Below are 57,671 nucleotides of genomic sequence, written 5' to 3'. Positions count from 1 at the left end.
TTACTAGTTTTTCCCAGTTTTTACTTCGTACAATACCACTTTTCCAGAATTCATCTAAAACAGTTTTGTTTTTAGAATAATCCCAAACATTAGGGAGATTGTTTTTTTTGATATAACGGTGCCAGTCTGTTTGAGCCAAAGCCATTGGTTCATGGTGGGATGTTCCCATTATAATTCCCATTTCATTGGCAAGAGATCCGCTTAACGGGTCATCATCATAAAAAGCATTTCCCCACATGGCAGGCCACATGTAATTGGATTTTAAACGAAGTAATAGTTCGAAAACTTTCTCATAGAACTTACTGTTAAATCCGCCGAATGTTTTTTTTGCCCAGCCGCTCAATGCGGGAGCTTCGTCATTTAAAAAGATTCCTCTGTATTTTACAGCCGGTTCTCCATCGCTATACGTTCCTTTTATAAAATAAAGTGTTTCACATTTCTTTACCGGAACATCTGCCCAGTAATACCAGGGTGAAACTCCAATTTGTCTGGATAATTCATATATGCCGTAAATTGTCCCGCGTTTGTCACTGCCTGCAATTACAATAGCTTCTTCAACTCCTTTGAACGGATTTTTGACGTGCTGGATAATAAATTTTTCATTTTTCCCTTTAAGATCTTTTCCGTTGATTTTCTTTTGCTTTATTAAATCATCAATGACTGGATTTCCTGCCATTCCGATTATAATAAGAGGGGAAGAATCTGCTGGGTTTTGATTCAGAATAACAGGTTTTGAACCGGTAACTTTTTCAAAATCTGATTGGAGATTGTATACGGCGCGCATGATACCTGCATCAAGCGTAGTATTTATAAAAAAAGACGGCTGTACTGATTTTTCTTTCAGCACCATAACGTTAGAACTTTTTTCATGGGTAATGAAAGGTTCTGCTGCTTTTAAAGGGCTGTAAATACAGATAATCAATAAGGCAATCCATGTTGAAAGACTTTTCATTTTATTTTCTCTTAATTAAAAATTACTTCTCAATAGTAAAGGCAGAAATGCTGTATTTTTGAAAGACTGAGGGATTAACCTCTTTAAATAAAAACTGTGAAAACATATAAAGTCCATTTTTCCAGACTTTAAAGTCGTGTACTCCCGGCTCAATGTAGTAAATGTGAGGAACAGTATTTTTAGCCAGATAATCGTGTGTGCGAGTAGTGTTTTCTATAAGCCAGTCTTTATCACCGCATGAAATCCACAGTAGTTTGAGTTTCTTTTTTGCTTCTTCGGGTTTTGCTAATAATTCTGTTCCTATTTTTGTATTAGGTGCAGCCGAAAAAGCTCCAACCCACGCAAATTGATCTAAATTCCCTAATCCGAAATTTAAAGACTGTCCGCCTCCCATTGATAAACCGGCAATGGCACGGTGTTCTCTGTCTTTTAGAACCGGATATTTTTTTTCAATAAAAGGAATTAAATCGTTTAAAAGATCTTTTTCAAAAACACTGAAAGCTTTTACTTTATCTGCTGCCATGATATCGCCGCCGGCTCTGTCGTCTTTCATTGCTCTGCCGTTTGGCATTACTACGATCATAGGTTCAAGCTTTCCCTCAGCATACAGATTATCCAATATAACATTAGGTTGTCCGCCATTCAGCCATTCTTTTTCATCTCCTCCTATTCCGTGAAGCAGATAGAGAACCGGATATTTTTTATTTTTATTAAATCCCGGAGGTGTATAAATAGTTACTTTTCTGGTTGAACCTACTGTTTTAGATTCGTAACTTAGTGTTTCGATCTTACCTTTTGGGGCATCTTGGTTTAGCTCATCAAATCCAAGAGGGGCACGAACTATAAAAGGTTCTTTGCCGTCAAATACCATATATCCTGATAGAGACAGCATTTTATCTGCATAACGTTTTCCTAATTCTCTGTAACCTTCAGGGCTGAAATGCAGGAAATCAGCATCTGCTTTGCATCCTTTTGAAGAAATAATATAAGAGTTTGGCAGTACCTGAGGCAGTTTTGCAATGATCTTATTCATACTGCCGCATTTACCTTTCTGATCTTCATTTACGGTTTCTCCGGAAAGTAATGGTACTTTTTTAGGATCGAGATTCAGGTCTTTAATTAAATTATCATATACAATTTTTACTTTTTGAGGCCAGAGTGTATCGCCTGTATTCGATTCTCCCTGATGAAGCAGAATACCTTTTATAACGCCTTTTTTCTGAGCAATTTTAGCCATTTCTACCAATCTGCCGTATGGATTACCGTCGTATTGTTTTACTATGTTTTTTAACCAGTCGGGAGAATTAGCGACATAACTTTCGAAATTATTTTTATCAAAAAGTTCTATTTTACAGCCTCCAACAGCAACATTTACAACGCCGATTTTTATATTCTGCGGAAGGTTCGATATCATGGTTCTTCCAAAATAATCCATTGGAGTCAGTCCTGTTGTACATCTGCATAAAGGCGGAACAGCTGTATACCATTTGCCTTTTTCACGTCCCTTTTCCGGACAGTCAACTGCGGACAGAACCTGAAAACGTTCGTTGACACCTGTTTTATCCTGAGGTTCTATTTTGGCAAAACCTTCCATATTGGATTGTCCAAAACTTAAATACACATGAAAATTAGGATCCTGGGAATATCCTTTCTGTACTGTTAAAATTAGAATTACCAATATTGAAAACCTGATTATTGATTTCATTTTATACTTTAATTAAAATTTGTAATTAAAAATTTTATTCTTTCAAATAGTTACTGAAACAAATCTAAATCAATGGCTTCTCCCATTCTTTGATATCCTTTTTCATTGGGATGCAGAAAATCGTTGTCGTGCATATCTGGTAAAATTGTTTTGGAACCAACGCCAGAAGCCATTGCTTTATCAAAATCAATTACAGCATCAAAATTGCCTTTGGTTCGAATCCATTTGTTTACAATATCTCTTGCTTCTTGTTTGTAAGGTGCATCATAAAAGGATTTTTCAAATGGCAGAATTGTACCGCCAAATACTTTTATGCCTTTGGCATGGGCTTTATCAATCATTACTTTATAACCTTCTATAATTTCTTGTGCTGCGGCTGATGCGTCTTCTGCTTTTCGAATACCGCCAATGTCATTTATTCCTTCCAGAATAATAAGCCATTTGGTCCCGCTTTGAGAAAGTACGTCTCTGTCAAAACGATTTAAGGCCGTTGGTCCTAATCCTCCTCTTACTACACAATTTCCTCCAATTCCTAAATTCAGCACACCAATATGCGCTGTTTTTTTATTGGCATTTAGACGTGACGCTAAAATATCTGTCCAGCGGTTTTGTTTATTTGTTCCTGATCCGCGGCCGTCGATAATTGAATTTCCTAAGCATACAACATTACTCTCATTTTTAACTGAACGAATGTCAACTCCCATAATAGAATACCAATGGTCTGTTTTTACCGCTCCTGCAAAAGATTCATTATTAATATGATCTCCTTGCAAAATATAAGAAGTTGTACGGGAACCGGGATGACCTGATACATTTGATGAAATTTCGCCATACTGAATGGTAATGGCTAAAAGCTGTCCTGGCTGTAATTCAAAATCAAAAGCGTCTGAATATACTACCTCATTAGGTTTCAATGTTACTTGCGGACTGCCTTTAAAACTCAATATTTTCTGTGTTTTTATATCAACAGCCGGAGCTTCTTTAACATTGGCAACACTTACGGATTTCAGAACTGCAGGCTGATCGCTAAACAGATTAGAAAAACGAAGTCTAATCTGTTTACCGCCCAGCGATACTTTAGTAATCTGACGAAGTGTATTCTGTGCTAATCCGGGTTCAGGAGGCATATTTTTTGGTTCAACAAGCATTTGAGCTGTTGCCCAGGTGCCTGTCCAATTTTGAGTTTCGTTTTTCTCTCCCGTTTTAATTAATGCTTTATTCGATGTACATCCTGTCATTAAAAATAACAGATTTACCAATACGATCCATTTAACAGACTTTATTTTTACATTCATTTTATTAAAAATTATAAGTTCATTTTCGAATAAAAAAAATTAATTTTTATCCTGATTATGGATGAGCATCATTAGCCGAAGTAGCATATAAACCTACCAATGCTCCGGTAAAACCTCCGGCCGCATTTGTAGAAAGAATATCGCCTGAAACGGTTCCGCCTAAGTTTTCAAAATCAACTCCATTTACTGCATAACTGAATTCATAATTGTCTCCCGCAGCTTTAACCTGCAGACGAAGTGTATTTGTTATTTTGATTTTAGAACTTCCGATAATTTTTGACTGTCCTTTTTCTGTTCTTTCCAGTATTATAAAAGTATCATTTCCTTTTTTAGTAATCCCGAAAACATAATTAAAACGTTCATTTTGAAGACAAACAATTCCGGCCAGATCTTTTTCTGACTGCGGTTTGTAATCTACTCCTGCTGTAAATGAGAATGTATTGTGCTGTTGCCTGTAAAAAAGTGTCGAAGTAGGTTTCATTTCTTTAATGTTTACTTCAAAAGGTGTTATTTCTAAACCTTTTTTACTTATTGAAATAAAGTTTTCTCGAGGACCTCTTAACCCTATCCATCTGTAATCTAATTTTTTAGAAGTAAAATTTTCTGTAAAAGTGAAATTTCCATTTGGGAAAAACCCATTTTTTCCTGTTTGGTTTGTAACTCCGGCCGGCATTTTTAGTTTTGGCTGCATAGGAACTAATCCGTTTTCAAAAACAGGAAATTCGCCAGACCAGTCTACAGGAAGCATAAAAGTTTCTCTTCCGGCGTTTACCCTGTCTTTCTCATTAGGACGAATACCTAAGAAAACGCCGTAATATTTATTGTCCGGTCCCTGAATTACATCAGCGTGGCCTGCCCAGTCTACTTTATTAGCTCTGTCTTTTGGAAAATAACGCTGGGTAAGAATCGGGTTGTTTGATGCTGGTTTAAAAGGCCCTTTTGGGTTATCACTGCTAAAAATAACTTCGCTGTGATTTCCCCCTGTTCCGCCTTCGGCACACATTAAATAATATTTCCCGTTTTTTTTATATAAATGCGGTGCTTCAATCCAAATAGGTTTTTTAGAAAGGTCTACTCCTCCGTCTACAATAATTTTATCGGTACCGGGAATTACTTTATCGGTAGTAAGATCATATTCCCAAATTTTAATTACACGGTGTCCTTCGTATAATTCTTTTCCTTTATCGGGTGCGTCATTATGAACGATATACCCTTTGCCGTTTTCATCAAAAAAGATAGAAGGATCGATGCCTCCGAAATCTAACTTAATAGGACTTCCCCATCCTTTCATGGGATCTTTTGTTTTTACAATGATATTTCCAAGGCCTCCTGAAAAGGCTGTTACAATCATGTAAAAAGTATCATTGTGCGGATTGTAGGTAATTCCGGGTGCATATACTCCGGCACTTATACCAGTGTCATGCGGATTAAATTCGGATACATTATTTAAAACACCTCCTAAATCTGTCCAGTTTACTAAATCTTTGGAATGAAAAATTGGCACGCCGGGAAACATTGCAAATGAAGAACATACCATGTAATAATCATCGCCTTTTTTGGTAATGGCAGGATCAGGATAACATCCCTGTAAAACAGGCGTATAAAATTCGTCCGTTTTTAATGGATTATTTTTATAAATCTGATCATCACCGCTGTAAACGACATTAGAAAAAACAGCTGTTTTTTTAGATTGCATTTTTTTCTGGGCCGTTCCTGTATAAAAACACAGAAGCGTTGCTGCCAGTAAAAAAAAGGTATTTCTTTTAATCATTAGTTTAGAATTTTATTTATTCAAAAAAACATTAAAAAGCCGAGAGAAAATGCCCCCGGCTTTCAACTTACAAACTTAAGATCATCAAAAAGTAACCGTAAAATCAACTCTTATAAATAGGATCTAAATTTGTTTAAAAAGTTAAGCTAGTAACCCGGATTTTGATATTTAGCTTTTTCATCAGCACTCATTTCCATACCATCTAACTGTCCTTGAGGAATTGGTCTCAAATAATGATGAGCATCAATAGTTCTGGTTATGGTTTCTGGTGTATGCTGTCCGTAATTAGATCCTCCAATTGAATATTTTCCTGCCAGATCATTCCATTTTTGAGTTCTTACCAAATCGTACCAGCGGTATCCTTCTCCAAAAAACTCACGTGAACGTTCCGCTAAAATGTAATTAATATCAATTATTGCCGGAGTTGCAGTTGTCATAGCCGTACTGTTGTCTGCTATTTTTGCTGTATTTCCATTATTATCCCAACGCCATTTTCCTGCTCTCGCTCTTATTACATTTACAAGGGTTCTTGCACTTAGGATTCCCGTTGCCCCTTTAACAGCAGCTTCTGCCGCTACAAGATATAACTCAGAGAATTTTGCTACAGGGAAAGGTCTTGTACTTGCAGCATTCGGCTGTCCTAATCCACCTGCATTATCTGTACGATATGGACCAAGCTTCCAGAAACCTGGATATACAATTCTGCTTATTCCGTTTGGAGAAATAACATAATCTGCTCTTCCCGGTAAAACTCCTGCTCCCACACCGCTGTCTCCTTGTCCGGAAGGGTAAGTAATAGGCGTTACTGGTTCTTCATTTAAAAACGTTAATACAGCATCGCCAGGTTTAATTGTTAATCCATTTGCATTGGTTAAAGTCGGTACAGTTGTTAGACCTGTTCCCTGCAAATTCCAGTTACCGCGATAAACCGCTGCAAAAGTTCCATCGTATCTTGAATCATTCGTTTTATCTGCAAAAGTTTTAGTGAATACCTCAATTGGAGGAACCATTCTTGTCCATGGACGTCCTAAAAACTGATTGGCTTCACGCTGCACAGAAGATACAGAAGCGCTTCCGTTTTTACTTCTAATAGAAGTGTAATTCCAGGTTACCATCCAGCCTGCAAAGTTATCTGGCGCACCGCCGCTTCCGTAGGTAAGACTACCTCCATTGTAATATTCGCTGGATTCCGTATGATCTGCATACAGCATTACTTCTTTATTTCTGTCGTTTGCTCCCGCATTAACATCATAAAAAGAATCAAGCAAGCCATAAGGTCCGGGATTATTAATTCCTTCTAAGGCTAAATCATAAGCCTGCTGAAAATACCATTGTGCATTATGTCCGTCAGGATCTGTACGCGGTGTATCCGGATAAGTTGGAATATTATTTGGATTTTCCAGCCACCATGCATAGGTCAAATAGGCTTTTGCTAATACTAAACGAGCTAATGTTTTAGTTGCTGTACCTGTTAATCGTGCAGCATCCGGCAATTCATTAACCGCAGCTTTTAAATCTGGAAAAACAGCTTTTGTATAAACCTCTGTAACGGTATTACGTTTTGAAGATCTTGATGGTTTGCTGTTAAATTTTAATTCTCCTGCTCCTAAATCTAAAGGCACACCTCCAAAAGTCTGAACCAATAAGAAATAATCGAAAGCCCTGAAAAATTTAGACTCGGCTATAAGACTGCTTGAAACCCCTACAGCTGCTCCATTTTCAATTATGCCGCTGGCTGTGTTTATATCATTGTATGAGTTATTCCATAAAACATCTGAACGGCTTGAATTAGGATTAATTACACCAACACCAGATAAATCATGATCTTTGAAATTCCCGTCGGCACTCTGAGCATAAGTAGTCTCATCTGTACCAGTCTGTGTAGCATTGTAAAAATAGGCCTGCCCGTAAATGTAACGAAGGTGTGCATAATGAGATGTTAATCCTTGTATTACTCCCTGTTCTGTTTTGAAATAACCCGGTTCATAAAAATCATGCGGCTTTTCTTCTAAAATATCAGTACAGCTGGCAAAGGAGTATAAAACTACTGATCCTATTATTAAATTTCTAAAAATATATCGTTTCATAGTTCTTCTTGATTAAAATGTTAAGTTAAGTCCAAATAAATAATTTCGGGTACTAGGGGTATTTGTACCAATAACCAAAAATCTTCTTTGGTACGAGGATACGGCCTGATTTTCATCTCCAAATGAATTGGTTTCCGGATCCATGCCCGATGCTCTATGATAAGGAGAGAAAAACACAAATGGGTTTTGTGCCGTAAAATAAACTCTTAGTTTGTTAATACCTAAATCTTTAATAAATTCCTGATCTAGTGTATACCCTAAAGTAAGTGCTCTGATTTTAACATAAGAAGCATCAAAATAGCCCATTGTAGAAATATATTTAGGATTATCCCCGCTTCTGATACCTCTTGGGTTAGGAAACTCCGCATCTCTGTTATCTGGTGTCCAATAATCAACATCAACATTACTTCTTCGGCCGTTCATCAAGTTAAGGTAACTTGCTCCTCCGTAAAGCGTGCTGATCAATACACCTCCGCTTTTAAAAGCTCCAACTGCTGAAAAATCAAAACCTTTGTAAGTTAAGTTTGTGTTGAAACCTCCCTGAAAATCAGGATCTGTTTCTATAATTTGTCTGTCATTTGCATTTATGGCTCTGGTTGGTGATCCGTCCGGATTAAAGTCTCCTGTATATTTTACCTTGATTGATCCTACAACCGTTCCCTGCTGGTTAATTCCCGTTGGTCCAGGTTCTAAAATTGACATATAAGGATCTCCTTCCTGCCAGATTCCAACTTTCTCATAATCATAAATTGAATTTATATTACGTCCTACAAACCAAGAGTTTGCTTCGTCTCTTTCTGCTCCTGAAGCAAGAGAAACCAGTTTGTTTTTATTAGCATACAGGTTAAATCCAACAGACCAGCTTAATCCTTCTGGATTGTCAAGAATTACTCCGTTTAAAGATATTTCGTATCCTTTATTTTCAGTAGCTCCTACGTTGGCCACATAACTGCTTACTCCAGATGTTGCCGGAAGACCTACTCTTTGTAAAAGGTCCTTGGTTTGTGTATTATAATATTCCAGAGTACCAGAAAGACGATTATTAAATAATCCAAAATCCAATGCATAATTCCAAGTGGTAGAAAACTCCCATCCTAAATTGGGATTGGGCAGTTCTGTTACATAAACACCCGTAGAATTTGTGTTTCCAAAATTATAAGGTCTTGTGCTTAAAGCTCCCAAAGTAGCATAAGGCGCTACTGCCTGATTAGAGGTTTCTCCATAACCGGCACGCAGTTTCACTAAATTAACCGTTTCTTTAATGCCTTTCATAAATGATTCATTTGAAACGTTCCATCCGGCAGAAACTGCTGGGTAAGTCACCCATTTATTACCATCAGACAATCTTGAAGATCCATCAGATCGTATTGTTCCTGAAATAAAGTATTTGTTGTCATACGAATACATAAGTCTGGCCATATAAGAACGAAGTCCCCATTGTGTATAATCCTGATTTGCCGGATTAATTACGGCTTCTTCTTCACTTTGTCCTAAATTATAAAACTGAAATGCATCAGAAGTAATTCCGTTTCTTGAAATCTGAGAGGTATTTCCTGTAAATTGCTCATTAGAATAAAGACCTACAAAGTTTACTGTATGCTTATCAGCAAATGTTCTGTCGTATGTTAAAAGGTTTTCAATAAGCCATTGTGTAGACAATGTATTGCTTATAGACGCATTCGATAAAGTAGCCGGATTTACATCAAAAACTCCTTGCCCTTCGTAATACCCACTGTTTGAAGTACGTAAATTCAATCCGGTATTTAGACGGTATTTTAAACCTTTAACTCCCGGAATTTTTAATTCGGCGAAAACATTATTGTAAGAACTAAAAGCTCTGTTTAAATTAACATACGATTCGCCTAAATTCCTAATCGATTCTCTGGTATAAACCCACTGATCATCAGCACCCATACTTACTATTCTTTTTAAAGATCCATCAGCTCTGTAAGGATTGGCAAGCGGAGAAGTTCCTAAAATAGTTCCTGTACCAATGTTATCTCCATTTGTTACAGCGTAATTACTGTTAGTTGTAAATCCTATACGAAAAGCACTTCCAATTTGCTGGTCTACACCGGCTCTAAGACTATAACGTTCGAATTTTTGTCCAGGAAGAACAGATTCTTCTTTATAATAACCTATTCCTGCATTGTATGAACCTTTCTCAGTTCCACCCGCAACGCTCACATCATGGCTGATCATTTCACCAGCTCCGTACAGTGAATCCTGCCAGTCTGTATTTGTGTTTCTCGATTCATCAACACCATCTGTATATAATCCGGTATAATCACGAAGAGCGGCAAACTTTTCACCGTTCATCATTGGGTATCTGCCAAAAACCTGCTTTATACCGCTGAATCCATTATAGCTAAATGTCGCCTGCTGATTTTTGCGTCCTTTATTACTGGTGATCATTATAACACCATTTGCTCCTCTTGAACCATAAATAGCAGTTGCAGATGCATCTTTTAAAATATCAACTGATTTAATATCAACCGGATTAATATCTCCTATCGAACCCGCAAATGGCACTCCATCCAGTACAATTAAAGGATCATTACTTCCTGTAAGAGATCTGGTTCCTCGTATACGAATTTGCATAGCGGCACCCGGTTTTGAAGAAGTCTGTGTTAATTCGACTCCAGGAAGTCTGCCCTGCAGGGCCTGCGTTATGTTTGCTGCAGGAACTTCATTTAACTCTTTACCTCCTATCGAGGCAACTGATCCTGTTACAGACTCTTTCATTTGAGTACCATAACCAATAACAACAACTTCTTTTAATGTACTTAAATCTTCTTCAAGAGTAACATTAATGGTCTTTTGTCCGTTTACAGCAACTTCTTTGCTTTTCAAACCTATAAAACTAAAAACAAGAATACCGTTTGAAGGAACACTGATAGAATAATTACCATCAAAACTGGTGCTTACTCCATTTTTAGTACCTTTTAAATTTACATTCGCCCCAGGAATTGGTCCATTGGTGTCTGATACCATACCTGTGACTGTTGTCTGCGCATCCACATGATAGGAAAACGCAAACATTAACATCAAAAAACAAAAGCATTTGAAACGCTTCTGCTTACTTGTAACAAAAAAGTTAGTCATAAAAATTGATTTAAATTAAGTTAGAACTTTGGTTTAGTTAATAAGTGTATTCAAAACAAATATATAGAAAAACAAATAATACACAATCGGTTGTGTAAATTTTTATTGATAATTACAAAAAAAAATGCTCGAAAAAAAATATAATAAATAATTTTACAATTAAAATATTGATTTTTTATCAAAAAATGATTTCAGAAGGAATGGATTGTTATTAATTATAAAATGATTTTTTATAAAATTTAACAAAAGAATAAAACATTAAATATTTACTGCATTTAAGAAAAAATGAAGTAAAAATAATGTTAAATAGAACATATTTTAATATTTAAGCTTCACTTATGCTGGAAAATTAAAATAAATTTGGGGTAAGAATGGGTGTAAAACTCTATTTAAACAATCGGTTGTTAGTTTGTAGAGTCTTCAAGTAGAGAGAATTATTTATTTAATACTATGCTGAATTCCTATTTATACTTATTTAAATCTCAAAGTGAAATCTTTAAAAGTAAGTCAATAAAATCCGGGTTCATTTCTTCTAAAACTAAACCCGGATTTGTAATAGTATTTGTTGGTTGTAAACATTAAAGAAAAAGTTTCTCAAATATTACTCTGTTAATTTATTATTTTGATTAATGTAAAATCTATACCCAAAGGGTTTTTAGTCATTTTACACACTAAAGGGAATTCTGGATTTTTTACAATCCACATTTCAGTTTGATCAATCTGTGCTTTTACATGAAAAGTGTCAAGAGATTTACCTTCAATTTGATTTTTTTTCGCATCTTTCTCATCTAAAACATAGGTTGTATTGTTATAAATAAACTGGTTGTTATTTAACAAATCCTCATAAGCTGCCTGCGAAATCATAAAAAAAGTTTCTGTGGGTTTTAAGTTTAAAACTGGTGCAAATTCTCCCTGATTATAACTCAGCGCATTTCCGTTTTTTAATGCTTCAGGCAAAATAACGATATTACTTTTTACGCCTCTTGTTTCTAACTTAAAAGTCAGTGTATCTTTTGCTATTTTAGCAATGAGCGATAAAGCTCTTGTCTGACCATGAAGTTTACAGCTATATTGTAATTCTGTGTTATTTTTAATAATTAGAATGTTTTGCGATTTTCCGGTTTGATACACGACACAAAAAAGAATGGCTAAAATTGTATTTTTCATTTTAGTGAATTTTATTTTGCCGGTGGTAAAATAATTGTTCCCCAGGCAGACGGTTTAGAATCCATTTCAAGAATCAATTCTCCTCCATTATTAATATCATCATGTAAAATCCATGCTTTGTTGTACGGTTTTCCATTTAAAAAAGCCGTTTTTATATATTTGTTTTTATCACTCATTTTCTTTGTTGTGATTTTAAAACTTTTACCGTTTTCCAGCTGTATTACTGTCTCCTTAATTAAAGGTGTATTGAGCAGATAATAAGGCTGTCCGGCGTTAGGATATAATCCCATCATATGAAAAGCCAGCCACGACGACATAGCGCCCGAGTCATCATTGCCAGGCAGGCCTGCGTGTGAGGTATTGAAATTGTTTTTAATGATACTGCTTATTCTGTCACTGCTTAAGTAGGGCTTTCCAATCCAATGATACAAACAAGGTGTTAAAAATGAAGGTTCATTGGCAACATTATACAGTTTTGAATCAAACAAAGTATTTAATCTGTTTTCGAATGCTTTATCTCCTCCTGATTTACGAATAAGTTCCGGTACATCATGAGGAATACTTAAGGAATATTCCCATGAATTTCCTTCGTAAAAGAAAACGCACCAATGGCAGACATACCAAGGCGATTCGATAATTACGGGAGTATATTTAAAAGTAGGTTTCTGGATTTTTGATTCTCCAAAAACAATATCATCCAGCCATTTTCCATCAGCATCTTTGGGCATAATAAATCCTTTGACTCCATTATTTTCATAATCTTCACGCCATAAATTCTGCCAGCTGTCTGCTTGTTTAATGTATTGATTGTAGATACCTGTTTTATTGAGTCCTTTTGCTACAATTGCAATGTTATAATCGTTGTACGAATAATCGATTGTTCTGTTTCCTGCACGGTCTATTCCATACGGAACATATCCTAATCGAAGATATTCTGTTAATCCTCCCCTTCCTTCTTTTTCTTCATTTCCTCCGGGCGGTACGGCTGCATCTTTAAGCATGGCCTGCAGTGCCAATTCATAATCTATTCCTTTTAATTTTTTTACAAAAGCATCGGCCAGAACAACCTCGGCATTAGAACCTCCCTGAGTTCTTCCATTATCATTACCGCTTCTTCCTTCGGGCAGATATCCTTCTCGTTTGTAAATATTCAGCATGGCGTTAATAATTTCAACTTTACGTTTGCTGTCAATTAATGTAATTAAAGGACTTGACGTTCTAAAGGTGTCCCAAATTGTATAAAAATCATCGTAGTACGGTTCATCATTTGTCCATAACGGATTTTCGCCTGTTCTGTCAACCGGCATAATCATAGTATGATACAAACCTGTGTAGAACATTTTTTTATATTCGTCTGAAGTGTCTGGCGAAAGTTTGATTCGGCTTAATAACCCTTCCCATTTATTTTTTAAAGAAATTAAAACGGTATTGAAATCCCAATGTGGAATTTCCACTTCAATATTGTTTTTTGCTTTTAGTTCACTTAAAAATGAAATTCCAATTTTGACATTAAGCTCTTCTTTTCCTTCATTTCCAAAAGAAAGCAGTGCCGCAGTTTTTTTTCCCGAATCAAATTGTGCTTTTTTATCGGCATAAAACTTTCCATCTTTACAGGTAACATATTTTGCAATTGGCTGATCAAAAACAGCCCAGAAATAAACGGTATATGCTCTTCCGTTATTCCATCCTCCTCTAATTCTGGTATAACCTCTTACTTCTGTATCAGAAACAATTTCGATTTGCGAACCTACAAACTGCTGTGCTTCTCTGCCGTCTGGTTCAGGCTGTTCTCCTAAAAAAAATCCGGGATCAATTTTTAATGCTTTTGATTTATTTTTAGGATAGGTTATTCGGTAAAAAGAAACTTTTTCAGCAGTAGTTATTTCCGTTTTGATATTATTTTCTTTAAAAATAGTCTCATAATACCCAAGCTTTACATTTTCTTCTGCTCTAAAAGAAGTCTGATCCATTTTATCTAAAGCTCCCGAAAACGGCATAATTGAGATGTTCCCGTATTTTGGTCCGCCGCCTGTTCCGCTCACGTGAACCTGACTGAATCCTGTAACTTCTTTAGGCATTGGAAGCCAGCCGCTATTAGGATGCACCGTACAATCCGGGCTTGGTTTTACCATTCCGTACGGACAGGAAGGGCCAATAAAAACCCTGCCGACTCCTTCAGATCCAATCATAGGGTCTACATACGCATGAGTTTTATATTGTGCTTTGGCCGTTATTATAAACAACGACAGGCTTAAAAAAAATATAACTTTTTTATTTTTTTTCATTTTTTCTAATCTTTACCATTCGTTTTTGTGACTTTAGTCAGCTGGATAACAAAGAAAACCAGTGTAAAGCCATTTTAAAAAAGTAGTGTTTGTATAGTATTGCTGTTTGAATAAAGTCTCAGAATTCATGACTTTGTTTTCTAAACAACCAAAGATTATTAGATAATATACTTTTACAATTATAATAAACTAGTGAACTTTAGTATATAAACGGCTGTTTGGCTTGGGGCAAAAAAGGGTAAAATTAAAAGGATCTACTAGTTTATTATAGTTGTTAAAATGCATTTATAAAACGCTAAGAGTTAAAGAAAAATAAAAAACAGGGGGTTTTAAAAAGTTTTTTAAAACTACCCTGTTTTTAAACAACTAACACAAAAAGACTGCTCATTTTAATGCAAACAGAAAATGAGCAGTAACTTTCAAACTCAAAACAATAAAACTAACTTATTTTTAATATCCTTTATTCTGTTCTAAATATCCTGGAACGTTAGAAGCTCCGTCAATTGATCCTTGAGGAATAGGAAATAATCTCTTGTTTACATCTGTATCTGTTTTTTCAGTCCATTTATCTTCAAAATGTCCAAAACGTATTTGATTGGTTCTTCTTAAACCTTCCCAGTAAAATTCGAAACCATATTCTCTGTACAAAATATCTAAAGTAATTGCAGGAAGTGCAGCAGGAATTGGGGCACGGGCTGTTCTTGAAGTTCTAACTGTATTCATATCAGCTAAAGCACCAGAAGTATCTCCTTTTCTTAATTTAGCTTCAGCGCGCATCATCAAAATTTCAGCATATCTAAGCATTACCATGTCTACACTGCTGAACGTATTTCCATCAGGAGAAGTGTGGCTAAATTGATATTTCGATACTCTATATCCGGAATAGTGCATACTTCCTTCTTTAGTAAAATCAACTTTTTCTGTAAGGTTTACATAACCTACGTTTTTATCAGGACCATTTCCTTTAATTTGTTTAACCGGATAAATTCTGTATCCGCCGTCACATTTATAAAATGCTCCGTTAGCATCTTTTCTTGCAGCCCACGGAATACCTCTCATAATTCCTCTGTCTATTTCAAACTCTTCAGCTTTAACGCAATAGTAGTGGTTTTCGTCATTTAATGGAGAAAGCCCTGTAAGATCTTTCAAATGAGCTGGTACTTTTGCGTTGTTCTTATAAAATCTTGAATCAGCATCGGCTGGATCTACAGAACCGTAGGCGCTTACCCATGTTTGATAAAAATCTGAAGTAATAGCAGGACCATCTGTACCATCTGCATTGATTGATTCTGGTCTTGGGAACATCGATCCTGGTATTGACCAATAGGCCCAACGGTTGTGCTCATCAGCTAAAACTCCACGCTGATCTATTGAAAAGATTACTTCTTTATTTGAATTATTACTGTCATCAAATAAATCAAAATATTCTGGAGATAAACTGAATTTACCGGAGTTAACAATATTATCTGTGTATTTGATAACCTTATCCATATCTGCAGTGGCAAATGATGGTGTTCCATAAGGATCGCGGTAAACTGCTGCATTTAAATATAATCTTGAAAGAAGTCCCCAAACTGCAGCTTGTGTCATTCTACCTGGTCCTCTGTTTGTATTAATCACATCGGCAACAGACAATAACTCATTTTCTATATAAGTAACAGCCTCTTGTCCGCGAAGGATTTCAGAAGTACTAGCCGATGTTTCTTTTTTAAACACAAGTCCCCAGCTGTCTAATGTCTGCATATTTAAATACGCTCTTAAGGCTTTCATTTCATAAAGTGCACCTTGTGCTTCTGTATTTCCGCCTTCTGCAAGAGGAGTCAATACTTCAATAGCAGATAATGTTCTGGAAATATTTTTAGTAAGGGCATTCCAGGTACTTGTAACCAAATCATTAGTAGGCGTTGTAGTATGCGCATGTACTGCTAAATACTTACCTCCATCGTACCAGTCCGTTCCACCTCTGTAAGGCAAAATACCTTCATCGCTGGCAATTAACTGTAAACCAAAATTATTTGTATGGTACCATGTTGATTTTAACTGGCCATAAGCCGGAGCAATAGCACCACTGATTGCTTCTGCTTGTCCTGCACCATTTAAGGATTCGTCAAGTACCTTTTCTTCTAAGTCAGTACAGCTCCAGTTAAAGAATAAACTGAATGTAAGACCTGCTATTAATATTTTATTTTTCATGTTTTGTTATTTTTTGATTAAAATGCTACGTTTAAGCCAAATACAATTGTTCTGCTTCTTGGGTAACTGAAATAATCAATACCAAAAGACTGAATTTCGCCTACAGAAGTTCCTGTATTAATTTCAGGATCGTAACCACTGTATTTTGTGATTACAAATAAATTTTGTCCTGTTACAGAAAGACGAATATTATCCATCACATCAGTAAGACCAATTAATTTTGGGTTCAAATTGTATCCCAGCGTAGCATTATTTAATCTTAAGAAACTTCCATCTTCTAAGTATCTTGTAGAAACCGTATTAGAGTTTGTAGATGCTTCGTTTAAATATTGTGAAGCTCTGTCTGTAGTATTAAAAGAGTTTGCTAAATTTCCTCTATTGAATGAAGTCATTGCAACGTGATTGTAAATTTTATTACCGCCTGCACCATTAAAATTAGCACCAAAATCAAAATTCTTATATTTTAAATTCAGGTAAAAAGCATAGATATAATCTGGCAATGCACTTCCTGCAACGATACGATCATTGTCAAGAATAGAACCATCTCCATTGGTGTCTGCAAATTGGTTCAAACCATCAGGGCCAATTCCTGTAAAATCAAGCATGTAAAAAGAACCAATTGGGTGTCCGTTCAAAACTCCGTTGATAGTTGCTCCAGATTGTCCGCCTCCTTGCGCTGCTCCGGTTGTCAATATTTTATAAGGAGAGTTTACTACTTTATTTTCTGTAAAAGATACATTTCCACCAATGCTGTAAGAGAAGTCTTTGCTTTTGTCACTGCTGTAATCTAAAGCAATTTCAATACCGTTGTTTTGTACTTCCATACTAGGAATGTTTGTCCAATACGTTGGTGCAGGCTGAATAGGATCTACGGGCGCAACTTCTAACAAAATGTTATCTGAAACTTTATTAAAATAATCAACAGTACCCGATAATCTGCTATTGAATAGACTAAAATCTATACCTATATTGGTTTGTGTTGAAACCTCCCATTGAAGAGATGGATTTGCTAAACGAGTATAGATTGAACCATAAGGATAACCAGCTAAATCATTAGCAGTTGGATCTAATGGATAAGTATCATATCCGCTGTTACTTTCTGTAAAACTTGTTTTTGTTTTTTTAGAAGGAATTTCCTGAACACCGGTTTTACCCCAGCTTGCTCTTAATTTAAGATTGTTCAAAATCTCAGATTCACTTAAAAAATCTTCTTTAGTTATGTTCCATCCTAATGCTACAGATGGAAAATAGGCGTATTTATTGTCACTTCCAAATTTAGTAGATCCATCGGCACGCATAGTTGCAGTCAGCAAATATTTGTTGTCATACCCATAGTTTAATCTTCCGAAGAAAGACTGAAGTTCATTTTCTACTGCAGATGAAGACTTGCTTCTAAGCTCAGTTGCAGCTCCAATTTGATTTTTAGGCTCTACACCATTATCAGGGAATCCTCTAAAGTTATAATTCTTTTGATTTACTTGTACTTTCTGGTAAGACTGACCTGCTAAAACCGTAAAATTGTGGTTCTTAACATTAAAATTATACGTTAAGGTATTTTCGTATAAAACATTATTATTTGTAGTCGTAATGTTGTTCAAAGTACTTTCGGTTGTATTAGTAGCCGAAGTATATGGTAAAACTTGTATGTCTCTTTCTGACATTGAATAATCAACTCCAAGGTTAAATTTATACGTTAATCCTTTTATAAATTCATATGATGGAGTAATATTAGCAAGAATACGATTGTTGTTTGTTTCATCAGAATAAATTCTCTGGCTGATTAACGGATTTACAGCATCGTTACTTAAGTTAACATTTGGTTCTCCGTTAACATATACAGCATCAGTAGGATTTAATGTCAGCATATTTCCAACAACATTTCTTGCATCTGGTCTTGAATTTTCAAGTTTCGTTGCTGTCAGGTTAAATCCAATATTAAACTTATCGTTTAATGCTTTTTGGTTTAAATTCAAACGTCCTGAATAGCGTTTTAAATCACTATTTTGTAAAACACCTTCCTGATTATCCATACCTACAGAGGCAGCATAATTTGATTTATCAGTTCCGCCGCTCATCGATAAATTAACGTTTTGAGAAACTCCTGTTCTTGTTAATTCATCCTGCCAGTCTGTATTTGCGCCGCCGTCCTGAAGAGTTCCGTTTACAGCAGCAACTTGTTTTCTAAATTCATCGGCACTAAATACATTCACTTTATTAGCTAATGAAGAAAATCCAGTAGTCATAGAAAGGTTTATTTTTGTCTGACCTTTTGAACCTTTTTTAGTTGTAATTACCACTACTCCATTTGCCGCTCTGGAACCGTAAATAGCCGCCGCAGATGCATCTTTAAGAACATCAATGCTCTCAATATCCTGTGGATTGATAAAGTTTAAAGGGTTTGTAGCAACACCATTACCAGAATTGTCAAGAACAAATCCGTCAACTACATAAAGAGGTGTTGTTCCAGAACGTAAACTTCCAACTCCACGAATAATGATATCCTGATTTGCACCTGGCTCACCACTTGCTGCCGTTACATTTACTCCGGCTACTTTACCTTGAATTAATTGTCCGGCATTAGCAACAACTCCTTTATTAAAACTTTCGCTTTTTACAGAACTAATAGCTCCAGTTACATCTGATTTCTTTTGAGTACCGTAACCTACAACTACTACTTCATTTAAAGTACTAACTTCTTCTGCTAAAGAAACTGTTAGTTTTTGAGTACCTGAAAAAGAAACTTCTTTTGTTTTAAATCCAACATAAGAAAAAACCAAAACACCGTCGTTTATTTGTGTTTTAATTTTAAAGTTACCGTCAAAATCTGTTGTTACAGCTCCTTTTGGCTCTCCTTTTATATACACAGAGACTCCTGGTACGGGTACTTTTTCAAAATCAGAAACTACAACTCCTGATACTGATACCTGCGCATAGGAATATGACATACATCCTAAGGCAAGAATTAACAATGCGTAAATTTTTTTCATTTAAAATACTTTTTTAGTTTTCTCAAAAGTATTTTAAGGAACCTGCTAACAGGAGGATTTTTGTTTATCAAAAGAGGACTATTTTTTCAATTTAGGATAGAATTAACGACAAAAAAGGGTGATTTTTGTTCATTAACCTTAGCCTAACTTTCTGTAAATCCACGGCTAACAATGCCTAAGTCGAATATTCTTTATATTCTTTCGGACTTTTGCCAAAATACTTCTTAAATGAGCGTCCAAAATATTTGGGATCGTTATAACCGCATTCAAAACTTATTTCGGAAATGTTTAATCTTTTGGTTTTTAATAAAACTTCGGCTTTTTGTAATCGAAGCGACATTAATATATCTGATGGTGACTGGTTTAAAGTTTCTTTAAATAAACGATAACATTTTACTCTCGATATTCCCAATTGCTCAACCAGCATTTCTACATTAAACGATGGGTTTTGTAATTCTTCCTTAATTATTTCCAAAGCTCTTTTTAAAAGTTTTTCATTTGGAGTAATATGTTCGCTGTCTTCTGTCAGGATTTCAAATATTTTCTGCTGTATTTTATGTTCTCTTAAAGGTTCTTTATTTTGATTAATTAAACTGTCTATTTTTTTTCTGATAAATGATGTACTGGCAGGTAATTTAATATGCGTGTCGATACCTATCTCTAACAATTGTTCGTCTAATTCATAATTAATATCTTCTGAGATATAAACCATTGGAATCTTAATATCGGTATTGTCTTTATTTGTTTGTAAAAAAGTAATTAGTTCCCTCGAAAATACGGCCTGATAAAAAACTAATGCAGAAATATCGATTTGTTTCATTATCGCATTTAGGTTAGAAACTGAACTTTCAAAAATCAGGTTATAATTTTCGCTTTCGAGTACCTGATTTGCCGCTGCGCTGTTGTATTGGTCTCCAAAAACCAAAAGGCATTTTTTATCTGAAGAAAACTGATCCTGATAATTAAAGTTTTTCCATGAAATGGTTTCTTTCAAATTTATATCTGAATCTACAATTTCTATAGGAATTCGCAGTGTGGTCTGAAATTGTTCTTCGGATGAAGGAATAACTTCTCCTTCCAAATCCTGAAGCAAAACCTGTAAAGCCCTAAAATAAGGGCTGTAATGCGAAATATTCTGCCAGTTGTTCTTCAATATCACACTATCTGATACCGCTTTGATTTCTATACAATTAATTCCATACGAAATACTAATATCCAGAGTGCTGTCTCTGTCCGAATATTTGGCAATATCATTAAACAAATACTGCATTGAGAGTTTTAAACGCAGCACATCTATAATGGCAAAACAGTTTGTACTGTCAATTTCGCAATTAAAATTTACTTCATTCAGCTGAAGGTTCTTTTTTAGTTTTTCGACATTATTTTTAAGAACAGGAAATAAACTGACTGTTGTTTTTTTAATTGTCCCAAGGTCTTTTACGTGTTCGAGATAATTCCATTCAGAAATAAGATTTACCAATTTATTGGTTTGTACGACTAAACTGCGGTGTGTTTCTGTCTCTTTTTTAAAAGAACCCGAAACTTTTATTATTTCCGATATTGGTTTTTGAAATTCGGCCAGCATAAAGGTTTTAAACTTTTCAATTTCAAAGTTTTCATTTTTTAAATCACTGTGCAGAATTAAAAGTTTTTCTTTTTGTTCTTCTATCTTTTTGTTTTTTTGATCGAGTTCTTCATTAATATCTTCCAGATTTTTTTTCTGATTTTCGATAACCGCTGTACGCGACGTTACAAGTTCCTCGAGATATTTTTGCTGCGTGAGAGCTGTTTTATTTTTTACATATATTACCGATATGCAAATAAGCAGTATACAACCAGATAGCAGAATATAAAACAATATAGATTCGTAAAATGCTTTACCAATATGAAGGGTAAAAAATGCAGGTTCAGGTATTCCGTATCTGCCTTGTTTAATGACGAAATTATAATCGCCAGATGATAAATCGCTATACTCTATTTTATTATTTGGAGGCAGAAGAATCCAGTTCTCATCCTGACCTTCGAGTTTATAATAAATATTGTTTTTTTTGTTTTTAGGAAATAAGATGGGAATTACTTCAATTTCCAATTCATTATTGGTAAAACTCTTTTTGATTTCTGTCCGGTTATTTTCGTTACCATCAATTTTCAATTTCACTTTTGCTTTTGAACCTGCGCACTGAATTGTACTTGGATTGAAATAATTAAGTCCGCCTACACCTCCAAAAAACAAACTTCCTTTAGAATCCTGATAATAAGCCCCTTCAGAAAATTCTGGTGCCTGCCATCCGTGATCCGGATTATAAGGCGTAATAGCATAATTTTTTTTATCAATCGAAGCAATTCCTTTTGTGGTGCTGATCCAGATTTTACTGCCATTATCTATAAGTCCGTAAACCATGTGGCTTGGAAGTCCTTCAGATTCGGTAATGTTTTTTATTACGCCTTTCTTTTTATTGTAAACTGTTACACCACCCAAAGAAGCAATCCAATAATTATCGGATTGATTGTCTACAAAAACCGAATAAATACTGTTGCCCAGAATTCCGTCATCAGTCGTAATATTTTTTAAAGTACCTGTTGTTAAGTTAAAAACAATTACTCCGTCACTTTCTGTAGCCAGTATAAGATTCTGATGGTTTTTCCTGACGCATCGAATGTTGTATTTATTTAATAATTCCTGTCCTTTAAATTTTTCAAAACTTCCGGTTGTTAAATTAAATTTGATTAAACCACCCCAGCATCCCATCCAAAGCTGTTTATTTTGATCTTCATAAATCGAATAACACCTGTTAACCGGCATTCCTGCAATACGGCCATTTTCATAACTGTTACATTTGTTATCTGAAATACGTAAAATTCCTTTGTAAGTTCCTGCCCAAATTGTTCCGTCGCTCGAAGTAAATAAAGTTCTTATTCGTTCCCAATCTGTATTTGAAGCGGCTTTTTCTATTTTGAACTTTTCAAAAAGACGGCTTTTGTCATTATAAGAATAAATTCCTTTTGTATAATAACCTAACCAGATTTTCCCTCTGCTGTCTTTGGTAACCGCTCTAATGGTTTCGTTTGGCAGATTTGGTTCTTTTAAAGGATGCGGCATAACCGAATTTATTCTTTCAGAACCGGTATATGCCATACTTAGACCGCCGTCCTTTTGGCCCAGCCAAATATTCCCAAAATCATCTTCGTGAAGTGTTTCTATTTCATTATTTTTAAAAGAATAAGGCGCATATAAATCAGGGGTAAAGTGTTTTATATTGTTTTCATTAGACTCGTTTGTAATTATGTACAATCCATCGGCACGAGTAGCAAACCAGATATTTCCTGCTTTATCTTTTAAAATATCATTAATAATTAGTGTAGGATATTTTCTAAGTAAAATGTTTTTTAAGTTTTTAAAATCTACAGTACTTATAGTATTATGAGGTATTTCGGCAAAAGATTTATTCTTAAATTCAAAATATGTTGTGTTGGTTTCTATTACCACATTTCCTTTTTGAGACAAATGGATATTTTTTGGAATGCCTTTAAATTTAAATTCTTTAAATTCTCCATTTCCAAGATATTGGTTTACATGACCTTCTTTTGTAATAAGCCAGATTTGTCCTTCGGTATCTTTTTTTAATTTTGTAATATAGTTGCTGGAAATGGTTTTGCTGTCATTAAAATTATTTTTAAAAATTTTAAAGTTGTAACCGTCATAATAGTTAAGCCCATCCCAGGTGGCAATCCAGAGACCGCCGTCTTTATCGCTTTCTATATCCAGAACTGAATTATTTGATAATCCCTGATTGGTTGTAAAGTTTTCAAATTTTATCTGCTGGCCAAATGAATATACTGTAAAAAAGTAAAAAAATAGTACTACCCTAATCATTGTTTGTATTTTAACTCACAAGGATACAATCAGAAGTTTATTTAAACATAAACTGTGTGTTAAGTTAAAGAATGAGGAAATGCAGCACCTAAAGACCTTGCATTTAATCTAAAAATATTTAATCAAATGTAATTTTAGACATAAAAAAAGCCTGACAAAATATTTTATCAGGCTTTAGTTTATTTTTAAAACTTAGTTATTCGACCAATTCAAAATCTCCTTGATCAACATACTTAAGAACTGCTTTATAATTGCTGCCTATAATTTGTGCCGCATTATCGCCATTAACTAAAGTAACCGGATTAACCTGAGAGTTTACAGTTGTAAAAGTCATGGTATATGCAACACCGTTTACAGAATAATCTACTCTAAAAGGTCTGTTTACATCAACAAAATTAGTTTCAATCTTTATTCCATATTTTACATTGGGACTAATGCACTCATTTTCGGATATTATAGAACCATCGGCATGTACAAATGAAATGCTTTTAGAATAAATTGTGGTTTCTTCACGTTCTGAACAACTCAAAAACAGAAACATCACTACTGCTAAAATATAATATTGCTTCATTTTCATTATTATTGTTTTTGATTTATTACTATTTCTTTAGTAGCGCTGCCTACACTCACACTATATTTTCCAGCTTCGAGATTATTAAAAACCGTCTGGCCGTTTTGAATGTTTTGAGTACTTATTTTAACTCCGTCTTTTGTTAAATCAGCTTTAGCATCATTTTCATCATATAAAACCTTAATAACGCCTCCGGCATAACATACAGCATCTTTTTTATAAAATACGGCATTTCCTAATTTAACCGTTACCGTCCATTGTTTCACAACTGACTGATCTTCTGAAAGTACTTGAAACTGCACCGGATTTGTAAAATCTACAGTATTTGATCCTGAAATTTTATTGGTTGTTTCTATAAATAATTTTGCTCCCGGACTTAATTCAAATAAGGTATTTAATGCCGAAACATTTGTTCCTTTGCTTACATAAAGTGTTATTTGCGAACCCTGAATAGTTTTAGATGTTTTTAAATCCTTAAAACTAAGATCTGTAATTTCAGCTTCACTTTTTAGTGCTGGGCTTGCAAAACTATACGACTGGAACAAATCGCCATAGTGTTTGTTGTTTTCAAATACTTTTGTTTTTTCTACATTTTTAACAGAATTGTTTGCCGCATCGTAGATCTTGAAATTTACTGTCTCATTGTCTGTATTAGAAAAAACGGTTAAATAAACTACGTACTTTTTTTCAGTTTGTACATAAATCGGGCTGGCAATTCCGCGGCATTCTCCGTTAACAAAAGCCGCTACTTTATCGCTGCTGCTTGTTAAGCTTTTTCCATCGACATTGATGAAGCCTTCAAATGACATTGTGTATTGAAATTTATTTTCATTTACTGACCAGTCAGGCGATTGGCCAAATACAGTACTGCTTATTATGAAAAGCAACATTGTTATATGGATATAATTTCTCATTTTTAATTGATTATAAACTCCTAAAACAAACTTTAAAAACCTGTTTTAGGAGCTCAATTATTGATTATTTAATTTTTTACAGCTTTAGTTCTTACCAGCTTTCCATCTACTCTAACTTCAACTATATAAACACCTTGCGCTATATTTGGAGAAATCGAAACTACATTTCTGCCGCTTTCAAGAACCGTTTTTTGGCTGAATACCAATTGACCGTTTACTGAATATAGCTGAATGTTTACTTCCTGCTTTTTAGCTGCATTAAGTTCTATGTTCAAAATTGCTGCAAAAGGGTTTGGATAAACACTGTTTTCGCTTTTAGAAACTTCTTCTAAAATAACTGGATTCGTAATGGTTCCCAGTACTGCATTTCCTTTAAAAGTGAATGATTTAGAAGTTCCTTTTTTCGCAAATCCATCTCCCAGTGTAAATGAAAGTTCTTCTGTATCTTCACCAAAAATGGTAATGAAACTCAATTCTTTTCCGTTTATCATCTGGTTTCTTGATATGCCTTTTAAAACACCTTTTGAATCATATACAAACAATTCATCAAATCCTTTTGGAAGTAAAACAACTGCATTCATGTTTTGTGAATATTGTTTGAACTCTGATGCAATTTCTTCCTGTTCATTATTTGAAACTGATTTTCCTGTTTTGCTTTTCTCTAAATTATCAGGATACTTAAAAGTTTGTTCTTTACTTGATTTAATCATGTATCCTTTTCCTGCTTCTAAGTATTTTAAAGTTCCGTTCCATCCAATAATAGGATCGTAGATCGCAAACAGATTTTGAGATTTAATAACATCTCCGTCCATCGCATCAAAATAAGCCAAAGCTTCACTTATAGTTTGGTTAGATGCTAAAGGATAAGCAAGCCAGTTCCAGTTTTCTTTAATTGGAAAATTCCACGCTGCAATATCTACACTTTTTCCTTTAATTTTTAAGGTCTGCTCTTCTGTTACATTTATTTTATACATTTTTGAAGAAGAAAGTCCTCCGTTTGCACTTATTGTACCAGACCATCCGCTGTTTGCAGGATTTGAATTATCTTTAAAATAGGTATCCAGCAATGCAGGAGAATGGCTTAAAATGCGGTTAGAGGTTTCTAATTTTAAATTCTTCGTCAATGCATTTAAATCTGAAAAAGCAGCATCATTGGTATTTAAAGAAATCCATGACCATCCTTTGTTTAGTTTAATTTCCTGTTCTACTAAACCTGAATTTACAAAAACATAAGGTCTGCTTAAAGTTCCTAATACTTCATTATTCATAAAAGTAATAGATGGATTAGACTCAACAGAAGCTTCTAAAATTTTACCCTGAGAGGCGTCCCAGATTTTAAATTTCAGGTTTTCACCCGAATTTGCATTACTGTAAACTGTTAAAAAGGCAAAATATTCTTTATAGGCTTCGTTGTAAACCAGTTTTGCAGATCCTCTTGCTTCATCATTATAAAAAGCAGCAATTTTATCATAAGAATCTGCAGACAGCACGCCGTCGACTTTTATTTTTCCAATGATGTTCATACTGTAATCAAAACGAGTTGGGTCAACATTCCAATTTGGTTCTGGAGCCAGTACTCTTAATTTTACTTGTAATTTTTGGTCGTATCCAAAATCAGTCTGTAAATATAAATTTTCCAGATATTCTCCAACAGCTACGTTTTCATCAACTACTGCTTTAATAGTGGTTTTGTTGTTAGGATCAATTGATCCGCTTGTTTTACTTAAACTTAACCAGCCTGGTACATTATTGATGGCATAAGGCTGTTGTTTTCCTCCTTTGTTTACCAATGTAATTTCAAAAGTTTTGCTTTCGCCGCTGTTCTTTGTAAGGTCTACAATTTCATTATATCCTTCAGCAAACCAGCTTACTTCATTACGATTCACATATGCGGTCCAGGTAACCGGAGATTCCTGCATGTTATTGGCACTGTCAAACATTCTGTGCACGGTAATATCCAAGATTTGTCCCTCTAGTGATGCCCAATCCGTAATAACCGGTGCAATAATCATCTCGCCGTCTTTAATAACGTTTGTGGTTACAAATTTAACCAGCTGGCGTTCTGGTTTTATCGCCGGAGCATCATTTGAATACTTCACATTTCCGCTGCTTAAAACGGCGTTGTTTACTACGACAGTCTGATTTGCATCGGCATGGTAATATCTTGGTCCGTTTGCTGTAACCGGATCCGGAACATTCATTCGTGAGTATAATAATAAACCAATGCTTTCTACATCGACTTCATTATAACTGTCTCTGGTTATTTGTTCTACGTTACGAAGTGTATTCCACAAACGGAATTCGTCTATTTTACCTGTAAAAGTGCGGTCAACCGTTTCTCTGCCTGAAAGGTCTCTTGCTCCTCTTGCTCCAAGCCAAATTTTATTTCCAGAGAAACCTCCAATGGCTGTCATTACATTTGAAGACACTAATTTCGTATCGACATACGTTCTTAAAGATCCTGTTCTATTAAACAATAAAGTTACATGGTGCCATGCATCGTCAGAAAGTCCTTTTGTTGTTAAAGCATAAGACTGGCCTTCGCTTTTCAATAAAAGATTACCTGAATTATTCATATCAACAGACCATTTATTAGATAATCCATTGCTTTGAACAACATCTGAACCGTCACCTTTTCCGTTTGAGAATATAGTAGCTTCCTGAGGCGTTCCTGTTTTAATCCAAAACTCCATCGTAGCGTCCATTTCTTTAGTTACCTGAACAAAATTCACATTGTCCATAACCAGATACTGTCCGTTAGTAAAGTCATACGAAGTTCCTTTTGGTTTAATATCCCATGAGGTATTATTTACTGTTGCATGTTTAAATCTCACTAAATCTTTGGCTAAAGCATCTCTACCTTCATTCATTGGCCAGTAACCAGCAAGATTAGCTTCGTTGCCCATTATTTTAGCATACATTTTAGCATAAGAATCTTCTCTGCTTACTGTTTTATTCCATAAACGAAGATCGTGTACGTTTCCGGCAAATGTGTTTCCTCCAACTACCAAAGCATTGTTGTTGGCAAGTTGTACATTGGCTTTACCGCTTTTAGAACCAATTTCGGCATCATCTTCAAAAATTCTATAATCACCGTTGCTGCTGTTATACGTAAAAGCATAGTGATGGAATAGATTGTCGTTTTTTAATCCTCCTTGTACGGTAACATCTCCTAATGTAAAAGAAATATTTCCGTTGTTTAAACCGATATTTAAACCGCCGTCCTGTGAAATAATAGAAGCACTTGAAGCTTTGGTCTCATTATTCAACCAGAATTCAAGACTTAAATTTCCTGAGCTGATTTGAGGACTATTGATTACTGCCGTATTGTTATTTCCTTCGAAATGCAAACTTACATTATGATCAATTTTTAACTGATTCGTTTGTCCTTTTATTTCGATTGTGCTTACTGCTGAATTAAAGAAAATGTTTTCGTTAAAACTTACTTTTAAATCATCGCCTGCACTTAAAATACCGTTTGTTGGCAGCGGGGTTCCAAATAACTGAGGCGCACTTAAATCTACCGATCCTGAAATAACTTCAGATATGAATTCTGTATCATTTGTACAGGTACTTCTGGCTCTAATTTGGTATTTGCCATCAGCTAATTTTAGAGCTGCAATATCAAAATTGTAAGTCAGACTTGTAGCTGCTCCAATAGATGAAATCTGAGTTTCATTGTTACTTACTGCCTCGTTATAAAATTCCGGAGTTCCGTAATATGTTTGCAGACGAATCCAGTTTGGGCTTGTTGCTAATTTATACTCCAAATCAATTTTCTTGAAACTTTTAAACTTGGTGTTATATCCCGTTAAGTTTATTGCTAACGGTTTAGTTGATCCATCTGTATTAAAAGCTTTTTCTCTATTGTACACCCAGTTGTTCAATGGTGCGCTTACTGTTACGCTTGAACATGAAGGAACGAAACTGGCCGAAATAAATACTTCAGAGCTTACATCTTCTCCGTCACATAATGACTGAAGTCTGATTTTTATGTCCTTGTAGTCATAAATATCGGAGATAGATTTTCCTAAAGTCAGTTTATAGATAACTTCTCTTCCGTAAGGTACATGAACAATTGTACCATTTGGCTCAATGTTAATTAAGGCATTATTTGGATTAGTAGTATTGTCTACCACTAATAAGAAATCAGCATCAGAACCTGATACACTGTTGTTTTCAAGTTTTAATTCAAACTCAGCCTTTTTAGTTTCAACGACATTAGAAACATCGTTATCTGTTACGGTCATTACCGGAACTTCTACTTTTTGAGTAGCAAAACTTAACTTTTCACGTTTATCTTCTGGCAGTTCAATAATTGCAGCTGCTGAATCGCTGTAGAGGCTTTTATTGTAAAAATGTGTTTGCTCTGCATCTTCATAAGGACAAGAAGTTCTTCCTCCCTGCGTGATGAAAACAGGTCCGTTACCATCAAAAGAGTTTACCACATCTACGCTTAAAAAGTTCGCTTTGTCATTGTCTTTAAAGGTATAACTTATGTTTGTTGTCGTTGCTTTTTCTGTAGATAATGATGAATTTATATCTTGTTGAAAAAATGCTTTTGTATTAGCTTCCATCCCCACTTTGTTCACTTCAAAACCTATTATTGCAGCAACTGACTGGTCAATTACCAAGTTATATGAAGTAGTTGCAGCAGATACCACACTTGTCTCTACACTGCGGGAATACGATCCTAAACCTGCATCAAAAGAAACGTTTTTCTCAAACTCAGATCCAAGCATGTTTTTAATCTCATTAGACTGAGTAAGCTGATTGGTCAATCTTGCTTTAGCAGCAGGATCACTGGTACCATCAAAAGCTCCTTTAACTTGATTGTTAAAGTTTGTAATTACACCTGATAAACCTGTTTTATAAGCCGCACGATCATTTTTAGCGGCGTATTTTACTTTTTCGTTATCTAAAACTACTTTTCGCCACAGTCTAATCTTTTCTTGATATTCTTCTCTCTTCTGGATGTTTGCAGCAGAGTTCGGATCTGGTCCATTCAAATTTGTTGTAATAAACAATTCATACTCCGGAATCAAAGTAGATAAAATATGTTTTTGCGAATAAATAAAGAATGTTTCAGTTGGTTTATCGACAAAACTAAGTGCCTTTTGCTTGCTTATATAAACCGGAGCAATTGCAGTTCCTAAATTTATATATTCATTTGTATCTAAAGGTACAGCTTGACCATTTACAAATTTTTTAGGTATTGTTTTCGATGTTTCAATGTTATCATACGAACCATAAAATATGTTTTTTGAGTTTCCTATATACAAATCCCCGTCTGATCCAACATAATCTGAGGCATCACTGGTAGAAATTGCTTTACTAAAAGTGTAGGTGCTTGTTACTGTCTTACCATCTTGAGAAGTGTTGGAAAGAGACATACCTGTAACTGCTGAATTTTGCTGCTCTATTGTTACTTTTGGCGTAGGAACCAAACCTCCCTGAAGCTCAAAATACATTCCGCCTGCAATGGTAAGTTCTTCTTCTGCTCCTTCCTGATGTGCAAAAGAAGCTTCAGATGTAAATGAAATACTTTCACCAGATTCAATCGAAGCAAAACTATTAGACCCCGGCGGATCTCTTAAAATAATCGCAGGAACATCTGGTGCTGCTGTTACAAAAGTCTGGCTTCCATCAGCTTTTCCACCTAAAATAATTCCGGTATCATTGAAATTCTCAACCGGATAATCTACTTCGTTTAATCGGTATTTTAAAGTACTTTTTATTTCAAACGGCGGCGTAATTGACGGAATACCTCCTTTAAAGGCATACGTTAAAGTACTTCCGTCTGCCGTAATCGTTTCTGAGTCTGGCAAAGCTAGATTATTTGTTTTTACCAATTCACCATCCGTTACGGGAACTTTTACTTCTACCGCTGTTCCAAAATCATTATTGGTGTAACGCTCAAAACGATTCATTACAATTTTGTACGCCATGAACTGCGTATAAATTGGTTTTCCAAAGTTTTCTGTAGAAACTTTTGTTCCTGCTACATCGATAGTTTTATCAGATGTCTGTTCGATAACCTGCAATACCGGAGTCGATCTGTAAGTAAAACTTTTCTCGTAATGATACGGAGTTCCGGTTAATGTTTTATCTACATTATTTTCTTTATACTTAAATTCAGGTGTTTTAGTAACCGGAATTTCAGCAAAATCAAATACCTCTGTAGTTCCTGCTTTTAATAATGAAATACCTGAATTGGTGTTAATGACCAAATCATTTGCTTCCAGATTATATTTTAAAGGCATTACCGTAATTCTGTATTCTCCTGACTTTTCATTAGTAGTATAACTATACTTTGTATACTTGGTAACATTGGCTCCTACTGGTGCATATCCTAATGTAAAATGAGCTTTACCTATATTGTTTTTAGCGCTGACTTCCAGATTTTTAGTAATTCCAGAGTCTATTATCGTTTTGGTAACTACACCTTGACCTCCAAAACCAATAGGCTTTTCAGCTTCTACAGGACCTCCCACAACTTTACCAACTACGGTAACTTTAGTGTTGTCTACAAAATAAACCGGCTCATTAGAATCTTCAAAAAATTCTTTAAATTCAGTTGCAGCAGCGGGAAAACGGCCATTGTAAACAAATTGATGCCCGTCTTTTTTGATTGTAATATAATGTTTACCAATTGGAACACTTACATCAAAATAACCATTATCGTCTGTAACAACTGGAATATTATTAGCATCCAGTACAATATTCCCGTCAATATATACATTTGCTCCAGTTGTATAAATTGAAGCATAACGTTCTAAATAATCATCACCAGGTATGTCTTTGTTTTCTCCATCATTTTTCCAGTATTTCCCTTTAGGAAATTTTTCACCATTAATTTCGTAGTAATTATAACCTTCATCAAGAATATTAGCCCCTCCTTCAATCCATGCATCACCTTTATTTCCAGTTTCTTTACCATCTATCTGCGCATAAGATTCAAAAATTCCTCTTGTATCATAAGCAACGACACCTTTGAAGCTGAACGAAGACTGATCTATAAAATCAATTTTATTAACCACTTCTGAACCTAGTCCTAAGTAAACCAATTGCTGGTTAGGCTCAAATTTATGCTGGCCGTACATAGGAGTAATGTTATAAGATTCTCCTGTGCCAGAATACTGAATCGCACTGATTTGATAATTTCCTTTGCTGTCTGTTACTCCTAAAACACCTAATTGAGAGGTTGTTGGGTAATTATCAGCTTCTGCGGCCCATAAAACTTTTTTGCCCACTGGTGTATTGGCATCCCAAAGTTTACCGTGATTTTCATTATAAGTAAAACCGCTTCTAGACAAATCATAAGCAAAACTTCCTGCTTTTTCATTGGCTCTAAGGTAAGTTACCAGTCTGGAATCGTTTCCGCTTATGAATCTTGAATAATCTGTTCTGATTACAGAAGATTCTAATGCTGCTTTCCAAATTCTGATTTCGTCAATATAACTTGATTTTCCCCCGCCCACTTTAGCATTATCCCAGGTAACGCCAGAAAGTTTTACGGTTCCAGTTGGAATTACTGCACTAAAATAAGGAGCAGTATAAGAAACATCAACACCTTTCAATTTGCTGTCAGCTTCTGTTACGTAAGCTTGTGTAATCTGTCTTCCGTTAATGTATAACAACGGAACCTTATTATCATTGATCACAACAGAAAAATGAACAAATGATTTATTAAATTCCGAAACAGGTACAAGCAGATCATTTCCTCTTGAGTTTAAATTACCTGATGGAAAATAATTATTCAATGTATATTTACTTGCGCCAATATTAACATCTAATGATTTAGCTGCTGGATTTAATTTTACAGTAACATTTAGATTGTCAGCACTTGTCGAACTTGAAATATTAAACAATCGAATAGCTGCTTCAGAATCATTAGCATAAGCTCCATTGGGTTTTACCCAAGCCTCAAAAGTTGCTGCATTTGAAATTAATGTACTCAATCCGCTTAGGTCTACAAAACCAGATGCAGGAACATTCAAGCCGCTTCCTTTAACAGCACCGCTGCCATTTGGAGTTGCGGTCACTACCACATCTTTAACAGGGTTTCCGCCTTTATAACTAATATTACCTGTTACAACTGCTGTAGGATTTCTATATCCAATTCCTGTAATGTAGGTGCTGTAAAGTTCAGGAATATCACTAACCCCTTGCGCTTCTACTTTGTATTCATACAAAACACCTCCTTCTACATATTTATCTTCATACACCGTTTCGGTAGAAGGAAGACCTACCACTAAATTATAAGGAAGATTTCCCGCTTCAGTATAAACCCTTCTATAAATTTTGATGTTTTTAACTAGATTTTGATTGGCTCTTAAATTCCAAGAGATCAAAACTTTATCACCATAAAAACCTTTTGAAACACTAAAAGATTCTTCTGCAAATGTCTTAAATAGATACAAAATACTCCATGGAAAACGTACATCCAGCGGCGTTGTAACTCTTGAACTTTTTTCTTTATTCTGCCCTAAAAAAGGAAGTCCAACCTGTATGTTGATACCATCTTTTTTAATTGCCTGCGAAACGGGTACTATTTTAGCTCCAGTGTTGTTTTGAGCATAGAGTCCCGTTCCCAGAACAAACATTCCGAGAACTGCAATTATTTTCTTCATAATTACAGCTTTATAATTTGATGATATAGTTTACACCATAGTTTATTGGGCGTGATTCTGTTGCACCGGCAGCATCAGTTGTAAAGGTATGGCTATGATTACCGCTTAAACCGGTTTGTACAGTTCTTTTCCCTATCTGATTACCTCCTCCACTAAAACCTCCATCTGCATTATTCGGATCATAAAAAAAAGGAGCAGCCTCTGCATGACTATGTTCACCATTTGCTGCTGTAGTTCCTGTGTGGGTATGGTTTTTATTGGTTGACATTTGAGTTCCATTTAAAGTATTAGGTGCTATTTCTGCAGCATTAGCAGTATTAGAATTTTGTCCCGCACCTCTCAAAAACATCCCTCGTAAATCAGGTGCATTATTTCCTACCATTGCAATTAAAGCCTTAGCTGTTGAAGGAAGGACAGCTCCGTCGCAAAGCACCCAGCCTACTGGAGCTGCAGTCCCAATAAAAGGCATAATTGAACCCGTTGGAACACCATTGTTGGCAGCAATAGCATACGGCACATGGTGCAGTTTTTCATTAGAAATATTATCTGAGCCTTTATCTATTTTTAGATAAACACTATTATTTGCAAATAAACTGTTGTTTACCGATGTTGGATCTATTACATCTGAAAAGACACCAAATGCATCTGTTCTTAAAACTTTAGTAGTGGTATAGACAACCTCTTCTCTAGAAGCTTCTACATAATAAAGAGTGTAAGTTAAAGAAATATCCTGATTAGCTATAGCCGTATTGTTAGCATCTCTGGCAATTCCCTGTACTGCAATTCCGGACTGCGAAGCAGAACTTTGGGCATAATTTGAAATAGATGCACAAAAAAGGCATAACATTAAAAGTAATTTTGTTTTCATAGATATCATTTAAAAAATTAATAATTTGGGTAAAAAAGATACTTTTCGGATCTTATAATAAACGCCCGAAATTATTTTAAAAAAAGCAATTTATTAAATAATCATAAGGGACAAAATGGAGACAAATTAATACTTGTAAAAGCACAATTATTTAATTTACAAATGCTTAAAGAAAAGACTTTTTATTCAGTGCTTATTAAGTGGTCAAAAAGCAAAAAAATAGAGTTTCAATTACAAATTCTTTACAGCAATTCTTCTTTGTGAGAATTAGATAGAAAATTCTCTCAAAGGATAACAAGTGATTGTACGAAGCATTTTTTTATAATTTCCTATTATCCCTAAATGATTTTCTGAGTCTATAAGAAAAATTTTATATTTAAGATTTTCAAGTTATTAGTTCCAACGTAAGTTGAATAATGTGCTAATTTTTATTTAGAAAAATATTTATTTTTTATAGTTTAGCAGCCTCAATAAGCCCAAATTCCAAAATGATTTTCTGTACAAAAAAAATTACATTCTTTTTTGTGTTATCTGCCTTTGTTTTTTTTACACAATTACACGCCCAAAAACTATCATCGCCTTCTACAGAGTCAATTAAGGATATTGAATCTATAATTATTCAAGAAAATAATGCTAAAAAAGATACTGCTGAACTCAAAAAACGTTTGTCTTTTTTAAAACAGTCTTCCAATAAAAAATCACATATCTTATACAATGCCCTTCTTGCAAATGGCTTTTCGGCATTTTTTGACAAAATAAACAGCAGAAGCGAGCAGTATTATTTAAAATCAATTCAGGAAGCCCAAAAGCTAAATGATCCAAGTCTTATTATTTGGACTCAGTTGAATTATTCAAAATACTTATATTTCTACTGCCAGATTGATCAGCTTATTCCAATTGTACTTAAAACAATGCAAGAAAGTAATCAGATTGATCCCTCTGAAATGATTTTACCACAAGAAACTTTTAAATTTTTTGGCTGGATAATGTTTACTGTAGAAGATAACTCTGCTGTAAGCTTTTATAAAAAATCCCTGCAGTATATGGAAAAGCCTTCTTCTGACTATGCCGGCGTTTTGAATGCAATTGGAAACTGTTATCTTAGAAATAAAGATTTATCAAATGCTATGCGCTATTTAAATAAATCTGAAGAAGTTGCATTACAAATAGGCGACAGTATCAGGTATGCAAAAATCTTAGGCGATAAAGCTCTCGTTTATGAAAAAAAAGGAAATTTAAAAGAGGCGGTACATTTGTTAAAACAAGATATTTTGTACTCTCAAAAGTTTAAAATTGATAAAAATGAGATGTATGCTTCTATATTATTGGCTCAAATTCTTTTAAAATCAGACCATAATACAGCTGAAGTCGAAAAAATTTTAACCAGAGCGGAGAAAATTGCAAGCTCAAAATCCTATTACAGAAGTTCTTTAAAAGAAGTTATTGATTTAAAACTTATTATTCTAAACGGCAGAGACCCTGAAAAAGAATTGCTGTTGAGACGTCAGCTGAAGCAAATTGAAGAGTTTTTACTTCAAACAAATGGCAATACCGTACTGCGAAGATCTAATTGGATTGTTCAGAAACAAAAATATGAAACTGAAACAGAAAAAATTCGGTTACAATTAGAACAGGGAGAAAAGGCAAAAAAAATCTATATTCTGATTTTAGTCTTGACTATTCTGTCAAGTGTAATTGCATATAGTGCTTTAAACAAAAGATTAAATGCAAAAAGAATAAAAATCGAAAATGACAGGTTGTTTTTTGAAAAGAAACTTAACGATGCAAGTTCGAATATAGATACTTATGTCGAATATCTTAAAAACAAAAACAAACAAATATCTGTTTTAGAAACTGAACTTGAAGAAGTTAAAAATTCTGCTTCAAAAAATTCAGAAGAAGAAAAAGGAAAACTTCAGGAAATACTAAACTCTCATCTTATGACAGATGAAAATTGGAGTACTTTTAAAAGAGAATTCATAAAACAGCATGGTGATTTTTATGTTGCTTTAATGGAAAACTTTCCAGAATTAAAAGAATCCAATCTTAAAATAATAATGCTCCAAAAATTGGATTTTAATAACTACGAAATGTCGAATTTGTTGGGAGTAACAATTGACGCAATTAAAAAAAGTAAGCAGCGGTTAAAGAAAAAATTAGGCGATAAATACGATCTGTTATTTGAAATTATAGATTTTAAATAACAATAAACCGCAGCTTCTTATTCGAGAAAAATGAATTGAAAAGAGTAATTCCCTTTTTCAACGACTCATTTTGCCTGTTTACCTAAAATTAAATACTCTGGAGAAGTTTTCTAATGAACTTTACATAAGAAAACAAAGCAATACTGCTTATAACTTAAAACTCTAGATTATGAAAGCAACCATTGGTATTACAGAAAAAAACACAGACGCTGTTTCTAACGAATTGGCTAAACTATTGGCCGATGAATTTATACTTTACACCAAAACCAGAAACGCGCATTGGAATGTTACAGGAGATAATTTTCATGCGAATCATATTTTCTTCGAAAATCAGTACAAACAATTAGATGAAATCATAGACAGCGTTGCAGAACGTATGCGTAAAATTGGCCACTATGCACCCGCAACTTTAAAATCTTACCTTGAACTTACGCATCTTACAGAATACAGCGAAAGAACAAATGACGGTTTAGGTTTTATGAAAGATCTATTAAAAGACCATGAAAGCATTATCGAATTTATCCGCGGTAACATCACCCCTTTTGCCAATGATTACAAAGATTATGGTTCAAGCGATTTTATTACAGGATTGATAGAAATTCACGAAGAAATGGCTTGGATGATCCGTTCTTACTTTAGATAAACTAACAAGGAATAAGTATATTTGTCTAAACCAAAAACCAAATACCATGAAAGCGTTAATCGTTGATGACAATGATATTGCAAGAACCACTTTGTCTCATTTGGCAAAACAAATTCCAAATCTTATTGTTGTAAATGAATATTCGAATGCCATTGAGGCGTATCATCATTTACAGGAAAATCATGTAGACTTAATCTTTCTGGACATTGAAATGCCGGAGATGACCGGAATTGAATTGACGAAAAATCTATCAGGCAAAGATGTTATCATCATTTTTACTTCTTCTAAGAAAGATTATGCGCTGGAAGCATTTGAACTGAATATCGCAGATTACATTTTAAAACCGGTTACTCCTGCCCGATTTTTACAAGCAGTAAGTAAAGCACAGTCTATAATTGAAAGCCGAAAAGAGAATGTTCAATTTAGTAAAGAAGAGTTTTTATTTGTTAGAGATTCTAATATTACAAGACGCTTAAAAATGGATGATATTTTTTACGCAGAAGCAATGGGCGACTATGTAAAGTTTTATACGAAAGAAAAAATGTTTGCTATACACGGCAAAATGAAAACTGCCGAAGAACGTCTGCCAAAAGATGATTTCATTAGAGTACATCGTTCCTACATTGTTTCGATTGGTAAAATTGATACATTACAGGATGGCGGTATTATGATTAACAAAAAATTCATTCCCGTTGCCGATGCTTATCGAAAAGCGCTTAATACCAGAATGAATGTTTTTTAAACAACCTCTTTTATGCCTGTTTCGTAAACTACAATCCTGTCTTATTTGATTAAGATAATACAATTTCATTTACACTTATTTTATGATAAATACGTCTACCGTAATGGGCAACAAACGTTTTAGCTATTTTATAATAAGCAGTTTTATTTTGTGCAGTATTTTATTGATTGCTGTACAGATTAATTCAGCTAAAAATACGAAAGAGCTCATACGAAATAATAATACACTTTTAAACGAATTGCGCTCGAGCAACCATTTAAGAGAAATCGACCGTGATATTTTAGGAGTTGAAAGCCGAATTAGAGCCTCAATTGCCACCAATGATACTACGCATCTGGAAGGCATCGATCAAAAAATTAGACAGATTAGAAATTTTCTCGATTCGCTTTCTGTAGATAATGCAGATCCCGAAGAAGAAAAATTGATACAAAGGCTTGGTGTTCTGGCGCAGGACAAAATGGCGACAAAAGGAAAACTCCTGCATCGTTATGATTCTTTAGGAAATATGGATGACGACAGTTCAATCGCCAATCCGCATGCCAGAATCATCTCTAATGAAATTACGGATATTACGGCTAAAATTTACCACAAGCGTCAATTGCGAATGGTAGAACTCAGCGATTTAAGCCTTGAAATGGGACAAAGAGCAAAACTGTATGATATTTCGTTATTGGTTTTATTAGTTGTAAGCGGCGCCGTGATAGGGTATCATATCATGCGACAATTTAGAAGACAACATTTTCTGATTAAGGAATTGGATATTGCGGAAAAAAAAGCATCGATTGCCGCACAAACCAAAGAAAACTTTCTCGCCAATATGAGCCATGAAATACGAACTCCGTTAAGCGGTATTTTAGGGTTTACCAATTTATTACAGAAAAGACCTTTAGACGAGACTTCGGCAGAATTTGTAACTTCTATTCAGCGTTCCGGCGAAAATCTAATGACTATTATTAACGATATACTCGATTTATCTAAAATCGAAGCAGGAATGATGCGCATTACACCCGGAATATTCAGTATCAACGGATTATTAAATTCGGTTGAAACGCTTTTTTCGGAACGGGTAAAAGAAAAAAAACTAACTATTTCGAGCAAAGTAGACAGTTCTATTCCAGATACTTTGATTGGCGATGCTACCCGATTAACTCAAATATTAGTAAACCTCATCGGAAACGCCATAAAATTTACCCATCAGGGAACGGTAAGCATTGAAGTTTGTAACAAAGAGCAAAACGAAAATCAGGTTGCTTTGGGTTTCAAAATTACAGATACGGGAATTGGAATTGATAAAGATAAACTAAACGAAGTTTTTGAAAGATTCAATCAGGGCGAAGACTCTACAACCAGAAATTACGGCGGCACCGGACTTGGATTATCGATTGTAAAAAAGCTGATTTTATTGCAGGATGGCGATATCGAAGTAAGCAGCGAACAAGGAAAAGGAACTACTTTTAGTTTTTACATTCCGTATGGAATTGCTAAAGAACAACTTAATACAATTCCTGCTGCCAATATCGATCACTTTAAAGACATATCGAATACAGCTTTGAGAGTTCTAGTTGTTGATGACAATGCAATAAATCAAAGTTTAATGAAACATTTACTCTCGCAATGGAATATTGATTTTGATATGGCATCTAACGGTTTAGAAGCCGTTGAATACCTTAGAAAAAAAGACTGCGATCTTGTCCTGATGGATTTACAAATGCCTCAAATGGATGGATATACGGCTGTCCAGCAAATTCGCGAAATATTAAAACTGGATATTCCGATAATTGCCATGACCGCACACGCATTACCTGGCGAAAGAGAAAGATGTTTAAGCCGAGGCATGAACGAATACATCTCGAAACCGATAAAGGAGGAAGAACTTTTTAAACTAATTGCAAATTTTGGATTGAAAGAAGCAATACCAGAAGAATCAAAAGTTCCAGATTCTAATTTGGTTTTTCAATACATTGATCTTACTTATATGCAATCTGTAAGCGGCGGTAATAAAGCTTTTGAAGAAACAGTGACCAATCAATTTATTGAGAATGTGCCATCACATTTAGATCAACTTATAACGGCTTATCAAAATCAGGATTTTAAAATGGTGAAACTTAGAGCGCACGATTTACAATCAAGTGCTGCAATAATGGGTTTACTGCCTCTTTTAGAAGAAAAACTTGATATTCTCGAATTGGCAACAGAACAGAATACAACCTTACAGCAGATTTTAAATGATGTAGAAAACATTCTTAATTTATCACTTTTAGAAGCTAAAGTTTTTTTGGAATCACTGTAAAATAAATAATAAAACATCTCGTTTTAAATTCAAGAAAAACCATCTTACTATATATTATTCAATTGAAAGACTGTCCGTTAAAGGCGGTCTTTTTTTATTTTATTCTAATTTAATAATAAACGCGATTTTCTTTGTGTCCCAGTGGTTGAAACCACAGGCTATGTTTGCTTAGATTGAGAAGATTTTCCTCTCCTATTTTAAAACATAGCCCGAGGTTTCGACCTCGGGAAACGTATTGGATTACACATTGAAATAATTATGCTTAAATAATCAGACGTGATTTTCTTTGTGTCCCAGTGGTTGAAACCACTGGCTTTGTTTTCTCAGATTGAGATCATTTTCCTCTCCTACTTTAAAATATAGCCCGAGGTTTCAACCTCGGGAAACGTATCGGATTACGCATTGAAATAATCAGGCACGATTTTCTTCGCATCCCAGTGGTTGAAACCACTGGCTATGTTTGCTCAGATTGAGATTATTTTCCATTCCTATTTTAAAACATAGCCCGAGGTTTCAACCTCGGGAAACGTATTGGATTACACATTATGATGAAATAATCTTCTTTGTGTCCCAGTGGTTGAAACCACAGGCTAAGTTTGCTCAGGTTGAGATGATTTTCCTCTCCTATTTTAAAACATAGCCCGAGGTTTCAACCTCGGGAAACGTATTAAATACAGATCTATTATAACAGCAAACGATTGATCTTGCTATTTAAACGAGTGTTTTTGCCCATTCGATGAATAGTGGAATGCCACATGAATGTAAGGAGGTAAATTTACTTCAGTAAAACATTTTAAACCAAAGAATTATGGAAATCATTCAAACCAAAGAAAACGCGTTATCACACTCAGTAGTAACTGCAATTATCAATGCACCAATTGAAAAAGTAAATATAGCCGACTGGCTTTTAAATCTTCCGGATGCAGAATACCAACGTTGTTCTACACAACATATTGGTGCGGGAATCACAAGTACTTACGAAGGCGAACCAATGTCAATTAATGTAGAAACAATAGGAGACGCCTTAATGGTACAGCATTATGTGGCAACAGTTCACCGTCCTGATTATTGCCGAATGTTATCAATCTCAGATTCTATTACACAAAATGGACGCACTAAAGTTCAGGTTTTATGGGAACTTAAAGTAACCAAAATAGATGAGAATACTTGCCTCTATACCAACGAAATTCATGCAACTGCAACACCTGAAATGTTCGAATATTTAAAAGAACATAACGTAGATCTTGCAGGCGCAGCAGCTTCAAGACAAGCAGCTTCTGATGCTCACAACCACGAAGAAACTCCTAACTTTGCTAAAAGCATCGAAAACAAAGCATTAACGGGCAAATACAATCAGCCTTTTTAATGATATAAAAATCGAGCGTGCAAATGTACGCTCCTTTTATTTTAAGTAGTATGAAACAAAATTTATTCGAAATACTGATTGGTTCCTGGACTTTGGTTGAATTGATTGAAGTACCTTTAGATGGCGGAGAAATTACACATCCGATGGGACTCAAACCAAAAGGAGTTATTTACAATCACGATGGTTATATGTCGGCACAAATAATGAATACCGATTTTGGGAATTTTGATACAAAAGACAATGAAGTTTATCTCGCCTATTCAGGACCTTTCAAAACAGATGATGAAAAACAAATAGTCAGTCATACGATGTATGTTTCACTCTTGGAAAGTTGGAGAGACCAGACACAAAACAGAAAAGTTCTTTTTAAAGATGATTTATTGCATTTAGAAACCGAGAAACCTTTTATAAGTAATTCGCGTTTGGTAATTCATAAACTCACTTGGAAAAGAATTGAACAATCTAATAAAAACCATTAATCCTAAACCAAATGAAAGCAATAGTTATAACCCAATCTGGAGCTCCAGATGTACTCCAGTTAAAGGAATATCCAACTCCAGAAATAAGTGGAGACAAAGTTTTAATAGAAGTAAAAGCAGCAGGTTTAAACCGATCTGATATTTTCCAGCGTGAAGGCAATTATCCTGCTCCGCCAGGTGCTTCATCTGAAATTCTTGGTTTGGAAGTTTCTGGAATTGTTGTAGAATGCGGACCAGATGTTACTGATTTTAAAGTCGGCGATAAAGTTTGTGCAATTCTTGCTGGCGGCGGTTATGCAGAATACGTGAGCGTGCGCGAAGGTCAATGTCTTCCTATTCCCTCCGGATTGTCTTTTGCAGAAGCGGCAAGTTTACCAGAAACGGTTTTTACCGTGTGGTCAAATGTTTTTCAGAGAGGCGCACTCAAATCTGGAGAAACTCTTTTAATTCATGGTGGTAATAGCGGTATCGGCATTACGGGAATTCAGATTGCGCATGCTTTAGGACTGCGCGTAATTGTAACGGTAGGATCCGAAGAGAAAGGTCAAAATTGTCTGGAATTAGGCGCTGATTCTTATATTAATTACAAAACACAAGACTTCGAAACCGTTTTACAAGAAGAAGGTGTTGATGTAATTTTAGATATGATTGGCGGTGATTATCTCAGTAAAAATGTCAACATCTTAAAACCCGAAGGAAGATTAGTTCATATTAATGCTGTAACTGGCAGTCATGTCGATCTTGATCTTTGGAAAGTAATGACAAAACGTTTAACGATTACCGGAAGTACATTAAGAAGCAGGGACTACGATTTTAAAAAACAATTAGCAAAAGAAGTACAAAAAAACGTTTGGCCTTTAATCGAGTCTAAACAATTTAAACCGATTATTTTTAAAACCTTTTCTTTTACAGAAGCTCCTGCAGCACATCGATTATTAGAAGAAAGCAGTCATACAGGAAAGATTATACTAGTTCTGTAGTATTTTGATAATTATTCCAAACAAACCTCAACCAAAAAGTAATATGGAAAATCAAGGCGCATCTGTTGTTATTACCCATCATATTTTGGATGGTAAAGAACAAGAATATGAAAAATGGCTGGATGAAATTCTTCCAATAAGCAAAAAATCACACGGTTTTATCGATTTGCAGATTGTAAGACCTATTCCGCATTTAACGTTTGTCTACACAGTAATTATCCGATTTGATACTATTGAAAACCTTAAAAACTGGATGGAATCTGAAGACCGAAAAATGCTCATAAAAAAAGCAAATCCGTTATTTAGAAAAAATGACAATTACCAGATAAAATCAGGTTTGGATTTTCTTTTTAATACTGAAAACGAAGGGAAAAAAGTTCCTAAACGCTGGAAACAATTTCTTGTCACCTGGTCTGCCATTTATCCATTATCACTTTTAATTCCGTTACTTGTATTACCCTTTTTGAGGTTTTTGGAAATTCCCGCATATCATTATTTTGATGCTTTGGTAATTTCAGGATGCGTTGTCTTTTTGATGGTATTTGCCGTAATGCCAAATTATACCAAACTGATCAAAAAATGGCTTTATAAATAATATAGTTTATCCTTATATAAGATGAAAAAATCACTGTAGTACACAGTGATTTTTTTTGTTTTGATTCTAAAGAACCAACACTTTACATCTGAAAATTTCCTGAAAAATTCTCAAATAATTTTCTAAAGTTTCTCTTACTAATTCAACGATTCATTTTGCCCATCTAACGAATTCAAACTATAGTCCGTTCATATCTTCAATAGCTTTACAATAGAATTAAAAACCAATACAATTAATTATCAAAAGCTATTATCATGAACACTGAATTATTAAGTTTTAAATACGAATTAGAAAAAAAAGAACCTCGCACCAATGACGGCGGTACAACAAGAGGAGCTTCTGTAAAAGATTTCCCTGCTTCTATTGGCATCGCCGGAGTTTCAATGCGATTACAACCCGGAAGCATGCGCGAACTGCACTGGCACGCAAATGCTGCCGAATGGGCTTATGTTATTTCAGGAACGGTACGTACGACTATTATTCATCCAAACGGTCATAGTTATACCGATAATTTTGAACCGGGTGATGTTTGGTATTTCCCAAAAGGATACGGACATTCGATTCAAGCAACAGGAACAGAGGAATGCCATTTTATTTTAATTTTTGATAATGGTAATTTTTCCGAAGATCACACTTTCAGCGTGACCGATTTTGTTTCGAGCATGCCGCCGGAAATTGTCGCTCAAAACTTAGGAATTACATTGGAAGAAGTGGCAGCATTACCTCAAAAAGAAGCCTATTTTGCAGCCGGAATTGTTCCTGATGAATTATCATTTACAGCTACTTCACGTCCTGAAGAATCAGATATTGAATTGACCAATTTACACCGTTATCCTTTACATTCTCAACAACCAAGAATAATTCCGGGCGGCGGATTGCAAAGATTGGTTACCAGCAAAGAATTTCCAATCAGCACTACAATGGCAGGATCTATTATAGAATTACAACCGGGCGCTTTAAGAGAAATGCATTGGCATCCAAACGCTGATGAATGGCAGTATTATATTTCCGGTCAAGCCGAAATGTCTGTTTTTCTGGCAGAAAGTACCGTGGTTACCGAACAATTCAATGCAGGAGATGTTGGTTATGTTCCAATGGGTGCCGGACATTATATTAAAAATACAGGAAATACAGTTTGTAAAATCTTAATTGGATTTAATAGTGGCACTTATCAATCTATTGATTTGAGCGAATGGCTTGCAGGAAATCCAAAAGATGTGATTGAAACTAATTTTGGGCTGGCAGAAGGCGAAATAGAAAAGTTTCCTAAAAGCAAAGTGTTTATTCAACCTAAAAAATAATCATTTTGGCTGCTGAAACAGAATTCACAGTCTCGACTGATCCAATCGGGATGCAGGAGAAACTTGCCATATTCTTAGCGTTTATTGCGGGATATTTAGATGCTGCGGGTTTTCTTAAATGGAAAATTTATGTCTCTTTTATAAGCGGAAACAGTACACAATTGGGAATCGCTTTTTCAAGCGGTAAATCAGATATCATTATTTCATCATTATCAATAATTGGCTGTTTTGTTTTTGGAATATATGCTGGCACGTGTCTTTCATTATGGAAAGAATCTAAAATGCAGTCTTTACCATTTTATATTGTTTCAGGAATATTGATTGTCTATACAATAACATCTCATTATTACAATATAAATAACGGGCTTTCTATACCCGTAATCGTTTTTTCAACAGGAGTTATGAATACGATTGTAACCTCAGTAGGAAACCAAAAAATAAATACCGATTTCGTTACCGGAACTTTAAATAGTCTGGCAGCAAATACAGCAATGCTGAGTATGAGTAAAGATGAAGTCATTCGAAAACAATACAAACTAAATGCTATTCGGTTATTCCTGTTATGGATTGGCTTTTTATTAGGAGCATCCGTTGTACCTCTGGCGCTTCCGTTATTAAAAAACTGGACACTCGCCTTTCCTGCAATGCTATTAATTGTTTGCGGATTGCTTATATCCATTACTGATATTAACCTAAAAACTAAATCTTATGTTACAGAAAAATGAGGTTGCACCCGATTTTACATTATTCGCAACGCCCGACCAAAAAATCACTTTATCAGAATTTAAAGGAAAAAACGTGATTTTAGCTTTTTATCCTGCCGACTGGAGTCCGGTTTGCAGTGATCAAATGGCACTTTACAACGAAATGCTGAAATACTTCAAGAAATATGATGCAGAAATTTTTGGTATTTCGGTAGACAGTAAATGGTGTCATATGGCCTTTTCTCAATCTAGAAATCTGCATTTCCCGTTATTGGCAGATTTTGAACCAAAAGGAGAAACCCCAAATAAATACGGCGTATACAATAAAGAAGAAGGCGAATGCAATCGTGCTCTTTTTGTAATCGATAAAGAAGGAATTATACAATGGAGTTATCTATCACCAATGGCAGTAAATCCAGGAGCCGATGGAATTATTGAAGCTTTAGAAAAACTATAAAACCAATTAATTATGTCACTAAAACCAGCGGTTAGTAAAACTGACCATACACAAGGAAAAAAAGATGCCGATATAGTAATCGTAGAATACGGAGATTATCAATGTCCATACTGCGGTGCAGCTTATCCCATTCTTAAAGAAATCATGAAAAAATACGGAAGTCAGATACAATTTGTTTTTAGAAACTTTCCATTATCCGAAATGCACAAGTATGCACGTCCGGCAGCAATCGTGGCAGAAGCAGCCTCAATACAGGGAAAATTCTGGGAAATGCACGACGCCATTTACGAAAATCAGGAATATTTAAGTGAACCTTTTTTATTAGAATTAGCAGAAAAATTAGAGCTTGATCCTCATCAGTTTAATACCGATATTAAAAAATTGGAAGTGGCAGAAAAAATAGATTCCGATTTTGAAAGCGGTGTTATGAGTGGTGTAAATGGGACTCCTTCCCTATTTGTTAATGGCAAAAAATTTAATGGAGGTCCTGAAGATTTACTGCAGTTAATGAGTGAAATTGTGAAATAGATTTTCCCGAAAAGCCAATGTTAAGATTAAAATAAATCTCAGGCAGCAACTATTCAATTTATATGCAAATCATCTTTTGGGATTATATTTTTAATTAAATTTACGTAACAACCTTAATTGCAATATCATGGAAATAAATTATTCGGAATTAGTTTCCATCAAACACGTAAGCGTCCAAAGAATAGACGGAAATGAAACGGCAGCTTTTTTAGATACACTTTCAGTTGAAGAACCTCTTGAAATTAGATTGTCTTACGGTTCCAATGCAGAGAGAATCCAAAAGAACATTTCGGTTACCATGCGTACTCCGGGCAATGATATTGATCTCGCAATTGGTTTTCTGTTTACGGAAGGAATTATTGCTTCTTTTGAAGACATACAAGATGCTTATTCTGTAAAAATGAATTGTTTGTCTCAAAAGCAAAACATTGTCCAAGTTGATCTTAAGGAGGATTTCATTCCAAATTTGATGCAGACCGATCGGAATTTCTACACTACTTCAAGCTGCGGCGTATGCGGAAAAAGTTCGATTCAATCTATAAAAACGGTAAGTCCTTTTGGGAATTTAATACGACCAAAAGTTACGATTGAAGCCTCTGTTTTTTATCAATTACCTGAAAAATTAAGAATGGCACAAAGCGACTTTGATTCAACTGGAGGCCTTCATGCATCGGGGCTTTTTAATATGAAAGGTGATTTGATTCTTTTAACCGAAGATGTAGGAAGACATAATGCTTTAGACAAATTAATTGGCAAATCACTTAGGAACAATTCATTGCCATTAAATGAGCATATTTTACTTCTGAGCGGAAGAGCAAGTTTTGAGTTGATCCAAAAAGCGGCAATGGCGGGAATTTCTATTATTGCGGCTATTGGCGCTCCGTCAAGTCTGGCTGTCGAACTTGCGGCAGAGTTTAATATCACACTTTTGGGATTTTTAAAAGATCACAGATTTAACATATACAGTTCCGCAGATCAAACTGTAATTGTAACAGCCTAAAAATAATTTAATCCGATAGCAATACCCATTAAACCAAAATGTAATGAAGGAAGATCAACAACAAAAGACAGACGATTTAACCAATAGATTACCTGAAGCGGAGAATCCGTATCAGCTTTCAAAACTTAAAGTAACCAAAGTAGAAAAATGGGCTGCGGGTGTTCCTGCTGTTCTCGCGGCGGTGAGTGATCTTATTGAAGATAAGGCTATTGTTCGTGGTGGAAAAGCTTTGTTTAAAATGAATCAAAAAGGAGGTTTTGACTGCTCCAGCTGTGCGTGGCCAGATCCAGATGACGATCGTTCTCCTTTGGGCGAATATTGCGAAAACGGCGCTAAAGCTTTGGCAGAAGAAGCTACAACCAAAAAAGTTACAGCTGCTTTCTTCAAAGAAAATTCTGTTTACAGTCTTTCACAATTAGACGATTACCAAATTGGAAAAATGGGAAGATTAACCGAACCTGTATATTTACCTGTTGGCGGTACACATTATCAGCCAATAAGCTGGGAAGATGCTTTTGCAAAAATCGCTTCTCATTTAAATGCACTTGAATCACCTAATGAAGCTGCTTTTTATACTTCGGGAAGAACCAGCAATGAAGCTTCTTTTTTGTATCAGCTTTTTGCAAAAGAATTTGGAACCAATAATATGCCGGACTGTTCTAATATGTGCCATGAAACTTCTGGAACGGCATTGAAAACCACAATCGGTATTGGAAAAGGAACGGTTACTTTAGAAGATTTTTACGATACTGATGTCATTGTGATAATCGGACAAAATCCGGGAACTAATGCACCGCGAATGCTGAGCGCTTTAGAAAAAGGTAAAAAAAACGGAGCGAAAATTATTGCGGTTAATCCGTTACCAGAAGCGGGTTTAATGGGATTCCATAATCCGCAGGCGATAAAAGGAATACTAGGTTCAGGTGGAAAACTTACGGATCTTTTTCTTCCTATAAAAATAAATGGCGATATGGCACTTTTAAAAGCTATTGAACTTTTGTTAATTGAATTGGAAAAGAAAAATCCGGGTGAAGTTTTTGATCACGAATTCATTAAAAACAAAACAACTGGTTTTGAAAACTTTGAGAAACAGTTCGAAAATTTAGATTTAGATCATCTTGCTTTTCTTTCGGGAGTTCCTAAAAATTTAATTATAGAAGCGGCAGAAATCATTGCCTTCAAAAAGAGGATTATCGTTTGCTGGGGAATGGGACTTACACAGCAGCCAAATGGTGTTGACATGATCCGGGAGATTGTCAATATATTATTGATCAAAGGTAGTATTGGCAAACCCGGCGCGGGAGTCTGCCCAGTTCGCGGACACAGTAATGTTCAGGGAAACAGAACTATGCTTATAGATGAGAAACCTACAAATGAACAATTAGATCGACTTCAAAATTATTTTGGATTTAATCCGCCGAGAAATCATGGTTATGATGTTGTTGGCACGATAAAAGCCATTCACGAAGAGAAAGTAAAATTCATGTTTTGTATGGGAGGTAATTTCCTTTCGGCTGCGCCAGATACAACTTATACCGCAGAAGCCTTTAGAAAACTGAAACTGCTGGTTTGTGTATCTACAAAACTGAACCGAGGTCATTTAGTACACGGAAAAGAATCTATTATACTTCCTACTCTTTCCCGAAGTGATATGGATATTGTAAATAACGAAGTCCAGATTATTAGTACCGAAAATTCTATGGGCGTGGTGCAGTCTTCAAAAGGTGTTCTTAAACCAATATCGGATCAATTTATAAACGAAACACAAATTGTCTGCCGTATGGCGATGGCAACGCTTGGAGACAAATCAGTTATTGACTGGAAGCGTTATCACGATAGTTATGACGACGTGAGAGATGCTATCGAAAATTGTATTCCGGGTTTTGAAAATTATAATGTTAGAGTTCGCGAAAAAGGCGGTTTTTATCTGCCAAATGCGCCTCGTCATGGCGAATTTAAAGCTGCGGCATCGGCTGATCGTGCCGCTTTTACTTTGACCGAAATTCCGGATAATGAATTGGAAACAGATGAATACATGATGGCGACAACTCGCACGCACGACCAATTTAATACTACTATTTACGGTCTGGACGATAGATATCGAGGCATCAAAAATGAAAGACGCGTTATTTTTATGAATCAAAATGACATTGATAAAGCAGGATTTAAAGCGGGAGATAAAGTCGATTTATTTAATTATAATGATGGCATCGAAAGAATTGCACCTTTATTCCTTATCGTTTCTTATGAAATTCCAGAACGAAATACAGTCACTTATTTTCCGGAAACCAATGTTTTAGTTTCTGTAAACAATGTGGTGAAAGAAAGTAATATGCCGGCATCTAAATACGTGAAAATAAAAGTAAAAAAACACGATCCCGCTATTTACGAAAAGATAAAACACTTGTAATCTTTTCAATACGAAACATTTAACGGAAGATTTTCAGAGCGTTTCTCTTAGATTAAAAAAATAAATTTCATTACTTAATCTAGGTTAATCGACCGCTCTTCTCTTTCTCTATAAATTTGTCAAAGAAATCTAAGTCAAATAAAAACAGATAAAAACTTAGAATTTAATGACAATACCAAAATTAGGATATTCCTAAATTTATTAATCTTAAAACCAAATAAAATGAGCACAATTACAGTAAAAGACGGAACAGAAATTTATTATAAAGATTGGGGAACAGGACAGCCGATTGTTTTTCACCACGGATGGCCTTTATCAGCAGACGACTGGGATGCACAAATGATGTTTTTCCTGAAACAAGGATATAGAGTTATTGCTCATGACAGACGCGGACATGGTCGTTCTGGTCAAAGTTCTGAAGGAAACAATATGGAAACTTACGCAGCCGATGTAGCAGAATTGACTGCAGCACTTGACTTAAAAGATGCGATCCATATTGGTCACTCAACTGGTGGCGGTGAAGTAATTCGTTACGCTGCAAAATATGGAAAAGGCCGTGTTGCAAAAGCGATTATTATTAGTGCAGTAACGCCAATCATGATCAAAAATGAAGCGAATCCTGATGGTGTGCCATTGTCTGTTTTTGACGAAATTAGAGAAGGAACCGGATTTAGCAGAGCACAATATTTTTATGATTTCCCAATTGCTTTTTACGGATGGAACCGTGAAGGAACAACAGTTCAGGAAGGAATCAAACACAATTGGTGGCGTCAGGGAATGATGGGTTCTGTATTGGCTCATTATGAAGGAATTAAAGCTTTCTCTGAATCTGATTTTACGGAAGATCTTAAAAGTTTAGACATTCCTGTCTTGGTACTTCATGGAGAAGACGATCAAATTGTTCCTTACAATCAGGCGCCAAAAGCTGCCGCGTTATTGAAAAACGGAAAATTAATTTCTTATCCTGGATTTCCTCACGGAATGCCAACAACTGAAGCAGCAACTATTAATAAAGATATTTTAGACTTTATTAAAGCTTAAGAAATTAAATTTTTCAATATATATGAGCCTCTTATTTTAAAATAAGGGGCTTTTTTTATTCCATAACATATCTCTGTCAATTATCTTTATCAGTTGTGCTTGGAAATTTTTTGATAATTAAATTTCTTAATCGATCCTGATTTTCATCGCCCCAGCGGCCTAAAGTGCCAATTACTGGAATCAGACTTTTGCCAAATTCAGTAAGACTGTATTCTACCTTTGGCGGCACTACCGAATATATTTTTCGCACCACAAGTTCATGGTCTTCCAATTCTTTTAACTGAATATTCAAAACCCTGCGTGAAGCATCTGGTATTTTACGCTGCAATTCGCTTGGTCTTTTATGACCTTCATTAATAAACCAAAGCAAACGTATTTTCCATTTTCCATACAGTACTTCACCTATCAGGTCAAGTCCGCAATTTAGGTTCGGTATTATTTTTCTTTCATACATATAACAAAAATAAACCTATGTTCTGATTTGTACAATAGGGGAAAAATTTATCCCTATCTGAATCGTAATTCCGTACTTGTAAGAAAGTTGCATACTTCTCAAATTTGTACAAAAGAAATCAACATGGAACAAAAATTAGATTATCAGAATGAGTTATCAGGTAAAATTGCTTTGGTAACTGGCGGCACTAAAGGAGCCGGAAAAGCCATTGCAGAACGTTTAAAAAATGCAGGCGCAAAAGTAATTATCAGCGCAAGAAATGCTCCCGAAATACCTGACGAAGATTTATACTTTATTGCGGCAGACTTAAGCAAACCAGAAGGAGCTGAAAAAGCATCTCGCGAAGTATTGGAGAAATTCGGTAAAATAGACATTCTTGTAAACAATCTGGGAGGTTCAGAAACTCCCGGCGGCGGTTTTGCAGCATTGTCTAATACCGATTGGGAAGAAACCATACAAACCAATTTATTGGCTCCCGTACGATTAGACAAAGCTTTTCTTCCTCAAATGCTTGAAAATAAAAGCGGTGTCATTATTCATATCGCATCGATTCAGGGAAAACTGCCTTTACATGATTCTACTCTTCCTTATGCAGCCGCAAAAGCAGGATTAATTAATTACAGCAAAGGTTTATCAAAAGAAGTGTCTCCAAAAGGCATACGCGTACTGACGGTTTCGCCGGGATGGATCATGACAGAAGCATCCAAAAGAATGATGGAACGCATTTCTGAAAGCAATAACATTTCTGTTAATGAGGCTGAGAAAAGTGTAATGAATGCTTTAGGCGGAATCCCTTTCGGAAGAGCTGCTATGCCGGAAGAAGTGGCTGAACTTATAGGTTTTCTTGTTTCACCGAGAGCCAGCTATTTAACAGGAACAGAATATATAATCGACGGCGGTACCATTCCAACAGTTTAAACAATTATAAACAATAAAAACAGATAATTATGAACTTACCACAAGTAATAAAAGATTTAGTAAAGGCACAGAACGATTTTGACAGTACCGATTTTGCAAACTGTTTTTCTGAAACGGCAAACGTATTTGATGAAGGCAAAACACATACAGGAAAAGCAGAATAAAAGACTGGAAAGAAAAAGCAACAAAGGAATATAACTCTAAAATGGAGTCTCTAAATTTTGAAGGAGATTCTGAAAAAGGCATTTTAAAAGCAAAAGTTTCGGGCACTTTTCCTGGCAGTCCTTTAATACTTACTTATAATTTTAAACTTCAAAATGAAAAGATACAATCATTAAAAATTGATTAATTTCTGAAGTTAGAAAAGTAAAATTTTGCTAAAAAGATTTAAAACAAAATACGCTGTCGTATCTGGATATAGATTACGACAGCGTATTTTGTTTATTCTAATTTTAAAAGCAATTATTGTCTTTAAGAATTATTCTTTTCCATCAAGAAATACATACAATTTCTGTACTTTACCATTTTCAATCACAAACAAATCCATTCCGGAAACCACAGCTGGTTTTTCTTTTGAGCCAAACTGCCAATATAAACGCACTATATTATGATTCGTTTCAACTGATTTATCAGTAAATCTGAAATCAGGATTTTTTGTCTGAAGTTCAATAATGAATTTACTAATTTCATCTTTGCCTTTTGCAATAAAATGACGATCTACCATTTCAACATCAGATGCATAAAATTGATTTAACAAGTCAGTTCTTTTCGTTTCGTCTTTTTCATTCCATATTTTAAGATGATTTTTTACAATTTCAGTATTCTTTTTAGCATCGAAATCAGCTGCAGATTCTTTTTTAACAGCATTTTTTGGCGACCATAAAACGGTTTTAGCATTAGATTTTTCATATCCTTTTCCGTTTGGATACGAAACCAGTTCCATTTTAGATCCCCACGGTGTTTCAAAATAAACCCATGATTCGCCCGCTGTATCTCCGGATGGAGTCAAAAATGGTTCTCCCAATACTTTTACGCCTTTAGATTTTAGATATTTTACAGATTCGTTTATATCTGATGTATAAAAAGCAATGTGAGAAGCCCCGATATCATCAGAATTAGGATGCACTTTACTGCCTTTATTATTGGCATAACTAAATACTTCGATACTGGCACCTGTTCCGGCATTTATCATTTTGATGGTTACAGCTCCGGTTGCCGGGTTAATATGATTGGCTTCTTTCCAGCCCGCATCCAGCGGTATTGGTCCAAGCTGCGTTACAGGTTTGAATCCCAGTACATCACTGAAAAATGGTATCGCTTGATTTAAATCTGGAACGTTAATTCCAACGTGATCTATTCCTATAATTCCTGCATTATTCTGAGCTTCCGCTTTTTCTGAAGCTGAAAAGAAAAAAAACAGATTTAATAAAGCGATTGCAGAAGTTTGTATTTTTTGATTTGATTTATATTGTGTTTTCATGACTTACTATTTTGATGAATTTAAATATTATTTAATGTGAATTAATTACTGTAAGCGGCTAACCATTTTGCTTTAATAGATGCACGCGCTTCAATAAACTCTTTATCGGTTCCCTGCGCAATGGCATCAAGCGGAAAACGAAGCGGTCTTTCTCCTTTTTTCATAGTAACCAATTCCAGAATTCCGTCGGCAATAGTTTGCGGATTCATATCAAACTGAGCCATTTTACCAAACAATGCAGTACCTAAAGCATTAAACTTATCTGTTGCTGCAGTACCATATTGGTCTATAATTTCTTGTTTATCTGCGTTGATACCGGATTTTGAACCGTTGTTCATTTCAGTAGGATAAACACCCGGTTGAATACTTACATTTTCAATTCCGTAATCGGCAAGTTCATCTTGTAAACCTTCGGTAAAACTTTCTACTACTAATTTTGAAGCGATGTAGGGAATCATAAAAGGAAGTGTATGTCCGCTTGCCCCAGTAGTAATATTTATAATCAATCCGTTTTTTTCTTTTCTCATAGAAGGAAGAACAGCCTGATACGTACGGAGAATACTGTAAACATTGACATCGAACATTTTACGCATTTGATCGATTGAATACCCTTCAAGCAATCCAAAACCGCTTACTGCCGCGTTATTGATTAATACATCAATTTTTCCGTATTTAATAAGTACTTTTTCAAAAGCCTGGTTTACAGAAAAATCATCTGTAATGTCTATATCTGCCACTTCAATATTTGAAAGCGCTGAAAGTTCTTTTGCTGCTTCTGCATTTTTATCTTTTGTATTACGCATTCCTGCGATTACTGAATGACCTGCATTTGCCAATGTTATAGCTGTAAGTTTTCCGAATCCTGAACTTGTACCTGTAATGAAAATTGTTTTTGACATGATTTCTAATTTTTAAATGTTTATAAATTTTGTCCCTTTTGAACATTACAAAGTTGCGATGAATGCAAATCCTGTACATTGATTAGAAATAAGTAAAAACTTGATATAGATCAAGTGTTTTGAATACCGCATAAAAAAAGGAGCTTAAAAGCTCCTTGATTATTATTTTTTTGCCGTTTGTTTCCGTATACGGCTTAATGTTTCCGGTGTCATGCCAAGATAAGAGGCAATCATGGTTTGTGGAATTCGCGAAGCAAACCCTGGATATTTTGTGACAAAATTTAAATACTTTTCTTCTGCCGTAAAACTAAGCGAAGCCTGAATTCTGTTTTGAGCTGCTATAAAACTTTTTTGCAGTATGGCATTTACCATATTGTTAAAAGCGGGAATTTCACTGCACAGCATTTCAAAATTTTCATGTGTAAACAATACAAGTTCGCTGTCTTCAATGGCATCGATATTAAAACGTGACGGCTGTTGAAACAGGAGACTTTCCCTGTCACCTGTCCACCAGTTCTCGATACTGAAACTATTAACGTGTTCGCTTCCTTTTTCATCAACAGAATAAGTCCGCAGGCAGCCTTTTGTTATAAAAGCGTCATATTTCCAGATATCACCTTCCTGAAGCAGATATTGTCTTTTACGAAGTTTTTTAATAATGGCAAAGGATTGTATATAATCAGATTCTAACTGTGTCAGCGTTACTTTATCTTCTAGATATTTTTGGAATATTTCATACATAGATTGTAAAATTATACAAAAGTTCTAAAAATATAGAGTGTAATATGTATTCTTTAAAACTTATTATAACTCGTAAAGTTAAAACAGAAAAAAAATTGGACAGCATTTAAAACTGCAATTCTATAGAAATATAATAGGTTTTAACCGGGGAGCTTCTTAATTTTTTACAGGTTCTTTACGGGATTTAAAAAACTCATACGCTCTTTTCTCGGCATAAGAATACTCAGAATCACGCAGCGGAAAAGCACAATGGCCGCCATATTTTGGTGTTTCAAGATAAACATATGCACTATCTTGGGCTATGGCTCTGGGATAACATCTTTCACTTAAAAAAGGATCATCAAGGGAATTGATAATTAAAACCGGAGTTGTAATATTTTGAAGAGAAAATTCTGGAGAAACGCGCTCATAATAATCGTCGCGACTTGCAAAACCGTGCAATGGTGCTGTAAAATAATGATCCACTTCATCAAAAGAAGAAATCTTATTAATCTGATCTCGGTTTATAAAATCAGGAAATTGTGCGGCTTTGTATTTCAGTTTTCGCTTAATATCAATTGTAAAATTCTTTAAGTAAACTCTGTTAAAACCTTGCTTAAGCACTGCCGCACTTGTTGCAATATGGGTTGGCACCGAAATCGTAACTGCCGCTTTGATACGATTATCAATTTTTGTCCATCCCAAATAGTTCAAGAGCTGAACACCTCCCATTGAATATCCAATCATATAAACATCTTCAAAACCTTTTTGCAAAACAAACTGAACTACTTCATCAAGATCATCAACAGCGCCATGATGATACAATCTTGGAAGCCGGTTCATTTCTCCTCCGCACGTACGATTGTTCCATGCAAAAACAGAAAATCCTTTCTCCTGAAAATAGGCTGCACAGCTGTTATTGTAGGTTCTGCGGGAATCCCCTTCTAAACCGTGACATAAAATAACTGCCTTTTTAGGATCGTTTATGAGAAAATCAATATTGATAAAATCTCCGTCATTTAATTCTCGTTTTTCCCTTGTGTATCCCGGAGCATCAAATTTTTTAAACAAAGCAGCATAAATAGTCGAAACGTGCCTGTTGCGATGAATAATAGAAGGAAAATTATATTCTGATTGTTCAATTATGGGCATGATAAAAATGTTTTTATGGTGCGTTATACAAATCTAAGAAATGAATCAACACCGAATTTAAAACTTCAAACATTAATTTAACTACAATTATTTTCTTCCAAAATTCGAACTTAATTGATAAATCGAATTAATTCTGTTTCTGTTTCTGAAAAAAGATTTTTAAATCCTGATAATCTCACAAATTTGTAACTGCTTGCCATAAAGGTATTAAATAATTTACTTTGTATAAATATTTCAAAATAAAAACCTGCAAATACATTGATTTGCAGGTTTTAAAATTTTAAAACATTAATTAAAAATTATGATTTATGATAAGGGCATCCTGAAGCGGCTGCAGAAGATTCGACTTTGCGGGCGCTTGGAAACTGTTCTTCCATTAATTGTCTCTGCTCTGGCGAAACGTCTTCTATTTTACGAAGTGTATTTACTTGTATATGAGGCCAGCTTGTAGTACCGCCGTCATCTCCAAAATCAAACTCGAAAAATATAATCTGTTCGTATTGCAGCTGTAAAATTTCTTTTCCGTTTTCTTCAACAGTTTCAATCCACATTCTCATGTTCATTTCAACTGTAGTAACAAAACGATTTACAAACGGAACATTTAATATACCGCCCTGAGCTCCCGTTTTATTTTTAGATGACATCTTAATAAGTACGTGATTATTTATTTTCTCTCCTTTTATGGAATCACGAAGGCGTAAATCTGGTCTTACGGAATACGGATATAACGGATGAGCCAGAATTCGCTGCGTATAAATTCTGTTTTCCTGAGGATCATTATCTTTATTAAGTGTTTCGAATACCCATCCTGGAGGCGCTTTATCAAGATTTATAGGTTCTGCTTCGCTTGCACCTGCTCCTCCCATGGTTCTTGAGATGGAAAGATGATCGTATTTCCATG

Annotated in this window: 39 protein-coding genes (2 of these 39 cut by a window edge); 18 read left to right on the top strand and 21 right to left on the bottom strand. The window is 35.0% G+C overall.

Translation table 11 applies throughout. The annotated features are described in order from the left end of the window. From L1276_RS24840 to L1276_RS24770, 15 genes are all read right to left on the bottom strand, one after another. A protein-coding gene (locus L1276_RS24840) for a glycosyl hydrolase 115 family protein (protein ID WP_253792569.1) crosses the window boundary here: on the bottom strand, positions 1–952 show its 5' portion. 1,574 nt of this gene lie to the left of the window's left edge; only the first 952 of its 2,526 coding nucleotides appear in the window; its start codon is at positions 950–952; its stop codon lies off the left edge, out of view. A 22-nt stretch (positions 953–974) separates the two neighbouring features. Further along, positions 975–2,657, bottom strand: coding sequence for a sialate O-acetylesterase (locus L1276_RS24835; RefSeq protein ID WP_253792568.1), 1,683 nt, complete (start codon positions 2,655–2,657; stop codon positions 975–977). A 50-nt stretch (positions 2,658–2,707) separates the two neighbouring features. Further along, positions 2,708–3,952 (bottom strand): SGNH/GDSL hydrolase family protein, encoded by a 1,245-nt coding sequence (locus L1276_RS24830; protein WP_253792567.1) that lies wholly within the window; start codon positions 3,950–3,952, stop codon positions 2,708–2,710. A gap of 55 nt (positions 3,953–4,007) precedes the next feature. Continuing rightward, complete coding sequence (locus L1276_RS24825; RefSeq protein ID WP_253792566.1) at positions 4,008–5,723, bottom strand: glycoside hydrolase family 43 protein; 1,716 nt, start codon at positions 5,721–5,723, stop codon at positions 4,008–4,010. Between the two features lie 146 nt (positions 5,724–5,869). Then, entirely contained in the window at positions 5,870–7,810 is a 1,941-nt protein-coding gene (locus L1276_RS24820) for a RagB/SusD family nutrient uptake outer membrane protein (RefSeq protein WP_253792565.1), read from the bottom strand. Between the two features lie 12 nt (positions 7,811–7,822). Further along, positions 7,823–10,915, bottom strand: a complete 3,093-nt coding sequence (locus L1276_RS24815; RefSeq protein ID WP_253792564.1) for a TonB-dependent receptor — start codon at positions 10,913–10,915, stop codon at positions 7,823–7,825. A 609-nt stretch (positions 10,916–11,524) separates the two neighbouring features. Beyond that, positions 11,525–12,082 carry a hypothetical protein gene (locus L1276_RS24810; RefSeq protein WP_253792563.1) on the bottom strand — a complete coding sequence of 186 codons (558 nt, stop codon included), beginning with the start codon at positions 12,080–12,082 and terminating at the stop codon, positions 11,525–11,527. A gap of 11 nt (positions 12,083–12,093) precedes the next feature. After that, positions 12,094–14,367, bottom strand: coding sequence for a GH92 family glycosyl hydrolase (locus L1276_RS24805; RefSeq protein WP_253792562.1), 2,274 nt, complete (start codon positions 14,365–14,367; stop codon positions 12,094–12,096). A gap of 450 nt (positions 14,368–14,817) precedes the next feature. Beyond that, on the bottom strand, positions 14,818–16,560 hold the full coding sequence (locus L1276_RS24800; RefSeq protein ID WP_253792561.1) for a RagB/SusD family nutrient uptake outer membrane protein: 1,743 nt from the start codon (positions 16,558–16,560) through the stop codon (positions 14,818–14,820). A 17-nt stretch (positions 16,561–16,577) separates the two neighbouring features. Beyond that, complete coding sequence (locus tag L1276_RS24795) at positions 16,578–19,547, bottom strand: TonB-dependent receptor (RefSeq protein WP_253792560.1); 2,970 nt, start codon at positions 19,545–19,547, stop codon at positions 16,578–16,580. A 175-nt stretch (positions 19,548–19,722) separates the two neighbouring features. After that, entirely contained in the window at positions 19,723–23,421 is a 3,699-nt protein-coding gene (locus L1276_RS24790) for a two-component regulator propeller domain-containing protein (protein ID WP_253792559.1), read from the bottom strand. Positions 23,422–23,617: 196 nt separating this feature from the next. Continuing rightward, complete coding sequence (locus L1276_RS24785) at positions 23,618–23,998, bottom strand: hypothetical protein (protein ID WP_253792558.1); 381 nt, start codon at positions 23,996–23,998, stop codon at positions 23,618–23,620. 2 nt (positions 23,999–24,000) lie between these two features. Then, the gene (locus tag L1276_RS24780) at positions 24,001–24,906 is read right to left on the bottom strand and encodes a hypothetical protein (RefSeq protein ID WP_253792557.1); all 906 of its coding nucleotides are present in this window, start codon (positions 24,904–24,906) and stop codon (positions 24,001–24,003) included. 68 nt (positions 24,907–24,974) lie between these two features. Beyond that, positions 24,975–33,539 carry a LamG-like jellyroll fold domain-containing protein gene (locus tag L1276_RS24775; RefSeq protein WP_253792556.1) on the bottom strand — a complete coding sequence of 2,855 codons (8,565 nt, stop codon included), beginning with the start codon at positions 33,537–33,539 and terminating at the stop codon, positions 24,975–24,977. A 10-nt stretch (positions 33,540–33,549) separates the two neighbouring features. Then, entirely contained in the window at positions 33,550–34,407 is an 858-nt protein-coding gene (locus L1276_RS24770) for a tail fiber protein (RefSeq protein ID WP_253792555.1), read from the bottom strand. 488 nt (positions 34,408–34,895) lie between these two features. Here L1276_RS24770 and L1276_RS24765 point away from each other — a divergent pair, with 488 nt between their 5' ends. The 15 genes from L1276_RS24765 (at position 34,896) to L1276_RS24695 (ending at position 51,147) form a co-directional block, all read left to right on the top strand. After that, the gene (locus tag L1276_RS24765; RefSeq protein WP_253792554.1) at positions 34,896–36,611 is read left to right on the top strand and encodes a lipopolysaccharide assembly protein LapB; all 1,716 of its coding nucleotides are present in this window, start codon (positions 34,896–34,898) and stop codon (positions 36,609–36,611) included. Positions 36,612–36,780: 169 nt separating this feature from the next. Continuing rightward, on the top strand, positions 36,781–37,254 hold the full coding sequence (locus L1276_RS24760; protein ID WP_253792553.1) for a Dps family protein: 474 nt from the start codon (positions 36,781–36,783) through the stop codon (positions 37,252–37,254). Positions 37,255–37,300: 46 nt separating this feature from the next. Beyond that, on the top strand, positions 37,301–37,996 hold the full coding sequence (locus L1276_RS24755; RefSeq protein ID WP_253792552.1) for a LytTR family DNA-binding domain-containing protein: 696 nt from the start codon (positions 37,301–37,303) through the stop codon (positions 37,994–37,996). Positions 37,997–38,078: 82 nt separating this feature from the next. Next, complete coding sequence (locus tag L1276_RS24750; RefSeq protein WP_253792551.1) at positions 38,079–40,286, top strand: hybrid sensor histidine kinase/response regulator; 2,208 nt, start codon at positions 38,079–38,081, stop codon at positions 40,284–40,286. Between the two features lie 808 nt (positions 40,287–41,094). Continuing rightward, entirely contained in the window at positions 41,095–41,652 is a 558-nt protein-coding gene (locus L1276_RS24745) for a hypothetical protein (RefSeq protein ID WP_253792550.1), read from the top strand. A 50-nt stretch (positions 41,653–41,702) separates the two neighbouring features. Next, positions 41,703–42,131 carry a lipocalin-like domain-containing protein gene (locus L1276_RS24740; RefSeq protein ID WP_253792549.1) on the top strand — a complete coding sequence of 143 codons (429 nt, stop codon included), beginning with the start codon at positions 41,703–41,705 and terminating at the stop codon, positions 42,129–42,131. A gap of 11 nt (positions 42,132–42,142) precedes the next feature. Further along, positions 42,143–43,111 (top strand): NAD(P)H-quinone oxidoreductase, encoded by a 969-nt coding sequence (locus L1276_RS24735; protein WP_253792548.1) that lies wholly within the window; start codon positions 42,143–42,145, stop codon positions 43,109–43,111. Positions 43,112–43,154: 43 nt separating this feature from the next. Continuing rightward, entirely contained in the window at positions 43,155–43,706 is a 552-nt protein-coding gene (locus tag L1276_RS24730) for an antibiotic biosynthesis monooxygenase (protein WP_253792547.1), read from the top strand. A 254-nt stretch (positions 43,707–43,960) separates the two neighbouring features. Beyond that, complete coding sequence (locus L1276_RS24725) at positions 43,961–45,007, top strand: cupin domain-containing protein (protein ID WP_253792546.1); 1,047 nt, start codon at positions 43,961–43,963, stop codon at positions 45,005–45,007. Positions 45,008–45,012: 5 nt separating this feature from the next. After that, positions 45,013–45,732, top strand: coding sequence for a YoaK family protein (locus L1276_RS24720; protein ID WP_253792545.1), 720 nt, complete (start codon positions 45,013–45,015; stop codon positions 45,730–45,732). After that, positions 45,716–46,168: a redoxin domain-containing protein gene (locus tag L1276_RS24715; protein ID WP_253792544.1), complete on the top strand. Its 453-nt coding sequence runs from the start codon at positions 45,716–45,718 to the stop codon at positions 46,166–46,168. The genes L1276_RS24720 and L1276_RS24715 overlap by 17 nt, the downstream gene beginning before the upstream one ends. A 12-nt stretch (positions 46,169–46,180) precedes the next feature. Beyond that, positions 46,181–46,696 (top strand): thioredoxin domain-containing protein, encoded by a 516-nt coding sequence (locus tag L1276_RS24710; protein ID WP_253792543.1) that lies wholly within the window; start codon positions 46,181–46,183, stop codon positions 46,694–46,696. A gap of 127 nt (positions 46,697–46,823) precedes the next feature. After that, positions 46,824–47,696, top strand: coding sequence for a formate dehydrogenase accessory sulfurtransferase FdhD (fdhD, locus tag L1276_RS24705; protein ID WP_253792542.1), 873 nt, complete (start codon positions 46,824–46,826; stop codon positions 47,694–47,696). Positions 47,697–47,739: 43 nt separating this feature from the next. After that, positions 47,740–50,106 carry an FdhF/YdeP family oxidoreductase gene (locus L1276_RS24700; RefSeq protein ID WP_253792541.1) on the top strand — a complete coding sequence of 789 codons (2,367 nt, stop codon included), beginning with the start codon at positions 47,740–47,742 and terminating at the stop codon, positions 50,104–50,106. A gap of 222 nt (positions 50,107–50,328) precedes the next feature. After that, positions 50,329–51,147 (top strand): alpha/beta fold hydrolase, encoded by an 819-nt coding sequence (locus L1276_RS24695; RefSeq protein WP_253792540.1) that lies wholly within the window; start codon positions 50,329–50,331, stop codon positions 51,145–51,147. Between the two features lie 76 nt (positions 51,148–51,223). Here L1276_RS24695 and L1276_RS24690 read toward each other — a convergent pair whose 3' ends face one another. Continuing rightward, positions 51,224–51,601, bottom strand: a complete 378-nt coding sequence (locus L1276_RS24690; RefSeq protein WP_253792539.1) for a helix-turn-helix domain-containing protein — start codon at positions 51,599–51,601, stop codon at positions 51,224–51,226. Between the two features lie 123 nt (positions 51,602–51,724). Here L1276_RS24690 and L1276_RS24685 point away from each other — a divergent pair, with 123 nt between their 5' ends. From L1276_RS24685 to L1276_RS24680, 3 genes are read left to right on the top strand one after another with little or no spacing between them, the layout of a single operon-like run. Further along, positions 51,725–52,519, top strand: a complete 795-nt coding sequence (locus tag L1276_RS24685; RefSeq protein WP_253792538.1) for an SDR family oxidoreductase — start codon at positions 51,725–51,727, stop codon at positions 52,517–52,519. Positions 52,520–52,548: 29 nt separating this feature from the next. After that, positions 52,549–52,683: a hypothetical protein gene (locus tag L1276_RS25305; protein WP_256527449.1), complete on the top strand. Its 135-nt coding sequence runs from the start codon at positions 52,549–52,551 to the stop codon at positions 52,681–52,683. Between the two features lie 41 nt (positions 52,684–52,724). Further along, positions 52,725–52,868 (top strand): hypothetical protein, encoded by a 144-nt coding sequence (locus L1276_RS24680; protein WP_253792537.1) that lies wholly within the window; start codon positions 52,725–52,727, stop codon positions 52,866–52,868. Positions 52,869–52,997: 129 nt separating this feature from the next. Here the strand turns inward: L1276_RS24680 and L1276_RS24675 are convergent, their stop codons facing one another. From L1276_RS24675 to L1276_RS24655, 5 genes are all read right to left on the bottom strand, one after another. Continuing rightward, positions 52,998–53,999, bottom strand: coding sequence for a VOC family protein (locus L1276_RS24675; RefSeq protein WP_253792536.1), 1,002 nt, complete (start codon positions 53,997–53,999; stop codon positions 52,998–53,000). A gap of 41 nt (positions 54,000–54,040) precedes the next feature. After that, positions 54,041–54,898 (bottom strand): SDR family oxidoreductase, encoded by an 858-nt coding sequence (locus tag L1276_RS24670; protein ID WP_253792535.1) that lies wholly within the window; start codon positions 54,896–54,898, stop codon positions 54,041–54,043. Positions 54,899–55,060: 162 nt separating this feature from the next. Beyond that, positions 55,061–55,639, bottom strand: a complete 579-nt coding sequence (locus L1276_RS24665; RefSeq protein ID WP_253792534.1) for a Crp/Fnr family transcriptional regulator — start codon at positions 55,637–55,639, stop codon at positions 55,061–55,063. Positions 55,640–55,795: 156 nt separating this feature from the next. Next, a complete protein-coding gene (locus tag L1276_RS24660) occupies positions 55,796–56,770 on the bottom strand; it encodes a YheT family hydrolase (protein WP_253792533.1) in 975 nt (324 codons plus the stop codon). Between the two features lie 299 nt (positions 56,771–57,069). Further along, positions 57,070–57,671 carry the end of a peroxidase, FMP-type gene (locus L1276_RS24655; protein WP_253792531.1) on the bottom strand. 943 nt of this gene lie beyond the right edge of the window, so the window shows 602 of its 1,545 coding nt (coding positions 944–1,545); the start codon falls outside the window, past its right edge; its stop codon occupies positions 57,070–57,072.

The sequence above is a fragment of the Flavobacterium sp. HSC-32F16 genome (assembly GCF_024171645.1).
Lineage (GTDB): Bacteria > Bacteroidota > Bacteroidia > Flavobacteriales > Flavobacteriaceae > Flavobacterium.
The sequence above is the reverse complement of the archived record's forward strand: the minus strand, read 5'-3'. Positions and strand labels throughout refer to the sequence as shown.

Bases quoted from the DNA above. Each gene is read 5' to 3' on its own strand.
- L1276_RS24835 (WP_253792568.1), bottom strand. From the start codon at position 2,657: ATGAAATCAATAATCAGGTTTTCAATATTGGTAATTCTAATTTTAACA.
- L1276_RS24830 (WP_253792567.1), bottom strand. From the start codon at position 3,952: ATGAATGTAAAAATAAAGTCTGTTAAATGGATCGTATTGGTAAATCTG.
- L1276_RS24825 (WP_253792566.1), bottom strand. From the start codon at position 5,723: ATGATTAAAAGAAATACCTTTTTTTTACTGGCAGCAACGCTTCTGTGT.
- L1276_RS24820 (WP_253792565.1), bottom strand. From the start codon at position 7,810: ATGAAACGATATATTTTTAGAAATTTAATAATAGGATCAGTAGTTTTA.
- L1276_RS24815 (WP_253792564.1), bottom strand. From the start codon at position 10,915: ATGACTAACTTTTTTGTTACAAGTAAGCAGAAGCGTTTCAAATGCTTT.
- L1276_RS24810 (WP_253792563.1), bottom strand. From the start codon at position 12,082: ATGAAAAATACAATTTTAGCCATTCTTTTTTGTGTCGTGTATCAAACC.
- L1276_RS24805 (WP_253792562.1), bottom strand. From the start codon at position 14,367: ATGAAAAAAAATAAAAAAGTTATATTTTTTTTAAGCCTGTCGTTGTTT.
- L1276_RS24800 (WP_253792561.1), bottom strand. From the start codon at position 16,560: ATGAAAAATAAAATATTAATAGCAGGTCTTACATTCAGTTTATTCTTT.
- L1276_RS24795 (WP_253792560.1), bottom strand. From the start codon at position 19,547: ATGAAAAAAATTTACGCATTGTTAATTCTTGCCTTAGGATGTATGTCA.
- L1276_RS24790 (WP_253792559.1), bottom strand. From the start codon at position 23,421: ATGATTAGGGTAGTACTATTTTTTTACTTTTTTACAGTATATTCATTT.
- L1276_RS24785 (WP_253792558.1), bottom strand. From the start codon at position 23,998: ATGAAAATGAAGCAATATTATATTTTAGCAGTAGTGATGTTTCTGTTT.
- L1276_RS24780 (WP_253792557.1), bottom strand. From the start codon at position 24,906: ATGAGAAATTATATCCATATAACAATGTTGCTTTTCATAATAAGCAGT.
- L1276_RS24775 (WP_253792556.1), bottom strand. From the start codon at position 33,539: ATGAAGAAAATAATTGCAGTTCTCGGAATGTTTGTTCTGGGAACGGGA.
- L1276_RS24770 (WP_253792555.1), bottom strand. From the start codon at position 34,407: ATGAAAACAAAATTACTTTTAATGTTATGCCTTTTTTGTGCATCTATT.
- L1276_RS24765 (WP_253792554.1), top strand. From the start codon at position 34,896: ATGATTTTCTGTACAAAAAAAATTACATTCTTTTTTGTGTTATCTGCC.
- L1276_RS24760 (WP_253792553.1), top strand. From the start codon at position 36,781: ATGAAAGCAACCATTGGTATTACAGAAAAAAACACAGACGCTGTTTCT.
- L1276_RS24755 (WP_253792552.1), top strand. From the start codon at position 37,301: ATGAAAGCGTTAATCGTTGATGACAATGATATTGCAAGAACCACTTTG.
- L1276_RS24750 (WP_253792551.1), top strand. From the start codon at position 38,079: ATGATAAATACGTCTACCGTAATGGGCAACAAACGTTTTAGCTATTTT.
- L1276_RS24745 (WP_253792550.1), top strand. From the start codon at position 41,095: ATGGAAATCATTCAAACCAAAGAAAACGCGTTATCACACTCAGTAGTA.
- L1276_RS24740 (WP_253792549.1), top strand. From the start codon at position 41,703: ATGAAACAAAATTTATTCGAAATACTGATTGGTTCCTGGACTTTGGTT.
- L1276_RS24735 (WP_253792548.1), top strand. From the start codon at position 42,143: ATGAAAGCAATAGTTATAACCCAATCTGGAGCTCCAGATGTACTCCAG.
- L1276_RS24730 (WP_253792547.1), top strand. From the start codon at position 43,155: ATGGAAAATCAAGGCGCATCTGTTGTTATTACCCATCATATTTTGGAT.
- L1276_RS24725 (WP_253792546.1), top strand. From the start codon at position 43,961: ATGAACACTGAATTATTAAGTTTTAAATACGAATTAGAAAAAAAAGAA.
- L1276_RS24715 (WP_253792544.1), top strand. From the start codon at position 45,716: ATGTTACAGAAAAATGAGGTTGCACCCGATTTTACATTATTCGCAACG.
- L1276_RS24710 (WP_253792543.1), top strand. From the start codon at position 46,181: ATGTCACTAAAACCAGCGGTTAGTAAAACTGACCATACACAAGGAAAA.
- fdhD (WP_253792542.1), top strand. From the start codon at position 46,824: ATGGAAATAAATTATTCGGAATTAGTTTCCATCAAACACGTAAGCGTC.
- L1276_RS24700 (WP_253792541.1), top strand. From the start codon at position 47,740: ATGAAGGAAGATCAACAACAAAAGACAGACGATTTAACCAATAGATTA.
- L1276_RS24695 (WP_253792540.1), top strand. From the start codon at position 50,329: ATGAGCACAATTACAGTAAAAGACGGAACAGAAATTTATTATAAAGAT.
- L1276_RS24690 (WP_253792539.1), bottom strand. From the start codon at position 51,601: ATGTATGAAAGAAAAATAATACCGAACCTAAATTGCGGACTTGACCTG.
- L1276_RS24685 (WP_253792538.1), top strand. From the start codon at position 51,725: ATGGAACAAAAATTAGATTATCAGAATGAGTTATCAGGTAAAATTGCT.
- L1276_RS25305 (WP_256527449.1), top strand. From the start codon at position 52,549: ATGAACTTACCACAAGTAATAAAAGATTTAGTAAAGGCACAGAACGAT.
- L1276_RS24680 (WP_253792537.1), top strand. From the start codon at position 52,725: ATGGAGTCTCTAAATTTTGAAGGAGATTCTGAAAAAGGCATTTTAAAA.
- L1276_RS24675 (WP_253792536.1), bottom strand. From the start codon at position 53,999: ATGAAAACACAATATAAATCAAATCAAAAAATACAAACTTCTGCAATC.
- L1276_RS24670 (WP_253792535.1), bottom strand. From the start codon at position 54,898: ATGTCAAAAACAATTTTCATTACAGGTACAAGTTCAGGATTCGGAAAA.
- L1276_RS24665 (WP_253792534.1), bottom strand. From the start codon at position 55,639: ATGTATGAAATATTCCAAAAATATCTAGAAGATAAAGTAACGCTGACA.
- L1276_RS24660 (WP_253792533.1), bottom strand. From the start codon at position 56,770: ATGCCCATAATTGAACAATCAGAATATAATTTTCCTTCTATTATTCAT.